The organism is Micromonospora sp. KC721, assembly GCF_004348355.1.
Lineage (GTDB): Bacteria > Actinomycetota > Actinomycetes > Mycobacteriales > Micromonosporaceae > Micromonospora.
In genome coordinates this window covers 1-57671 of record NZ_SMJY01000002.1, presented here as the reverse complement: position 1 = coordinate 57671, position 57671 = coordinate 1, and the positions used below count along the sequence as shown (strand labels likewise).

Sequence of the window (57671 nt, the reverse complement as noted above, 5' to 3'; positions counted from 1 at the left end):
CCCCAGTAGGGCTTGCTCATCCCGCCGATGCTGATCACCCGACTGTGCCGGTCGTACGCGGCGACCGGCGGAGGCATCGGGGTGGCGTCCAGCGGCAGGTCCACGAAGGACTCGTCGACCACCAGGTCGGTGCCGGCTGCGTGCGCCGCGGCGACCGCCTTCTCCCGCAGCTCGGCCGGCATCAGGTGACCGGTCGGGTTCTGAAAGTCGGGGATCAGGTAGGCCAGCTTGGGACGGATCTGCCGGAGGCTGCCCAGCAGCAGGTCCGGGTCCCAGCCGACGCCGTCGGTGGACAGGCCGTGGGTGCTGACCCGGGCGCGGCGCGCGGCCAGTGCGGCCAGCGCGTTGGGATAGGTGGGGGACTCGACCAGCACGCTGCCGCCGGGGGCCAGCGCCAGCCGCAGCACGAGGTCCAGCGCGTGCTGGGTGCCGCTGGTGACCATGATCTGCTCGGCACTGGTGGGCAGCCCACGGTCCGTGTACGACCGGGCCACCGCGTCGCGCAGCTCGATGATCCCGGTCGGGTGGTAGCCGGCACCGCCCAGGTAGCGCGGCAGGTCCTCGGTGGCGGCCCGGGCTGCCGGGACGAGCTGGGGCGGGGCGGCCAGCGCGGCCACGCCGAGGTCGATCATGTCGCGGTCGTCGAGCGGGGTCCACAGGCCGGTGCTGGCGACCCGGTGGGTGCCGGGCAGCATCGTCCAGCTTCCCGCGCCGCGTCGGCTGGCGAGGTGGCCGGTCTCGCGGAGCTGCCGGTAGGCGGCGGTGACGGTGGTCCGGCTGACCCGCAGCGCCTCGGCGAGTTCCCGCTCGGCGGGCAGGCGTACCCCCAGCGCGAGCCGGCCGTCGGCGAGCAGGCCACGGACGGCGGCCGCGAGGGCGGCGTAGTCCGGACTGCGGCGACGGCCCGGCAGGGCGTGCCACTGCCCCAACAGTCGGGCCAATTGGGCTCCGCGCACCTGGCTTGTCATGGCCACCTTCCCGGAATTGGTTCTACTGTCCGCGATATTGGCCGTTAGGTTGGCATGCATGGCGCTGATTGGCAATCTCCGACACCGACCGGCACGGCGGCTGGCCCAGCTCTACGCCGGCCTGATCCTCTACGGCGTCAGCATGGCGTTGATGATCCGCTCCGGGCTCGGGTTGAATCCGTGGGACGTCTTCCACCAGGGGCTGTCCCGGCAGACCGGGATCTCGGTGGGCACGGCGAGCATCCTGGTCGGCGCGGCGGTGCTGCTGCTGTGGATCCCCCTGCGCCAGCGGCCGGGCCTCGGCACGCTCAGCAACGTGGTGGTGATCGGGCTGGCCGTCGACGCGGCCGTGGCGCTCATTCCGGGCGACCTTCCGCTGCCGGCCCGGGCCGTACTGCTGGTCACCGGCATCGTCGCCAACGGCGCCGCCACCGGCCTGTACCTCGGTGCCGACCTCGGCCCCGGCCCCCGCGACGGACTGATGACCGGGCTGGTCGCGCGGCGTCCCGGCTGGTCGGTGCGGCTGGTCCGCACCGCCATCGAGGTGGTCGTGCTGATCTCGGGCGTCCTGCTCGGCGGCACGGTGGGCATCGGCACGCTGGCGTACGCGCTGGCGATCGGCCCGCTGAGCCAGTTGTTCATCCCCGTCTTCGCCCTCCGTCACCGACCCGCTCCGGAGACGAACCCCGTGCCCGTGTCCTGAGCTGCGCGGACGTGCCCGGCGGAAAGTGGGTGTTTCCTCTGCCGACACCGCCGGGCATCATTCCCTGCATGGCGGTGGACGCATGGCGGTGGACGGACGCCTGGATCTTCGTGTCACTGGTGATCGCGAGCGGGGCGGGACGGCATCGCCGCGCCGTCGACTCCCGGCGCCCTGAGGGCGTCCGGCTCGCGGACGTCCTCTCCACAGCGGACCACCTCAACCAGAGCATCCCCGAGCGGGAGGACGTCGAGACGGCGGTCCGCCGGCTGGTCGGCTCTGGGCTGGTCCGCGTCAGCGACGGCTGGTTCGAGATCACCCCGGACGGGGAGCGGCTCTGGCGGACCAGGCCGCGAGCCGGGTTCGGGACCACCGTGGACACCGTGCAGGGGGTGTTGGCCCGTCGGCACGGCACGCCCGGCAACGCCGAGTGGCACCTGCCCGAGGAGGAGCACGCCGCGGCGGTGCAGGAGTACCTGGTCCGGTCGATCCCCGCACCGCGCCGATCGCCCGAGGGCCGGTCCGGTCGCTGACCGCGGGGTCCCCGGCGCGTTTCTGCCCGCTCGCGGCCCGACGTGATCCACACCGCTCGCGGGACGGCCAGAAGATGGCCGGGCGAGGCGGTCGCGGCCGGTGCCCGGACAGGAAGGCCGGCGCTGGCCGGATGGGGTGGCGGCGTCAGCGCACGGGGTGGCCGGCGGCCCGCAGCTCGTCCTTGACCTCGCCCACGGTCAGCTCGCCGAAGTGGAAGACGCTGGCGGCGAGCACCGCGTCCGCGCCCGCACCGACAGCCGGCGGGAAGTGCCCGACCTCGCCGGCACCGCCGCTGGCGATCACCGGTACGTCGACCACCGCGCGAACCGCCTGGATCAGCGCCAGGTCGAACCCGGCCTTGGTGCCGTCGGCGTCCATCGAGTTCAACAGGATCTCTCCCGCGCCCAGTTCGGCGCCACGGGCGGCCCACTCGACGGCGTCCAGGCCGGTGCCACGCCGGCCGCCGTGCGTGGTGACCTCGAAGCCGCTCGCCGTGGTGCCCGCCGGTGCCCGCCGTACGTCCAGGGAGAGCACCAGCACCTGCCGGCCGAACCGGTCGGCGATCTCGGCGATCAGCTCCGGCCGGGCGATCGCGGCGGTGTTCACCCCGACCTTGTCGGCGCCGGCGCGCAACAGCGTGTCGACGTCGGCGACCTGCCGGACACCGCCGCCGACGGTGAGCGGGATGAAGACCGACTCCGCGGTGCGCCGGACCACGTCGAGGGTGGTGCCCCGGTCGCTGGCGGAGGCGGTGACGTCGAGGAAGGTCAGCTCGTCGGCGCCGGCCCGGTCGTACGCCGCGGCCAGCTCCACCGGGTCACCGGCGTCGCGCAGGTCGAGGAAGTTGACCCCCTTGACCACCCGACCGGCATCCACGTCCAGACACGGGATGACCCGTACCGCCACCGTCATGCCGTGAGCCTATCCAACCCGTACGCCCCGGCGGTCGACCCGACCGGGTCGACCGCCGGGAACGAGTTCGGGGTCACACCTGGACGAGCATCTTGCCCAGGTTCTCGCCGCGCAGCATGCCGAGGAACGCGTCGGGGGCGTTCTCGATGCCCTCGACGACCGTCTCGTCGTGCGAGATCCTACCCTCGCGCAGCCAACCGGCCACGTCCGCGACGAACGTGTCGCGCAGGTGGCCGTGGTCGCCGACCAGGAAGCCGCGCAGGGTGAGCCGCTTACCGATGACCAGCGCCAGGTTGCGCGGGGCGGCCGGCGGCTCGGTCGAGTTGTACTGCGCGATCATGCCGCAGATGGCGGCCCGGCCGTGCAGGTTCATCGCGCCGATCGCGGCTTCCAGGTGCTCGCCGCCGACGTTGTCGAAGTAGACGTCGATCCCGTCCGGCGCGGCGGCCCGCAGCAGGTCCCGCACCGGACCGTCGTGGTAGTCGAAGGCGGCGTCGAAACCGAGCGCGCGCAGCCGCTCGACCTTGGCCGGCGAGCCGGCGCTGCCGATCACCCGGGCGGCGCCGGAGAGCTTGGCGATCTGGCCGACCATGCTGCCCACCGCGCCGGCCGCGCCGGAGACGAAGACGGTGTCGCCCGGCTTCATGGCGGCCACGTCGAGCAGGCCGGCGTACGCGGTGAGGCCGGTCATGCCGAGCACGCCCAGGTAGGCGGTGAGCGGGGCGACGGTCGGGTCGACCGGGCGGGCGGCTCGGGCGTCGACCAGGGCGTACTCGCGCCAGCCCAGGCCGTGCAGGACGGTGTCGCCGACCGTGATGCCGTCGGCCTCGCTGGCTACCACCTCGCCGACCGCGCCGCCGTCGAGCGGGGCGTCGAGCGCGAACGGCGGCACGTACGACTCGACGTCGTTCATCCGGCCCCGCATGTACGGGTCGACCGACATGAACTGGTTGCGGACCAGGATCTGGCCCGGGCCGGGGGTCGGCACCTCGGTCTCGACGAGGCGGAAGTTGTCGGCGGTGGGCCAACCCTGTGGGCGGGAGGCCAGGTGGATCTCACGGTTGGTGCTCATGGGAGTTTCCCCTCTCGTACGCGGTCGTCGGCGGCGGGTGATGCTCAGGCCGACGCGACCTCGCGGACGGTGAGCGCGACGTCGATGTTGCCGCGCGTCGCGTTGGAGTACGGGCAGACCTGGTGGGCGGCCCCGACGAGTTGCTCGGCGGCGGCGCGGTCCAGGGCGGGCAGGTCGACCACGAGGGCGACGGTCAGCCCGAAGCCGCCGCTGCCGTTCGCGCCGATGCCCACCTCGGCCTCGACGACCGAGGCGGAGACGTCGGCCCGGGCCTTGCGGGCCACCGTGCGCAGCGCCGAGTGGAAGCAGGCGGCGTAACCGGCGGCGAAGAGCTGCTCGGGGTTGGCCGCCTCGCCCGCGCCGCCCATCTCCTTCGGAATCGCCAGGTCCAGGTCGAGCGTGCCGTCGGAGGTGCGGACGTGGCCGTTGCGGCCGTCACCGGTGGCGCGGGCGGAGGCGGTGTAGAGCACCTGCACGGATATCACTGCTCCTTCTGTCGGTGGATCGTCTCGGTGACCCGGTTGAGGCTGTCACGCAGGGCGACCAGCTCGGCCTGGGTGAGGCCGGTGGCGCGGGCGACCCGCGCGGGCACCTCGCCGATCCGCTGCCGCAGGGCCGCACCGTCGGCGGTCAGCCCCACCTCCACCCGCCGCTCGTCGCGCGCGGACCGGGACCGGACCACCAGGCCCGCGACTTCCAGCCGCTTGAGCAGCGGGGAGAGCGTGCCGGAGTCCAGCCGCAGCGCGGCGCCGAGTTCGGAGACCGTGGGGGCGTCGTCGCCGCGTTCCCAGAGCACCAGCAGCACCAGGTACTGCGGGTAGGTCAGGCCGAACTCGTCGAGGATGGGCCGGTAGACGTCGGTGAGGGCGCGGGACGCGGCATAGAGCGCGAAGCACACCTGTCGACGCAGCACCAGATCATCGGTCACCCCCGGAACGGTAGTACGCAATTAGATTGCGCACAACTTATCGGGGCGTGGTGTGGCCGCCCCCACCCGGAGAGCCGCCGGAGTCACCGGTCGCCGAGGTACGCCTCCAACTCCACCTCGACCAGCAGATCCGGATCGATCAGCCCGGCCACCACCAGCATCGTCGCTGCCGGACGGACCGCACCGAAGACCGCCTGGTGCGCCCGGCCCACCTCGTCGCAGTGGATCCGGTCGGTGACGTACAGCCGGGTCCGGACCACGTCGGCCGGCTCCGCGCCCACCTCGGCGAGCGCGGCCAGGCCGATCCGCAACGCCTGGGCGGTCTGCGCCGCGGCGTCCCCCACGTGCGCCACCCGGCCGTCCACCGTCGAGGTGCACCCGGCCGTCCAGGCCAGCGCGCCGGCCCGAACCACCCGCGAGTAGCCGTAGACGGCCTCCCAGGGGCCACCCGAACCCAGCCGGGTGACGACGGCGTCTGCTCCCGTCACCCCGCGGCCCGCAGCGTCGCCAGCGCCTCGGCGACGGTGAACGCCCCGGCGTAGAGCGCCTTGCCGGCGATCACACCCTCCACCCCCACCGGCTCCAGGGCGGCCAGCGCCCGCAGGTCGTCCAGGGTCGACACGCCACCGGAGGCGATCACCGGGGCGTCGGTGCGGGCGCAGACCTCGCGCAGCAGATCCAGGTTCGGCCCGCGCATGGTGCCGTCCTTGGTGATGTCGGTCACCACGTACCGGGACGCGCCGGCCTTGTCCAGCCGCTCCAGCACCTCCCAGAGGTCACCGCCGTCGCGGGTCCAACCCCGGGCCGACAGGGTACGACCCCGCACGTCCAGCCCGATCGCGACCCGGTCGCCGTACTCCCCGCAGATCCGGTCGCACCACTGCGGATCCTCCAGGGCGGCGGTGCCGATGTTGACCCGGGCGGCACCGGTGCCCAGCGCCGCGCTCAGCGACTCGTCGTCCCGGATGCCGCCGGAGAGCTCGACCTTCACGTCGAGCCGGCGGACCACCTCGGCGAGCAGGTGCGCGTTGGACCCCCGACCGAACGCGGCGTCGAGGTCCACCAGATGGATCCACTCGGCACCGTCGGCCTGCCAGGCCAGCGCGGCCTCCAGAGGATCGCCGTACGCGGTCTCGCTACCGGCGGCGCCCTGCACGAGCCGGACGGCCCGGCCGTCGGCGACGTCCACGGCGGGCAACAGGGTGAGGCTCAACTTCTCTTCTCCTCGGTCAGATCCGACGGTCCAGCGCGATCACCACGACCGCGGGCAGGACCAGCAGCAGCAGGACGACCAGCACCAGCCGGAGGGCCCGGTCGTCGACGAACATCCAGACACCGAGCAAGGCGGCCAGGCTCAGCCCGACGATGGCGGCCCGCTCCCCCCGGGTACGCCGGGCCAGCCGCCCGGTCCGGCCCCGCCGCCACTGCGGGGTGAGCCGACGGACCAGGGCCCGCCGACGTTCCCGGCGGGCCAGCCGACGCTGGCGCACCAGACGTTCCCGGGCGGCCCGCGCCTCCCGTTCGGCCCGCCGACGCGCCCGTTCCCTGCTCACCGGAGCACCGTCCGGCCGGCCGGCTCAGCCAACCGTGGCCAGCCAGTTACGCAGCAGCGCGGCCCCGGTGTCGGCGGACTTCTCCGGGTGGAACTGGGCCGCCGACAGTGGGCCCCGCTCCACGACGGCGACGAAGTCCGTCCCGTGGTGCGCCGTCGTCACCGTCGCGCCGGCCGCCACCAGGCCGGCCACGTCGGTCACCCCGTACGAGTGGACGAAGTAGAACCGCGCCTCGGCCGGCAGCCCGGCCAGCAGCACCGAGTCCGCCGGCGCGTCGACGGTGTTCCAGCCCATGTGCGGCAGCCGCGGGGCGGACAACTTCGTGACCCCGCCGGGCAGCAGACCCAGGCCCTTGGTGACCACCCCGTGCTCGTCGCCGTGGGCGAAGAGCACCTGCATCCCGACGCAGATGCCCAGCACCGGTCGGCCGGTGGCGACCCGCTCGGCGATCACCGGGCCCGCGCCGAGCGCCTCGATGCCCGCCATGCAGGCGGCGAAGGCACCGACGCCCGGCACCACCAGGCCGTCCGCCTCGGCGGCGGCGACCAGGTCGGCGGTGACGGTCACCCGCCCGCCGGCCCGCTCCAGCGCCCGCTCGGCCGACCGCAGGTTGCCCGAGCCGTAGTCGAGCACCACGATCCGCTTGCCCATCAGCCCTCCCCCGGCAGCAGCCAGAGCACCCCGGCGACGGTGGCCAGCGCGGCGAGCAGCCCGGTGACCACCACCGCGCCGCGCGGCGCGCCCTGCCGGATCAACGACCACGTCCCGCCGACCAGCACCCCGGCGAGGATCAGCAACAGCGTCGGCAGCACCCCGCCCATCAGCGCCGCCCTCCGGTCCCGGCCGCCACGCCGAGCCGCGCGCCCGTCACAGCGCCCCCTTCGTGCTGGGCACCACGCCCGCGTTGCGCGGGTCCAGCGCGGTGGCCTCCCGCAGCGCCCGGGAGACCGCCTTGAACTGGGCCTCCACCACGTGGTGGGCGTCCGGGTGGCCGCCCGGGCGGGCGGCACGCAGCACGTCCACGTGCAGGGTGATCCGGGCCGCCTGGCCGAAGGACTCCCAGATGTGCCGGGTCATGCTGGTCGGGTAGACCGGGCCGATGTACGGCGCCAGGGCCGGCTCGTCGTGCACCACGTACGGCCGGCCGGACAGGTCGACCGCCGCCCGGACCAGCACCTCGTCCATCGGGACGGTGGCCGAGCCGTAGCGCCGGATGCCGGCCTTGTCCCCCAGCGCCTGGTCGAACGCGGCGCCCAGGGCGAGCGCGGTGTCCTCCATCGTGTGGTGGGCGTCGATCTCCAGGTCACCGACGGTACGCACGGTGAGGTCGAACCCGCCGTGCCGGGCGATCTGGTGCAGCATGTGGTCGTAGAAGCCGACCCCGGTGCTGATCTCGGCCTTGCCGGCGCCGTCGAGGTCCAGCTCGACCAGGACGTTGGTCTCCTTGGTGATCCGCTCCACCCGGGCGGTGCGACTCATGGTCTGCCTTTCGGTCGCGACTGCGGGACCCGCGAGCTCACTGCTCGCGCTCCCACGAAAGCTTCTCCATTGCGGCGAGGAACGCGTCGGTCTCGGCGGGGGTGCCGGCGGTGACCCGCAGCCAGCCCGGCAGGCCGACGTCGCGGACCAGGACGCCCGCGTCGAGCAGGGTGCGCCAGGCGTCGGCCTGGTCGCCGCCGACCTCGAACAGCACGAAGTTGGCGTCGCTGTCGGCCACCCGGTGACCCCGGGCGCGCAGCTCGGTGACGATCCGGTCGCGCTGCGCCATGATCGCCTCGACGGTGCCGAGCAGCGCCTCGCGGTGCGCCAGCACCGCCCGGGCGGCGGCCTGGGTCAACGCCGAGAGATGGTACGGCAGCCGCACGAGCTGCACCGCCGCCACCACCGCCGGATCGGCGGCCAGGTAGCCCAGCCGCCCGCCGGCGAAGCCGAACGCCTTGCTCATGGTGCGGGTGACCACCAGCCGCGGGTGACCCGGCAGCATCGCCAGGGCGCTGGTCGTGCCCGGCCGGGCGAACTCGGCGTACGCCTCGTCCACGACCACCATGCCGGGCGCCACGTCGAGCACCGCGGCGACCACGGCCGGATCCAGCACGGTGCCGGTGGGGTTGTTCGGCGAGCAGAGGAACACCACGTCGGGCGCGTGCCGCCGGACCTGGTCGACCGCCTCGCCGGCGGTCAGCCCGTAGTCGACGCCACGGGCGGCCGGGATCCACCGGGTGCCGGTGCCCAGGGCCAGCAGCGGATGCATCGAGTACGCCGGGACGAAGCCGAGCGCGGCGCGCTCCGGACCACCGAACGCCTGGAGCAGCTGCTGCTGGATCTCGTTGGAGCCGTTGGCCGCCCAGACCTGGTCGACGGTGAGGCCGTGGCCCAGGTACCGGGCCAGGTCGGCGCGGAGCGCCACCGCGTCACGGTCGGGGTAGCGGTTAAGGTCGCGCAGCTCGGCGGCGAGGGCCCGGCCGATCGCGTCGACCGCCGGACCGGGCACCGGGTACGAGTTCTCGTTCGTGTTCAGCCGCACCGCGACGTCCAACTGCGGCGCCCCGTACGGCGTCAGGCCCCGCAGGTCGTCGCGGATCGGCAGCTCGTCGAGCGTGGTCACGACGTCTCCCCCGCGAACCGTACGCTGACCGCCTGACCGTGTGCCGGCAGGTCCTCCACCGTGGCCAGGGTGACCACGTGCGGGGCCACCTCGCGCAGCGCCTCCCGGGTGTACTCGACCAGGTGGACGCCGCGCAGGAACGACTGCACGGACAGCCCGGAGGAGTGCCGGGCGCAGCCGCCGGTGGGCAGTACGTGGTTGGAGCCGGCGCAGTAGTCGCCCAGCGACACCGGCGACCAGGCCCCCACGAAGATCGCCCCGGCGTTGCGGACCCGCAGTGCCCACTCGCGGGCGTTCTCGGTCTGGATCTCCAGGTGCTCGGCGGCGTACGCGTCGACCACCCGCAGCCCGGCGGTCAGGTCGTCGACCAGCACGACACCGCTCTGCTCGCCGCGCAGCGCGGTGCCCACCCGCTCGGCGTGCTTGGTGGCCGGCACCTGCCGGGCCAGCTCCGCGTCGACCGCGTCGGCCAGCGCCACCGACGGGGTGACCAGCACACTCGCGGCCAGCGGGTCGTGCTCGGCCTGGCTGATCAGGTCGGCGGCCACGTGCGCCGGGTCGGCGGTGTCGTCGGCCAGGATGGCGATCTCGGTCGGGCCGGCCTCGGCGTCGATGCCGACCACACCGCGCAGCAGCCGCTTGGCGGCGGTCACCCAGATGTTGCCCGGGCCGGTGATCAGGTCGACCGGGTCGCAGAACAGCGTGCCCTCGGGGTCGACCGCCGCGCCGTGGGCGAGCATCGCCACCGCCTGGGCGCCGCCGACGGCGTACACCTCGTCGACGCCGAGCAGCGCGCAGGCGGCGAGCACCCGCTGGTCGGGCAGGCCGCCGTTCTCCCGCTGCGGCGGGCTGACCACGACCAGCGAGCGGACCCCGGCCACCTGGGCCGGGACCACGTTCATCACCACGGTCGACGGGTACATCGCCAGGCCGCCGGGGACGTAGAGGCCGACCCGGTCGACCGGCAGCCACCGCTCGGTCACCGTGCCGCCCGGCACCACCTGCGTGGTGTGGTCGACGCGGCGCTGGTCGGCGTGCACCTTCCGGACCCGGGTGATCGACTCCAGCAGCGCGGCGCGCACCTGCGGGTCCAGCGTCCCCTCGGCCTCGGCGATCACCTCGGCGGGAACCCGCAGCACCTCGGGGCTGATCCCGTCGAACCGCTCGCTGGCCTCCCGGATCGCCGGGTACCCATGCTCGCGGACCGCCTCCACCAGGGGACGGATCCGCTCGACGGCCACGGAGACGTCGAGCTGGGCACGGGGCAGCAGGCGACGCGGGTCACGGGCCCCGCCGCGCAGGTCGATCCGATTCAACACCCCTGCGAGTCTAGGCGGGCGGACACGCAGGCGACCCGCACCGTCCGGACGGCGGGACGGTGAGCCGGGACACGCCGCCCGCGCGGACTCGGGCTACGCTCGGACGCGTGACCGCACGGCTGCCGGTGTTCCCACTCGCAACGGTGCTCTTTCCCGGTCTGGTGCTGCCGCTGCACATCTTCGAGGAGCGTTACCGGGCCCTGGTCCGCGACCTGCTCGGGCGGCCGCAGGGGGCGCCCCGCGAGTTCGGCGTGGTGGCGATCCGCCGCGGGTGGGAGGTCGCTCCGGGCGCGGGCCGGGCCGTGCCGGGCGGGGACGAGGTGGTGCTGCACGAGGTGGGCTGCACGGCCGAGCTGCGGCAGGTCACCGAGCTGGACGACGGCGGCTTCGAGATCGTCACGGTCGGGCGGCGACGCTTCCGCGTCGTCGACGTCGACCGGACCGCCGCGCCGTACCTGACCGCCGAGGTGGCGTGGCTGCCGGAGCCGGCGGGCGCCAACGAGGTGACCGAGTTGCTGGCGGCCCGGGTGATCGCGGTGTTCCGGCAGTACCTGGGGTTGGTCCGCCCCGGCGAACAGGAGGTTTCCGAGCAGTTGCCGGAGGACCCGACGGTGTTGTCCCACCTGGTGGCGGCGACCGCCGCGTTGACCGTGACGGACCGGCAACGGCTGCTGGCCATCGACGACACCGCCGCCCGGCTCCGCGCCGAGCTGCGGCTGCTCAACCGCGAGGCGGCTCTGCTGCGTCAGGTCCGGGCGGTTCCGGTGCCGCTGACGGAGCTGGCCGCTCCGCCGGCTCCCAACTGATCCCGCCCGCGGCGGGACCGGTGTCCGGGTCCGGCCACCCCAGGGTGGGGTCGGGCAGCGGATCGGGCTCCGGGCGCAGCGACGGCCACCGGGACCAACCGGCCAGCAGGGTGTACGTCACGGCGGCGGCGAACGCCGGCAGCAGCACGTTGCCGAAGGGCACCGGCAGCACGCCGAAGACCCACTCGATGCCGCCCGCGCGCAGGTCGGCGGGTTTGCTGAAGGCGGTGCCCTCCGGGGCAGCGGCGAGCAGCCGCTCGTAGTCGGCCAGCCCGATGCGCCGACCCAGTTGCCAGGCGACCAGCGCGGCCCCGAGCGCGCCGAGGGCGGCCACACCGAGCACGGCGGGCCCTCGGCGGCGGCGCAGCAGTACCCACAGCCCGATCGCGGCGAGCACCCCGAAGCCGAGTCCGAGCAGGCTGAACCAGCCGTCGGCGGCGATCGGCTGTTCCGGTTGCGGCTGGGCGTAGATCGCGCCGTCGGCGGTCTTGACCACCGGGGTGCCCGGGGCCACAGCGGCCCAGAGCAGACCGAGTGGCACCCCCAGGGCGGTCAGCCCGAACAGGGTCGCGGTGGCCACCACCACGCCGCGCCGGGGCGGCCCGACCGGCTGCGGGCCGCCGGTGTACGCCGGCCAGGACCGGGGGGCGGCGGCCGGCTCGTCGGGACGGTCGACGGGCCGCTGCGGTTCGGAGGTGTCCGGGCTCACCGGACGATCTTCTCAGGTGTGGCGGCGCGGCGGGGCGTCGGTGGCCCGGCACCCCTCAGCGGGCGAACGGCTCCAGCATCACCGCCGCAGCCCGCAGCCACGCCTGCCGGGTCTCGGGCTGAAGTTGGTGGTAGTCGATCGAGGAACCGGTCTCCAGCGCCGGGTCGTACGGCACCACGGCCACCGCCCGGGTCCGGGTGGCGAAGTGCCGTTCCAGGTCGGCCTGGAGACTGGTGCGGCCCGGCGTCGGGCAGGAGATCAGGGTCACCGCGTTGTCGGCCAACTCGCCCATGCCCACCTCGTGCAGCAGGTCCAGCATCCAGTCGGCGCTGAACGCGGCGTCCTCCCGGGGCACGGTGGTCACCACGAGTTGGTCGGCGGCGTTCATCACCGTCCGCCAGTTCGGGCTCTCCACGTTGTTGCCGGTGTCCACGCAGACCACGTCGTGGGTGCGGCGCAGCAGCTCCAGCACCCGCTTGACGGTGAACTGGTCCAGCCGCTGGGCGAACCGGGGGCTCTCCTCCCCGGCCAGCACGTCGTACGAGCCGTCGGACGCGTGCCGCAGGTAGTCGTCGAGGGCCGCCAGCAGCTCGGCGCCCTCGCGGATCTCGATGTGCGCCAGGTCGCTGATCAGGTGTCGGATCGTCCGGGCGTGCCGGGCACTGCCGGCACGCAGCCCGAGGGTGCCCCGCAGTTCGTTGTCGTCCCACGCCAGCACGCCCCGGCCGCGGACGCTGCCCACGGTGGCTGCGGCGAGCACGGTGGCGGTGGTCTTGTGCACCCCGCCCTTCGGGTTGGCGAACGCGAGCACCCGCGGGGTGCCCAGGTCGCGGCGGAGGACGGCGGCGGCCCGTTCCTGCTCGTCCTGCGGGGTCTGCGCCCGCCACTCGATCCGGGCCGGCTCGATCCGCGCCGGGTAGCCCCGGTCGGTCACCACCGCCGGCGGGTACGCCGCCGGCTGGTATGTCGGCTCGGGCTGGTAGGTGGGCTCGGGCTGGTAGGGCGGTTCCGGCTGATAGGCGGGCTGCGACGGGTAGGTCGGCGGCTGCGGGTACGCCGGCTCGGGCGGGGCGTAGCCGGGCCGGTAGCCCTCGTCGAGCAGCGGCGTGTAGCGGGACTCCACCGGCGGCGGCTCGTGCCGGTAGCCGTTGTCCAGCAGCGCGTACCGCGACTCGGCCGGCGGTTCCCCGTACCCGGCGGGGTCGGGCCGGTAGGCCGGGTCGGGCGGGTACGTCGGCTGCGGGTGGTCGGATTGGGCGTGGTAGGCCGGGTCGGCGCGGTATATCCCCTCCGGCCGGTAACCGGGTTCGGTACCGTACGCCGGCGGGGGCACGGCGGCCGAGCCCCGCCCCGCCCAGTCGTTGCCCTGCGCGCGCCGGGGCAGCGGCTCGCGCGGCGGCTCCTCCGCCCGGCGCTCGGGCTCCCCGTGCTCGGCGCCCCGGCCACCGAGGCGGGCACGGTCGAGCAGCGCCCGCCATCGCGGTGCCGCTTCGGCCGACCGACCCCAGCCGGTCTCGGTGCCGTCCAAGGCTCGCCCTCCCGCGCCATCGATCTCCGCCTGACAGGCTACGAACGAAACCCTATTCGGACCACACCTGTCCGTGCACATCCCCGTGCGGCATTCTTGCCACATTTCGGGCCAGGAAGCCGACCCGCTGCGAGTTTCAGGAGGTCACGGCCGGTTTGGGTACGGCACCACCGACGGGGAATGGTGGTGAGGAACTGATCACTGCCGGTGCCGCTTCCGACGAATCGCCCACCGGCGGGCCGGTCGGCACGAGTGCCGTGTCCGCCGGCGGGCGGGCCACGTCGTGCTGTTCGGGCAGTGGCGGGGTGAGCACCGTGCGCTCCAGCCGGCGTACCTCGGGCGCCGGGTCGACGCCGCGGACGCCGGGCCGGGCGGCCAGCGCCCGCAGCACGTCCGGTCCGCCGCGCACCAGCGCCGCGTAGACGCACCCGCACCCCACCCGGTACGCCGCCGCCTCCCGCGCGGCTACCTGCGCGCCGGTGTCGTACACCCGGCGCAGCTCGGCGTCGACGGCGTTCGCCGCCCGAACCCGCTGGTCGGCGGCCTCCCGGTCCTTCCGGTCGGCCAGCGTGGCCATACCGGAGACCACGTCCTGCGGGAGCCGGTACGCGGCCAACCGGACCACCTCGGTCTGCCGGTCCGGTAGCGGCACCCGGACGATGACCCGGGCGACCTCGACGCCGGCCAGCAGCGCCGGCAGCCTTCCCGGCGGCAGGTACGCGTCGAAGGAGACCAGGGCGTACGCCGCGCCCGGCGGCAGCGTGACCAGTTCCGCCTCGGCGGCCCGCAGGTACCCCGCAATCGCCTCGCCCTGCCGGACGCCGACCCGGGTGACCTCGCCGACGGTGCGGTCGCCGGCCGGCGCGGCGCGGCGGTCCAGCCCGGCGGCGGTGAGTAGCACCGCGCCGAGGCACAGCAGCGCCGCCCAACCCCACCAGCCGGGTCGGCTGCGGCGCGGTCGCTCGGCCGGTGGTGGTGGTGGTGGACCAGTCGGCGGCGCCAGCGGTGGCTCGGACACGTCAGTCGCGCAGGATCGCCAGCGCGCGCGCCAGGTCGTCCGGGTACTCGCTGACGAAGGTCACCTCGTCGCCGGTGCGTGGATGCCGGAAGCTCAACGACCGGGCGTGCAGCCACTGCCGGGTCAACCCCAGCCGGGCGGACAGGGTCGGGTCCGCGCCATAGGTGAGGTCGCCCACACACGGGTGCCGCAGGGTGGAGAAGTGCACCCGGATCTGGTGTGTCCGGCCGGTCTCCAGCGTCACGTCGAGCAGGCTGGCGGCGGGGAACGCCTCCAGGGTGTCGTAGTGGGTGACGCTGGGCTTGCCGCCGGAGACCACCGCCCAGCGGTAGTCGTGGTGCGGATGCCGGTCGATCGGGGCGTCGATGGTGCCGCGCAGCGGATCGGGATGGCCCTGCACCACGGCGTGGTAGCGCTTCTCCACCTCGCGGTACTTGAACGCCCGCTTCAAGGCCGTGTACGCCTGCTCGCTCTTGGCCACCACCATGATCCCGGTGGTGCCCACGTCGAGGCGGTGCACCACGCCCTGGCGCTCGGCGGCGCCGCTGGTGGAGATGCGGTGGCCGATACCGGCCAGGCCCCCGATCACCGTCGGCCCGGTCCAGCCGGGGCTGGGGTGGGCAGCCACCCCGACCGGCTTGTCGACCACCACGATGTCGTCGTCGGCGTGGACCACCCGCAGGCCCGGCACGGCCTGCGGCACCACCGTCGGCGGGGCGGGTGGGGCCGGCAGCGTCACCTCCAGCCAGGAACCGGCCTTCACCTTGTACGAGTTCGGCCGGACGGTGCCGTCGACCAGGGCGTCCCCGGCGTCGACCAGGGCCGCCGCGGTGGTGCGGGAGAGCCCGAAGAGGCGAGCGACGGCCTGGTCCAACCGCATGCCGTCGAGTCCGTCGGGGACGGGCAGGGAACGGTGGTCGCCGCCTGCGGCGAAGGCCGAGGTCATGCCCGCTCCCGCTGCTCGGTCCCGGTGCCGGACGGCGTGCCGGCGGCGTTCCCGCCGGCGCCCTTGCCGATCCGGCTGCCGTCGCGCTGGCGCCCGGTCAGCTCCAGCACCACGGCCAGCAGCACGCCGCAGACCAGGGCGCTGTCGGCGAGGTTGAACACCGGCCAGACCCGGCCATACGGGTCGAAGAGGCTGACCATGTCCACCACGTGCCCAACGAAGTGCCCGGGCGCACGGAAGATCCGGTCGACGAGATTGCCGAGCGCCCCACCGAGCACCAGGCCGAGGGAGACCGCCCACGGCAGCGACCGCAGCCGCAGCGCCATCCACACGATCCAGCCGACCACCCCGATGGTGATCAGCGGGAATACCCAGGTGTGGTCGGCGCCGATGCTCCAGGCCGCCCCGCTGTTGCGGGTCAGGGTCAGGTAGACCGCGCCGCCGAGCAGCCGCACCGGCGGGCGGCCGTCCAGGGTCTGCAACGCCAGGTGCTTGGTGAGCAGGTCGGCCAGCAGGGCCACCAGGGCGATGCTGGCCAGAACCACGACCGCCCGGCGGTTGGGCGTGCCGCCCGGCCCTGCGGTGCCGGATCCGGCGGTCGGTACTGTGGTCATCGACTCCCCATCGACATCTGCGACGGCGTGCCGCCGTCTCGTGGTCACCGGGGAGCGGATGTCAGCGCCGCTCCTCCAGCTGCTTGCAGGACACGCAGAGAGTCGCCGACGGGAAGGCGGCGAGCCGCTCCACCGGGATCGGGTTCCCGCACCGCTCGCACCATCCGTAGCCACCCTCGTCGAGCCGCTCCAGCGCCCGCTCGACCTGCGTGATCCGTTCCCGGATGCTGTTGGCGAGGGAGATCTCCTGCTCGCGCTCGAACGTCTTGGTGCCGGTGTCGGCCTGGTCGTCCCCGGCCGAGTCGGTCAGCCGGTCGCGCTGCAGCTCGGTGATCTCGCTCAGCGTCTGATCGTACTCGGCGCGCAATTCGTCGCGTCGAGCCGCCAGGGCCGCCCGGATCTTCTCCGTCTCCGCCGCGCTGCGGGTGGCCTTCGCCGCCGGCTTGCGGCCGGCGGTCCTGGTGTCGGCTGGCTTCGCCATCGTCAGCTCCCTCAGCCGCGTCACGCGGCGGTCGGCGGTGCCAGGGGTCACCGGCCTGGCGCCCCCCATGGAACAGAACGGGTGCGCGGCGACGCGGGCCGCGCACTCCGGAGATGGGCAAGAATACGGAACGTACAGGCGTCCGACAACGTGCCGCACCGTCGTACCGCTCTTCAGCCCCGAGTAAGCCCTAACCAGGGCAAAAGGAACGCTAGCAGATCAGCCGTCCCGATCCTCCCCGTACTCGCCAAACCATCTGGCGAGACGACCCCGCCGGCTGACCGCCCGCAACCGCCGCTCGACCTCGTCGCGTGCCCCCACCGTCGCCACGATCAGCAGGCTGTCCCCGGCCCTCAGCCGGGTGTCCGGGCCAGGGACGAAACCCGTGCCGTCACGCAGCACCAGCGTCACCGAGGCGCCCACCGGCAGCCGCAGCTCGTCCACGTGCACCCCGGCCAGCCGGGAGCCGGCCGGCACCTCCAGCTGGAGCAGGTCCGCCCGCATCCGCTCCAGCGGGGCGGTCTCCACCCGGATCTCGGTCAGCTCCGCCGGCGCGGTGACCCCCAGCCGGCGGGCCGCCGGGGCGAGCGTCCCCGCCTGCAACAGGGTGAAGAGCACCACCAGGACGAAGACCGCGTCGAAGAGCCGGTCGGCCCCCGGGACCCGCTCCGACAGCGGAATGGTGGCGAGCACGATCGGCACCGCCCCGCGCAGCCCCGCCCAGGACAGGAAGGCCTGCTCGCGCAGCCGGAACCGGAACGGCAGCGCGGAGACGAACACCGACAGCGGCCGGGCGACCAACAGCAGGGCCAGCCCGGTCACCACGGCCGGCAGCACGGCCGCGGGCAGCCGGCCCGGGTCCGCCAGCAGGCCGAGCAGCACGAACAGCCCGATCTGGGCCAGCCAGGCCAGCCCGTCGGCGAACCCGAGGATGGCCTGCCGGTGCGGCAGCCGGGCGTTGCCGAGCAACACACCCGCCACGTAGACGGCGAGGAAACCGGAGGCGTGCAGCACCGCGCCCGCGCCGTACGCCAGCACCGTGAAACCGACCACCGCGATCGGGTACAGGCCGGACGAGGGCAGCGCCACCCGGTGCAGCGCGTACCGCCCGGCGACCCCGACCGCCACGCCCACCGCCGCACCCGCGCCCAGTTCGTACCCGACCAGGAGAACCTCGTACCACCAGGGGTGGCCCTCGGTGGTGCCCACCGACAGCAGCACCACCAGGATCACCGCCGGGGCGTCGTTCATGCCGGACTCCGCCTCCAGGGTGGCCACCAGCCGGGGCGGCAGGCGCAGCCGGCGCAGCGTGGCGAAGACCGCCGCCGCATCGGTGGACGAGAGCACGGCACCGTAGAGCAGCGCCAACCGCCAGTCCAGCCCGAGCAGCAGGTGCAGCACGGCGCCGACGGCCAGCACGCTGACCAGCACCCCCACCGTGGCGAGCGCCGCCGCCATCCCGAGCACCGGGCGCAGGGTGCTCCACCGGGCGGTGAGCCCACCCTCGGCGATGATCACGATCAGCGCGCAGAAACCCAGCACCCGGGTCAGCTCCGCGTCGTCGAACGCGATACCCAGGCCGGACTCCCCGATCGCCACTCCGAGCGCGAGGTAGACCAGGAGACTCGGCACGCCGAGCCGGGTGGAGAGGCGGACCGCGCCGACGGCGACCAGCAGGACGACGGCGCCCAGCAACAGCGCGAGGTTCAGCCCGGGCGTCACGGGGCACCGGGTTGGTGCGGTCTCACCGGTCCGATCCGTCGCGCAACCGGCGGAGCACCTCGACCAGGCCGGGGTCGGGGTGCTCGACGTCGAACAGTTTGTCCCGGCTGGCCGCGCCGGTACGCAACGACACCGCCGCCGGCCGTACACCGAGCGCGCCGGCCAGTGCCCGGCGGGCCGCCTCGGTGGCCCGGCCGTCGACCGCCGGGGCGTTCACCGCGATGACCAGCGCCGGGCCGTGCGGGCCGTCGAACCGGCCACCGACCCGGGCACGGGACGCTCCCGGCTTGACCCGCACCGCGACGGCGAGCGTCTCCTCGGGCATCGGGTCAGCCGGGCGGGGCATCGGCGAGCAGGGTGGTGTCCGGCGCGCAGAGCGCGCACGGGGTGAAGCCCAGCGAGACCGCCTCGAAGACCGGCAGCGGCTCGTCGTCGCGCCCGAACAGGTGCGGGCAGGAGGGCAGGTGGTAGCGGGGACGGCCGTCGACCACCCGCACCTCGGCGTCGAGCTGGGCGATCCGGGCGGCGTCGACGGCCGACACGGGCTGCTGCGCCTCCGGCTCGTCGGGCCAGGGCGCGCCGCTGACCGGCTCGACGCGCTCGGCCGTCGCCTCCGACCGGGACCGGACGGGCACGCTCTCCGGATCGTCGGGGGCCTCGACGAGCGAGCCCCACGGGACGTCCACCGGTCCGGTCGCCGGCGGCTCGGGCGGTTGCCGCCACCCGTCGCCACCGGCGCCGACCGTCGTGGGCACGTGCTGGACGGGGATCTCTGGCGGCACCCCGGCCCCACCGACCGGCGGTGCGCCCGGGCGGAACCTGCCCGCGAACCCCCATCCCGTACGCGGTCCGACCCGTTCGCTTGTCGCGCGGGCGGCAGCCACCTGGCGGGCGCCGGCCACCAACGCGACGGCGGCCAACAGGCTCACCGCGATGGAACTGACCAACAGGGCGCTGGAACCGTCGGCAAGACCGAGGACCAGCAGCACCACAGCGACGACGATGAGCAGCAGACTTGCGATCAGCACGGCTCACCCCCGCCGCGTCGTGTCGGTGTGACCCGGTCGGCGGCCCGTCCTGGGGACGGCCGCCGACCGTCGGATCAGCGACCGGCTTCGAGAGCGCCGGAGCGACCGCCGCCGTACGAGCCGGCGAGGCCCGCGGCGGCCAGACCGTTGCCGCCGACGGCACGAGTCCCGTCCGCGCGGGTCATCTCGGCCTCCAGGCCCTGGCCACGGCCGTCCAGGTCACGCAGCTGGCTCTCGAGGTAGGCCTTGAGCCGGGTGCGGTACTCGCGCTCGAACTGCTTGAGCTCCTCGATGTGCTTCTGCAGCGCGGTGCGCTTGGCGTCCAGGCCGCCCATGGCCTCCTGGTGCCGCTGGCGGGCATCCCGCTCCAGCGCGTCAGCCTTGGCGCGGGCCTCGCGGGTGACCTCCTCGGCCTTCGTGCGGGCCTCGGAGAGCAGTTGGTCGGCCTCGCGGCGGGCGTCGGAGACGTGGTCGTCGGCCGTCCGCTGGGCCATCATCAGCACCCGCAGCGCCTGCTGCTCGCCGTCGCCGGCACCGGCCGGGCCGCCGGTGGCGCGAACCTGCTCCAGCTCGGCCTGCATCGCCCGGGCGGCCTGCTCGGCCGCGGCCTTGTCACGCTGCACCCGGTCGAGCTGGGCCTTGAGGTCGTTGAGCTCGGCGGCGAGGCGGGCGTCACCGCCGGGGCCGGCCGGAGCACCGCCCCGGCCACCGCGCTCCACCTGGGCGCGCAGCTCGTTGTTCTCCTCGATCAGACGGGCGAGCTCGCGCTCGACCTCGTCCAGGAAGGCGTCGACCTCCTCCTCGTCGTACCCCCGTTTGCCGATCGGCGGCTTTTTGAAGGCGACGTTGTGGACGTCAGCCGGGGTCAGCGGCATCGAAACTCCTCGGGTCAGTTGCGGCCGCGTAGCGTGCCGGTCATCAGGAAACCGCGATGATCGACGGCGTCAACACAAACCTCATCAGCACGAACAGGATAACCAGGAGCACAAGCGAAGCCAGGTCGATGCTCACGGTACCAATTCGCAACGGAGGGATCACACGCCTCAACGCCTTGAGAGGGGGATCAGTGACGCTCCACACGGATTCCAGCCCCGCCGATGCCCCACGGCCCGGCTGCCACCGGCGGCCGTACTGGAGGACGGCACCCAGGACGAACCGGGCCAGGAGCACGATCAGGAAGACATACAGGATCAGGTACAGCACTTGCAGCAGGATCGACAACACGGTAGGCGACGTCCCTCGGTCGGGCGGACTAGCTCAGGCTGAAAAAGCCGCCCTCAGCGATCTTGGCCTTGTCCTCCGCGGTGACCTGGACGTTGGCCGGTGAGAGCAGGAACACCCGGTTGGTCACGCGCTCGATCGTACCGCGCAGCCCGAAGGCGAGCCCGGCGGCGAAGTCCACCAGCCGGCGGGCGTCGGCCTCGTCCATCTCGGTGAGGTTGATGATCACCGGAACGCCGTCGCGGAAGTGCTCGCCGATGGTGCGCGCCTCCCGGTAGGTCGTCGGGTGCAGGGTGGTGATCTGGTACCGCTGCTCCTCCTCGGCCACCACCGGCCGCTCCCGTGGCGTGGCCTGCGGGGCCAGGGCGAGATTATCCCGGGTGTGGTACGTCAGCGCACCCGAGGTGTCCCCCTGGCCGGACCGCGTGATCGAGCGCACGCTGGACCGCTCGGTACGCTCCGGGCGCTCGTCGTCGGCCCGCTCGGCCTCGACCGCGCGGCTGGCCACCCGGTCGCCGAGCCGACCCCGGTCACCGAGCCGCGGGCGCGGCGCCGGTGGCTCCTCCGCCTCGTCGTCCTCGTCGTCGGCGAACTCCTCGGCGTACCGGCTCGACCGGTACCGCGACTCGCGGTAGCCCGGCTTGTCGTAGCCGCCGTCGTCGTAGGCCCGCTCGTCGTCCTCCTCGACGAGACCGAGCCAGACCCCCGCCTTGCGCAGTGCACCCATCCCGCGCCCTTCCGTCCGCCGTGCGGCACGCACCCCCGTGCCGTGTCGCCGTGATCACGAATGGGCATCCCATGCCCACCGGATCGGAACGGCAATCCCCCGACGGACGTTTCGCGGCCGCCCGCCGTTGCCCCCCGAGAGCACAGGGATGCCGTTCCTGAACAACACTGATGTAATTTGCTTCTATCGCGGCCAGGCTACCGCAGCGTGGGACGCATTCCGAGCAACGCGCTGCCGACGCGGACATGTGTCGCGCCGTGGGCGATCGCCTGCTCCAGGTCGCCACTCATCCCCGCCGAGATCGCCGTCGCCTGCGGATACCGCTGCCGTACCCGGGTCGCCACCTCGGCCAGCCGGGCGAACGCCCGCTCCGGCTCCCAGCCCAGCGGTGCCACCGCCATCAGCCCGACCAGCCGCAGCCCGGCCGCGTCGGCCAGGGCGTCCGCGACCCGGTCCAGGCCCCGGTCCGGGTCGGTCGAGTCGGGCAACGCCCCACCGCGGGCCGGATCGCCGTCGATGCTCACCTGCACCAGCGCGTCCAACGGCCGGTCCCGCCCGACGGCCGCCGCGGCATCCAGCGCCCGGGCCAGCCGGACGCTGTCCACCGAATGCACCACGTCGGCGTAGCGGACCACCGAGCGGGCCTTGTTGCGCTGCAACTGGCCGATGAAGTGCCAGCGGACGCCGACCCCGGCGGCGGCCACCTCGGTCGCCTTCGGTGCGGCCTCCTGGTCGCGGTTCTCTCCCACGTCGGTCACCCCGAGCGCGGCCAGCCCGAGCACGTCGCCGGCCGGGTACGTCTTGGTGACCGCGATCATGGTCACCTCGGCTCGGTCCCGGCCGGCGGCGGCGCAGGCGTCGGCGATCCGCGTACGGATCCGGGCCAGCCCGGCGGCGAGCTCGGCCCGCCGGTCGGGCCCTACCGGGGTGGGTTGCATGGTCATCGGCGGCGCTCAGGAACCGTTCTTGAGGAAGTCGGGCACGTCCACGTCGTCGAAGAGCACCCGGCGCGGCGACTGCTGCGGCGCGGTGTGCGCCGGCGGCGTCACCGGCGGGGCCTGCGGGGCGGGCTGGTTCTGGTTGGTCTTGCGCGGCGACTCGGCCGCCTTGTACGCCGGAGTGCCCCCGTCGAAGCCCGCCGCGATGACGGTGACCCGCACCTCGTCGCCGAGCGCGTCGTCGATCACCGCGCCGAAGATGATGTTCGCGTCCGGGTGGGCCGCATCGGTGACCAGCTGGGCGGCGTCGTTGATCTCGAACAGGCCGAGGTCGGAGCCACCGGCGATGGAGAGCAGCACGCCTCGGGCGCCGTCCATGCTCTGCTCCAGCAGCGGGCTGGAGATGGCCGCCTCGGCCGCCTCCACGGCGCGGTTCTCGCCGCGGGCGCTGCCGATGCCCATCAGCGCGCTGCCCGCGCCGCTCATCACGCTCTTCACGTCGGCGAAGTCCAGGTTGATCAGACCCGGCGTGGTGATCAGGTCGGTGATGCCCTGGACACCGGAGAGGAGCACCTGGTCGGCGGTGCGGAAGGCGTCCATCATGGAGATGTTGCGGTCGCCGAGGGCCAGCAGCCGGTCGTTCGGGATGACGATCAGGGTGTCGCACTGGTTGCGCAGCTCGTCTATCCCGGCCTCGGCCTGCACCTGGCGGCGCTTGCCCTCGAACGAGAACGGCCGGGTCACCACACCGATGGTGAGCGCGCCCAGCTTGCGGGCGATGTTCGCCACCACCGGCGCCCCGCCGGTGCCGGTGCCGCCACCCTCACCGCAGGTCACGAAGACCATGTCGGCTCCCTTGAGGACCTCCTCGATCTCGTCGCGGTGGTCCTCGGCGGCGTTCTTGCCGACGTCCGGGTTGGCGCCCGCACCGAGCCCGCGGGTCAGTTCCCGGCCCACGTCGAGCTTGACGTCGGCGTCACTCATCAGCAGGGCCTGCGCGTCCGTGTTGATCGCGATGAACTCGACGCCCTTGAGCCCAACCTCGATCATCCGGTTGACGGCGTTGACGCCGCCACCGCCGATGCCGACGACCTTGATGACCGCCAGGTAGTTGTGCGGAGGTGTCATCTCCGGTCCTTTCCCTTCGAGATTGGCTCGGCCGACCGGGTACGGCGAGGCCAGACCAGCGGTCGACGACAGCTGTCACCAGTGAGGCTTGCGGGGTAAACCCTCACCCTCTACTAGAGGCTTACAGTTATGTCAACCACTGATCCTCTTCGGGGCAACGTAAGCGCCGCCGCGCGAGGAACCAAGGACCTGCCCGGCGTGTCGCCGCCAATGGCAAGACGACTCACGTACCGTGCCGATCTCACCGGAAGGTCACCACGTCGGGCGCGCTGACATCGATCGTGTCGGCCTTCCGACCGAGCAGCGCGGTCGCCACCCGGGCCTTGTCCGGGGAACGGGTGGCATCGCCCCAGACCACCGTACGGTCCCCGCGCAGGCTCAGGCTGATCCGCGCCAGTCCCGCCACCGTCAACTCGGTCAGCTCGGCCCGCAACTGCGGGGTCAGCGCCGCCAGCACCTCCAGCGCCGCCCGGGTGCCCGGATCATCCGGCCCCGGGGCGTCCACCCGGACCACCGGCAGCCCGTCCGGCACCCCGTCCACCGTCCGGAACGGCACCCCGCTGCCGTCGATCACGGCGTACCGCCCGTCGCGCGGCACCACCGCCGCACCGGTCCGCTCGACCACCGTCACCACGAGCGTCCCCGGCCAGTCCCGGGTCACCGTGACCCGTTCCACCGGGGGCAGCACACCGATCCGACGGGCGGTCGCGGCCAGGTCGACCCGGGCCAGCGGCATCCCGTCCGGCACCGCCGCGGCGTCGCGCACCTCGACCGGGGTGACCAGGTCGGCCCCGACCACCCGCACCTCGCGCACGCCGAACAGCCCGGTGCCGAGCACCGTCCAGGCGACCAGGCCCGCGACCGCGAGCACGCCGCCGGCCACCGCCCAGGGCAGCGCCGCCCGCATCCGACGCTGCCGGGCCCGGGCCATGAACCGCCGGGTCGACGGCGGGACCGCGTCGCTGCCCGCCCGGACCAACTGCCAGCGGCGGACCGGACCGCGCCGAGGGCCGCCGGCATCCGACCCGGCGACCCGGCCCCGGGCCGGGCCCGGGCTCATCCGGCGGTGGAGGCCGCGCCGTCCGGGTCGACGGCAGCGCCCCCGGTCCGGGCCAGCAGGGCGTCAAGGAGCTGATCGCCCATCAGGGAGATCGGCGGCGCACCCATGGTCACCACCACGTCGCCGGGACGGGCCCGCCGCGCCACCTCGACCGGGGCGTCGTCCCAGGAGTCCACGAAGACCTTCTGCTCCCCGGCCAGCGGGACCGCCTCGACCAGCGCGGCGGAGCCCTCCCCCGGCTGGCGCAGCTCACCCGGGCCGAAGACCTCCAGCAGGACCAGTTCGTCGGCGATCCCCAGCGCCGCCGCGATCTCGGCCTGCAGGTCCCGGGTGCGGTAGAGCCGGTAGGGTTGGAACACCACGATCAGCCGGCCGTCCCCGGCCACCTCGCGCAGCGTGCGCAGCGCGAGCGTCATCGAGGTCGGGTGGTAGGCGTACTCGTCGTAGACCAGCACGCCGTCGGCGACGCCCTTGCGCTCGAAGCGCCGGCGCACGCCGGGAAACGCGCCGAGCGCCGCCTCCGCCGCCTCGACCGGCAGCTCCAGCAGGTACCCGGCGAGCACCGCCGAGGCGCTGTTGAGCCCCATGTGCCGACCGGGAATCGGCAGCCGGATCTCGCCCAGCGAGCGGCCCTCGACCTCGGCCAGGTAGCGCACCCCCTGCGCGGAGGAGGTGATGCCGCTCAGCCGCAGGTCGGCGTCGGGCGCCTCGCCGTAGGTCCAGACCCGACGGCCCTCGGCGCGCAGGGTCTCGGCCAGCCGCCGCCCGCCCGGGTCGTCCGCACAGGTGATGATGAACCCGTCCGGGTCGGTGAGCCGGGCGAACTCGGCGAAGGCCGCCTCCAGGTTGGCCAGGTCGCCGTAGGTGTTGAGGTGGTCGGCCTCGATGTTCGTGATGATCGACACGTACGGGCGGTAGATCAGAAACGAGCGGTCGCTCTCGTCCGCCTCCACCACGAAGTACTCGCCGGTGCCGTGGTGCGCGCCGGAGCCGACCTCGGAGATCTCCCCGCCGATGACGAAGGACGGGTCGGTGCCGGCCTGCTGGAGCACCATGGTCACCATCGAGGTGGTGGTGGTCTTGCCGTGGGTGCCGGCCACGGCCACGGTGCGCCGGCCGGTCATCGCCGCGGCCAGCGCCTCCGAGCGGTGCAGCACCCGCAGACCGCGTCGGCGGGCCTCGACCATCTCCAGGTGGTCCTGCGGGATGGCCGAGGAGTAGACGACCGTGTCCACGCCGTCGAGGTTCGCCGCCTCGTGGCTCATGTGGATCGTTCCGCCCAGCGCCCGCAGGCCGGCCAGGGACGGCCACTCGCGCAGCTCGCTGCCGGAGACCGGCAGGCCACGGGTGAGGAAGAGCCGGGCCAGGCCGCTCATGCCGACCCCACCCACCCCGATCAGGTGGATCCGGCCCAGGTCCTCCGCGGTGAGCGTGCCGGCCGGGGTGAACTGCGCGGTGTTCATGAGACGTACCTTCCCGTCGCGGCGGCGGGCCTCATCGGGCCACCGCCTCGTAGACGAAGTTCAGCAGGGCGACGTCGCCGTCCCGCCGCCCGTACGCGGCCGCCGCCGCGCCCATCGCGTGCAGCCGGCGCGGGTCGCGCAGCAGCGGGACCACCGTGCGCTCCAGCCAGGCCGGGGTCAGCTCGGCGTCGTCGACCAGCAGCCCGCCGCCGGCCTCCACCACCGGCAGCGCGTTGCGCTTCTGCTCCTGGTTGGAGTGCGGGTATGGCACGTAGATGGTGGGCAGCCCGATCGCGGCCACCTCGGCGCAGGTCATCGCCCCGCCCCGGGCCAGCATCAGGTCGGCGGCGGCGTAGCCCAGCTCCATCTCGGACAGGTACGGCAGGGCCACGTACGGCACCGGCAGGTCGGTGGGGATCGGCACCGGCTCGTTGCGGGCGCCCATCACGTGCAGCACCTGCACACCGTTGCGGGCCAACTCCTTGGCCGCGCCGGAGACCGCCAGGTTGATCGAGCGGGCACCCTGCGACCCGCCGGCGACGAAGAGCACCGGCAGGTCGGGACGGAGTCCGAAGTGGGCCCGGGCGGCGTCGCGCAGGGCGGCGCGGTCCAGCCCGGCGATGCCCCGGCGCAGCGGCACACCGACCACCCGCGCGTCGCGCAGCGACTCGGCCTGGGCCGGCTGGTGCGGGAAGCCCACCGCGATGTTCTTCGTGAACTTCATTCCGAGCCGGTTGGCCACGCCCGGCGGGACGTTCACCTCGTGGATGACGATCGGCAGCTCCCGCCGCCAGGCGGCGAGGTAACCGGGAACGGAGACGTACCCGCCGAAGCCGACCACCACCTCGGCCCGCACCTCGTCGATCACCTTGCCGGCGGCGCGGGCGGCCTTCCACATCCGGTCCGGGGTACGCACCAGGTTCATGTTGACCGAGCGGGGCAGCTGGTAGGCGGGGATCTGCCGCAGGTCGTAGCCGGCCGGCGGGATCAGCTCGTTCTCCAGGCCCTTCGCGGTGCCGAGGCAGGTGATCCGGACGCCCGGGTCGTGTCGGCGCAGGCAGTCGGCGAAGGCGAGCAGCGGGTAGATGTGGCCACCCGTGCCCCCTCCGCAGAGCACCACCGAACGCAGCGGACCCATCAGCGTCTCCTCTCGCTCGCCGTACCGCCCCGGCCCCGGGCCTGCCGGGCGCCGGGCGACTCGGCCTTCTCGTCGGACCGCCGCGCTCGCGACCGGGGTACGGACCCTCGGGCAGCCGGTGGCGTCACCGGGCGGCGACGCCGGCCGGGAAGCGGCGGCAACGGGGCCCAGACTAGTCGGACCCATCGGGCCGGCGGACGGGCGTGCAGGGCTCGGGCCGCGTCGGGTTCGGCGCGGGCGAAGGAGGCGAGCATGCCGATCGCCGCGAGCGTCACGACCAACGCGCTGCCGCCGTCGGAGATGAATGGCAGCGGCACCCCGGTCAGCGGCAGCAACCCGGTCACCCCGCCGACGTTGATCACGGCCTGACCGACCAGCCAGGCGCTGACGCCCGCGGCGGCGAGCCGGCGGAACGGATCCTCCACCCGGCGGGCGATCCGCAGCCCGGTGAAGGCCAGCACCGCGAACAGGGTGAGCACCACGACGCAACCGACCACCCCCAGCTCCTCGGCGATGACGGCGAAGATGAAGTCGTTGTGCGCCTCGGGCAGCCAGTTCCACTTCAGGCTGCCCTTGCCCAACCCGACCCCGAACCAGCCGCCCTGCTCGATGGCGTACCGGGCCTGGATGATCTGGTAGCAGTTCGGCAGGTCGAGCTCGAAGCAGGTCTTCGGGTCCGGCGGGTCGAGCCACATGGTCAGCCGGCCCAGCCGGTAGTTGTCGGCGTCGCGCGAGCCGGAGCCGGCACCGAGCGAGGCGGCGGCGACCAGCAGACCGACACCGAGCAGCCCGACTGCGGACAGGGCGGCGAAGACCCGCATCCGTACGCCGGCCGCCCAGAGCAGCCCCACCACCAGCGCCAGCAGGCACAACATGCTGCCCAGGTCGTTGTAGCCGACCAGCACGAAGAGCAGCCCGACGACGGGGAACAGCGGCGTGGCCAACTCCTTCCACCAGCCCAGTGCGGCCCCCTTGCGGGCCAGCACGTGCGCGCCCCACAGCACCAGCGCGAACTTGGCCACCTCGACCGGTTGGATCGAGATCGGGCCGAGGTAGAGCCAGAGCAGCTCGGCCGAGAGCGGGCCGATCGACTCCACCCGGAACAGCGCCTCCAGGGCCACCAGCAGGTTGAGCAGGAGCAGCAGCGCCACCGCGACGCCGAGCGCGGGCCGGCTCAGCGCCCGGAAGCTGCGGGCGGGCAGCCGCTGGCAGGCCCAGAACGCGACGACCCCGATCACCGCGAAGACCGCCTGCTTGGTCACCGAGGCGGCGGCGTCGCCGTTCTTGGTGGCGAAGTCCTTCACGCTGGTGGCGGAGAAGACCATGGTGAGGCCGATCAGCAGCAACAGGCCGGCGCTGGACAGCAGCAGGTAGTAGGAGGCCAGCGGGCGCGCCAGCAGGCCGCGCAGCGCCGCCAGGCCGCCGGCGGTGTCCAGGCCGGCCGCCGCCGGCGGATCCGGGGTACGCCCCGCGTCCGCGCCCCGCCGGGGCGGTGCCTGTGTCGCCGTACCGGTTGTTGTTTCCTCCCCCACCTGCTCATCATCGCGGTTGCGGCGCGCCGGTTCCGGTCGTTCGGCGCGGTCGGCGTGTCGAAATGCGATACGGGGGCCCACCGACTATGGGCCCCCGTTCGCGTCGCTTTCGGTTCAGCCCATGTGGGCCAGGAAGTCGCTGTAGAACAGCCCGAGGGCGATGGCCACGCCGATGCCCGCGATGATCCAGAAGCGCACCACGATGTTGACCTCGCTCCAGCCGGCGAGCTCGAAGTGGTGCTGCAGGGGGGACATCCGGAACACCCGCTTGCCGGTGGTCCGGAACGAGATGATCTGGATCACCACCGACATGGTGATGATCACGAAGAGCCCGCCGATGATCGGCAGCAGCAGGATCGTCCGGGTGGACATCGCCATGCCGGCGATCAGCCCGCCCAGACCGAGCGCGCCGGTGTCGCCCATGAAGATCCGCGCCGGTGAGGTGTTCCACCACAGGAAGCCCACGCAGGCCCCGGCCGCCGCCCCGGCGATCAGCGCGATCTCCAGCGGATCCCGGACCGTGTAGCAGTAGTTGTTCGGGTTGCTCATGTAGGCCTCGTCGGCGCACCAGTGCCGGTACTGCCAGAACGCGATCAGCGCGTACGCGGCGAGGACCATCACCGAGGCGCCGGTGGCCAGGCCGTCCAGACCGTCGGTGAGGTTCACCCCGTTGGTCGCCGCCATCACCACGAAGATGAAGACGATCACCGCGCCGACCTTGGTGAGGTCCAGCGCCGGGATGTCCCGGATGAAGCTCAGCGTGGTGCTGCCGACGGTCTCGGTGTTGGTGACCGCCCCCGACGGGCCGGTCATGCTGCTCGGGAAGTACAGCGCGACGACGCCGAAGACCGCCCCGACCAGGATCTGCCCGAACAGCTTGCCCCGCTTGTTGAGCCCGCCGCTGTGCCGCTTGCGGACCTTGAGGAAGTCGTCGATGAAGCCGACCGCGCCGGAGAAGACCATCAGCCCCAGCAGCACCAACGCGGTGATGGTGGGCTCCACCTGGGCGATCTGCGCGTCCGGGAGGGTGGTCAGGGCCAGGTGACCGGCGACGTACGCGATCACCGTGGCCAGGATGAAGACCACGCCGCCCATCGTCGGCGTGCCCTTCTTGCCCTGGTGCATGGCCGGACCCTCGGCCCGGATCGGCTGGCCCGCCTTGAGCCGGGTGAACACCCGGATCGCGATCGGGGTGCACAGCAGCGAGACCAGGAACGCCACGCCGATGGCGACGATGACGGCCCTCACGCCGCGCCCTCCCCGTCCGCGACGGCAGGGCTCGCCGGCCCGCCGTCCGCGTCGCCCCCGGGGGCGACCGCGCGCAGCGCGTCGGCCACCTCCCAGGTGCGGTACCGGGAGCCCTTCACCAGGACGACGTCACCCGGTCGTAGCTCGCTGCGCAGCACCTCGACGGCCGCCGCCTGATCGGTGAGCAGCACCGACTCTCCTCCCCAGTTACCTACCGCTGTCGCGCCCTCGTGAATCGGCGCGGCCGGCTCACCCACCACGAGCAGCCGGTCGACACCGAGCTCGGCCGCCAGCCGGCCGACCTTGCGGTGCCCCTCGCGTTCGTAGTCGCCCAGCTCGGCCATATAGCCGAGCGCGGCGAAGGCCCGCCCACCCCGGCGCATGCCGGCCAGCGCCCGCAGCGCCACCGCCATCGACGCCGGGTTGGCGTTGTACGAATCGTCGATGACGGTGACCCCGTCCGGTCGCTCGAAGACGTCCATCCGACGGGTCGAGACCAGCCCCAGCTCGCCCAGGGCCGCCGCCACCTCGGCCGGCGGCATCCCCAGCTCGCGGACCACCGCCGCGGCGGCGAGCGAGTTGGAGACCTGGTGCCCGCCGGTCAGCCCGAGCCGTACCGGCGCGCTCCCCTCCGGGGTGACCAGGGTGTACGACGCCCGGCCCCGGTCGTCCAGGGCCACGTCCACCGCCCGCACGTCGGCGTGCGTTGCCTCCCCGTAGCGGACCACCCGGGCACCGGTCCGGGCGGCCATCGCGTCGACCAGCGGGTCGTCGGCGTTCAGCACGGCCAGCCCGTCGGCGGGCAACGACTCGACCAGTTCCCCCTTGGCCACCGCGATGTTCTCCACCGAGCCGAACTCGCCCAGGTGTGCCACCCCGACGTTGAGCACCACGGCGATGCGTGGCGGCACCACCTCACACAGGTACCGCACGTGCCCGATGCCCCGGGCGCCCTTCTCCAGCACCAGGAAACGGGTCCGCGTCGTGGCCTGCAACGCCGTGTACGGATGCCCCAGCTCGTTGTTGAACGACCCCGGCGGGGCCACCGTGGGCCCGAGCCGGACGGTGAGCTGGGCGATCAGATCCTTGGTGGTGGTCTTTCCCGACGAACCGGTCAACCCGATCACGGTCAACTCCGGCAGCCGGTCCACCACCGCGCGGGCCAGCCGGCCCATCGCGGTCAGCGCGTCGTCCACCAGCACCATCGGCACCCCGGGCAGCTCGCGGGTGCCGAGCACCGCCACCGCACCGGACGTCACCGCGGCGGCGGCGTAGTCGTGCCCGTCGACCTGCTCGCCGGGGAAGGCGACGAAGAGCGCCCCGGCGGTGACCTTGCGGGAGTCGAACTCGACCGGACCGGTCACCCGGGCCTCGGGGTCGGCGGCGAGCAGCCGGCCCTCGACCGCCGCGGCGACCTCCGCCAGGCTCAGCGCGATCACGGCCGACCCGCCCGGTCGCCGAAGCGGACGCCGAGCGCCGCCGCCAACTCCACCCGGTCGTCGAACGGGTGGACCTCGCCAGCGATCTCCTGACCCCGCTCGTGGCCCTTGCCGAGCACCGCCACCACGTCACCGGGCTCGGCCAGCCGCACCGCCTCGTCGATGGCGGCCCGCCGCCCCGGCACCTCGATGATCCGGGCCGCGGTGTCCGCCGCGTACGCCCCGGCGAGCACCTCCGCCCGGATCACCGCCGGGTCCTCCGTGCGCGGGTTGTCGTCGGTCACCACCACCACGTCCGCTCCCTCCGCCGCGGCGGCGCCCATCACCGGCCGCTTGCCCCGGTCCCGGTCACCACCGGCGCCGATCACGCAGAGCAACCGCCGGGCGCCGGTCTCGCGCAGGGCCGCCAGCGCGGCCACCACCGCGTCGGTCTTGTGCGCGTAGTCGACCACGCCGCGCACCGGTGCGTCCCCGCTGACCAGCTCCAACCGCCCCGGGACCCCGCCGCAGGCGGCCACCCCCCGGGCGGCGGTCACCGGGTCGACCCCGACCGCCACCAGGCTGGCGATGGCCAGCAGCGCGTTGGCGACGTTGTGCCGGCCGGGCAGGGCCACCCCGGCGGGCACCACCACGCCGCCGGGACCGTGCGCGGTGAACCGCTGGGCGTACCCCTCGCCGCCGACCTCGCCGGCCCACCAGGTGGCGGTGGGATCACCGGCGGCCGAGTAGCTGACGGTGGCCGGCCGGAACAGCGGGCGCAGCGCCGGGTCGTCGTGGTTGAGCACCTCGACCGCGCAGCGGCCGTCGAAGAGCTTCGCCTTGGCCGCGAAGTAGTCCGCCGCGTCGGCGTGGAAGTCCAGATGGTCGGAGCCGAAGTTGGTGTACCCACCGACACCGAACCGCACCCCGCCGACCCGTCCCATCGCCAGGGCGTGGCTGGAGACCTCCATCACCAGCGCGGTCACCCCCCGCTCCCGGGCGGCGGCCAGCATGGCGTGCAGGTCGGTCGCCTCGGGCGTGGTGCGCACGCTGTCGACGACCAGGTCGCCCAGGCGGGTCTCGACGGTGCCGATCAACCCGGTGACGTGGCCCGCGGCGCGCAACCCGGACTCCACCAGGTAGGCGGTGGAGGTCTTGCCGGCGGTGCCGGTGATCCCGATGACGGTCAGCGCCGCGGTGGGGTCGCCGTAGACAGCAGAGGCGAGGTCGCCCAACACGGCCCGGGGATCGCCGGCGACCAGGGCGGGCAGCCCGGCCTCGGACACCGCGGCGGCACCGGCCGGGTCGGTGAGGGCGGCCACCGCGCCGGCCGCCGCCGCGGCGGCGGCGAACTCCGCACCGTGCCGGCGGGCGCCGGGCAGCGCGGCGTACAGGTCGCCGGGGCGGATCTGCTGGCTGGCGTGGGTCACCCCGGTCACCGCCAGGTCGGCGGCACCCTCCGGCGGGGCCAGCGCGAGCCGCGCGGCGAGGTCGCCGAGGCGCAGTGCGGGCACGGAACGGGGACGCGGATTGCCGGGCACGGCGTCAGACCCTACCCGGTCGTCCGGTTCCGGCCGTACAGCCGCCCCGGTGGTTCGTCCGCACCCACCGATGATGTCGCGCCGTGCCTGCTCAGCGCGGAAAGACCTCGAACTTCGGGGCCTTGCCGCTCGACGGGGGCACCCGGTAGTGGCGCAGCGTGAAACCCATCATCTCGCGGAAGGCCGGCGCGGCCACCGTGCCGCCCTCACCGCCCGGGCTCCACACGAAGACCGCCACCACGTACCGGGGGTTCTCCGCCGGGGCCATTCCGATGAACGAGCCGACCTCGCCGGGCTGTTTGACGCCGCTCACCAGCCGCAAGCCGGTGCCGGTCTTGCCGGCGACCCGGTAGCCGGGCACCGCGGCGGCCAGCCCGGTGGCGTGGTCGACGGTGGTCACCGCCTCCAGGATGGTGCGCAGCGCCTGGGCGTTGGCCGGGCTGAGCACCGACCGGGTGACCGGCGGCTGCGCCGGGGTACGGCGGCCGGTCTGCCCGTCGATGATCTCCTTGATCAGGCGCGGCTGGACGTAGGTGCCGTCGTTGGCGATGGCGGCGTACGCGGCGGCCATCTGCAGCGGCGTGGCGTCGACGCTGTGCCCGATCGGCACCGACCCGTACGACGACCCGCTCCACTCCTCGGCGGGCAGCAGCCGCCCCGACGCCTCCCCCGGCATCCCGACCCCGGTGGGCTGCCCCAGCCCGAACCGCTTCTGGTAGTCGATGAGCCGGTCCCGGCCGAGCTTTTCGGCGATCTCGATCGTGCCGACGTTGGAGGAGTAGGCCATCATGCCGGCCAGGCTCATCTGCCGGCCGTTGGCCGGGTGGGTGTCGCTGAAGGTGGTGTCGCCCATGGCGATGCTGTTGGCGATCGGCATGGTGGTGTCCGGCGTGATCACCCCTTCCTGCAGCGCCGCGCCGAAGGTGATCGCCTTGTGCACCGAGCCCGGGTCGACCACGAAGCTGGTCGCGGCGTCCTCCCGGTCGGTGGGCTTGCTCGGCCCGGGGTTGGCCGCGTTGTAGGTGGGGTGGCTGGCCTGTGCCAGCACCTCACCGGTCTTCGCGTCCATCACGATCGCCGCACCCACGCTGCCCTGGGTCTGCGCCATCTGCCGGCCCAGCACCTGCTGCACCTGGTACTGCAGGTCGCGGTCGATGGTCAGCACCAGGGAGCTGCCGGGCTTGGCGGCCGTCGTCTCGCTGTAGCCGCCGGGGATCGGCGCGTTCAGGTCGCCCCGGCCGGCCTCGTAGACCCACCGGCCGTCCTCCCCTTCCAGCACGTCGTCGTAGCGTGCCTCCAGCCCCTCCAGGCCGGCCATGTCCTGGCTGGTGAAACCGACCAGGTTCGCCGCGAGGTCCCCACCGGGCACCTCCCGCCGCTCGTCGCGGTGCACGCCGATGCCGGCCAGGTCCAGCGCCACGATCTGTTTGGCCTTGGCGATGTCGACCCCACGGGCCAGGTACTGGAACTGCGACTCGCCCCCGCCGGGCAACGCGCGCCGCTCCATCTTCTCCACCAGTTCGGACACGGGCACCCCGAGCAGCGGGGAGAGCTGCCGGGCGGTGGCCCCGCGGTCCTTGACCCGGGTCGGATCGGCGAAGACGTACCGTGCCTCGACGCTGCGGGCCAACGGCGCGCCGGTGCGGTCCAGGATCGCGCCGCGCGGGGCGGGCAGGTCGACCCGGACGGTCCGGAAGCCGAGGCCGCCGTCGGCGTACGCGGGGGTGTTGACGGTCTGGATGACGACCAGCCGGATCGCGATGACCGCGAAGAGCATCAGCACCAGCAGGGTGCCCAGCCGCAGCCGGCGACGCGGCTCGGCCAGTTTCGGCGGCCGGGGCCGGCGGCGGGAGGGGCGGCGGCCGGCGGGGCGGTCGGTCCGGCGCGGGGCCCGCGCCGGACGGCGGCGCGGTGGTGCAAGGTCCTCCTCGCCGTCGTCGGGGCGGACCGGTCGCGCCTGGACGGTCCGCACCACGCCGCCACGGCCGGCCGGGGTGACGGGTCGGCGTCCGGCGCGGGCGGCGCCGGCCCGGCCCCCGTCGAGCACCTGCAGGGCGGGGCGGAACGGGTCGCCGGAGCGGCCGGCCCGTGGGGTACGCCGCTGTCCGGCGCGGTCGGCCCCGGCCTCGTCGCTCTCCCGGATGGTCCGGCCCCGGGGCGTGTAGGCCCGGGCATCGGAGATCCCGCCGGCGCCCGGCTCGCCACCCCGCCCGGCCGCGCCCCGCGACGAGCCGCGCCGGGAGCCCGTCGTGGCGTCCCGGCGCGGATCATCCGATCTCGGTGGCACCGGCTATCCCCCGTTGCCCTGCTGGCTGGTGAGCGCCGGCTGACCGTTGGCGGGCTGCGGCACGCCGATCATCCGCCCGTCGGGCAGTCTGATGTAGGCCGGCTCGCCCGCCTCGACCAGCCCGAGCCGGCGGGCTTCGGCGGCGAGGTTGCCCGGCGCCTTGGCCGTCTCGATCTGCTTCTCCAGCTGCTGCTGGTCCACGTCGAGGCGGGCCTGCTGCTGCTGGAGCTGCTGGAGCTTGAAGGCGTTCTCGTTGATCTTCGTGTTGACGGCGAGGATGCCGAGCACCCCGCCGACCACCAGCGCCACCACCAGCGCCGCGAACGGTGCCTGCGGCACCCGCACGGGCGGCGGCGGAGCCACCCGCAGCCGGGGCGTGGTGGCCGTGTTGGTGGCCTTCGCGGACGGCTTCTCGACCGGACGCAGCGCGGCGCTGCCCTGGGTCGGGAACTCGCGCGCCCCCCGGGCGCGAGTGTCCCCCCGTCGACCGGCGAGGTCCGCCGGCACACCGGTGCGCGTGGTGCGCTGCGCCGCGGCCCGGCCCCCCGACCGCGGTGCGCGCTGCCCGACGGCCCCCCGGCCGTCGCGCTTGTTGACGTTCATGTTCCCTCCCCCTCTTCGTCCGTCCCTGTGCCGTCCCCCGGCGTCGTCCCTGGTACCACTGTGGAACCCGGTGTCGACCCCGTCCCCGGTTGGTGCATCGCCCTGACCCGGCGGCGGTACCGTTCGCGGTCGGTCCGCCCCTGCTCCACGGCCGTCGGATCGAGTCGTTCCGCTGCCCGCAGCCGCACCGAGGCGGCGCGCGGGTTCGCGGCGACCTCCGCCTCCCCGGCGAGCTCGGCGCCCCGGCTGAGCAGCCGGAACGTCGGACCCGACCCGGGAAGTTCCACCGGGAGGTCGACCGGGCCCTTGCTGCGGACCCGGTCGGCGAGCGCCTGCTTGGTGAGCCGGTCCTCCAGCGAGTGGTAGGACAGGACCACCAGGCGGCCGCCCACGTTGAGCTTGTCGAGGGCAGCCGGCAGCGCCGTCTCCAGCGCGGCCAGCTCCCTGTTTACCTCGATCCGCAAAGCCTGAAACGTTCTCTTGGCCGGGTGTCCCCCGGTTCGTCGGGCTGGTGCCGGAATACTCTCCCGGACCAGCTCGGCCAGCCGCGCCGACGAGGTGATCGGGGATTGCTCCCGCTCCCGGACGATCGCCGAGGCGATCCGCCCGGCGAACCGCTCCTCGCCGTAGACCTTCAACACCCGGGCCAACTCGCCGTGGGAGTAGCCGTTGACCACCTCCTCGGCGGTCGCCCCACGGGTCTGGTCCATTCGCATGTCCAGCGGCGCGTCCTGCGCGTACGCGAACCCGCGGTCGGGCGCGTCCAACTGCAACGAGGAGACCCCCAGGTCGAACAGCACCCCGTCGACGCCCGGACAGCCCAGCCGGTCGAGCACCTCGGGCAGTTCGTCGTAGACGGCGTGCACCAGGTGGACCCGGTCGGCGAAGCGGGCCAGCCGCACCCGCGCGTGGGCCAGGGCCTCGGTGTCCCGGTCCAGGCCGATGAGCACCGTCCGCGGATGCCGTTCCAGCACCGCCTCGGCGTGCCCCGCCAACCCCAGCGTCGCGTCGACGTGGACCGTACGGTCACCCCGGTCCAGCGCGGGGGCGAGCAACTCGAGACACCGCTCGAGCAGCACCGGCACGTGCGTGCCGCGTAGCTCCCCCATGTCGACCCCCACTGGTTGAAACGTCCGTCCCTGATCCGCGCCCTGTTCGTCGGACGACGCCGTACCGCCGTACCGCCAGATCCCCATCCGCTCCCGCCCCGCCCCGGAGTGCGGATCGTGCGCCTGGCACCGGGGAAGGGGTGCCAGGAACTCGAAAGCGGCTGGAGATCTCGCAGTACGTCGGGCGTCGTCACGCCCTACAGACCGCCGGGCAGCACCCCCTCCTCGATGTCGGCGAAGTCGTCTTCGCTCTCCGCGAGGTAGGCCTCCCAGGCCGCCCTGTCCCAGATCTCCACCCGGGTGCTCGCCCCGATCACCACGAGTTCCCGGTCGAGCCCGGCGTACGACCGCAGGTGCGCCGGGATGGTGACCCGCCCCTGCTTGTCGGGGACCTCGTCGTGTGCGCTGGCGAAGAAGACCCGGCTGTAGGCCCGGGCCGCCTTGTTCGTCACCGGCTGCGCGCGCAACTGGTCCGCGATGCGCTGGAACTCGGGCGTGGGGAAGACGTAGAGGCAGCGATCCTGCCCTTTGGTTACCACGACACCCCCCGCCAACTCGTCCCGGAACTTCGCCGGAAGGATCAACCGGCCTTTGTCGTCCAGACGCGGAGTGTGGGTGCCGAGAAACACGGCCCAACCCCCTCGCCCTTTAGCGGCGTTCGCGGCGCCGCTGACCCCCCGGGCCGGTGGGCCCTCCCGGCCTCACCATCGCGCCCCACTCTACTCCACTTCCCTCCACCCGCAACCAGAATCGCCCGCGTGGCGCGCGGCTGAACGGCGCAAAGTCGCACGTCAGAGGCGGTGGAGCGGAGTGGAGGGCCGGAGCGCCGCGCGGCGAGCGTCCGCTTCCCGACAATGATCGACTCCGGCCGGCTGAGCGCCGCCGACCGGACGCCCGGGCGGACCCGACCGAACGGTTCACCGTCGGCGGCGATCTGGCTGGGCGGTGCGGTCCGGTAACCTCGCTGCCGTGACGGACGCGAAGATGCCCCTGCGGGCCAAGGTGGCCACCTCCGTGTCGCGGACCGCCGCGGCGCTGTCGCGGGCCGCCGGTCGCGGCGACGGTTCGGTGATCGGCGGCTGGATCGGCCTGAAGATCGACCCCGACCTCCTGGCCCACCTCTCCGCCGGTCGCGCCATCGCGCTGATCTCCGGCACCAACGGCAAGACCACCACCACCCGGCTCGCCGCCGCCGCGGTCGGGGTGCTCGGCCGCGTCGCCACCAACTCCTTCGGCGCGAACATGCCGACCGGCCACACCTCCGCGCTGGCCAAGGCGGGCAGCACCCCGTACGCGGTGCTGGAGGTCGACGAGCACTACCTCGCCCAGGTGCTGGAGGCCACCGAACCGCACGTGGTGGCGCTGCTGAACCTGTCCCGGGACCAGCTGGACCGGGCCAAGGAGGTGGCCATGATGGCCCAGCTCTGGCGGGCCGCGCTGGTGCGCCACGCCAAGGTCCGAGTGGTGGCCAACGCCGACGACCCGATGGTGGTCTGGGCGGCCACCCCGCCGGCCGACCCGGCCCGCGGGATCAACGCCCCGCACGTCACCTGGTTCAGCGCCGGCCAGCGCTGGCACGACGACTCCTGGGTCTGCCCCGAGTGCGGCTCCACCATCCAACGCTCCGGCCAGCAGTGGTGGTGCACCGGCTGCCCGCTGCGCCGCCCGGAACCGAACTGGACGGTGGAGGACGACGGGGTCCTCGACCCCACCGGCGCCTGGCACAAGATCACTCTCCAGCTCCCCGGCAAGGTCAACATCGGCAACGCCGCCACCGCCCTGGCCGTCGCCGCCGAGTTCGGCGTACGCCCCGTCGACGCCGTCTCCCGGCTCGGCACGGTCACCTCGGTCGCCGGTCGCTACGCCCAGGTCCAGCGGGACGGGCGCAACATCCGGCTGCTGCTGGCGAAGAACCCGGCCAGTTGGCTGGAGGCGTTCGACATGGCCGACGAGGCCCCGACCCTGCTGTCCATCAACGCCCGCGACCCCGACGGCCTGGACACCTCCTGGCTGTTCGACGTCGACTTCGCCCCGCTGCGCGGGCGACAGGTGCTGATCACCGGTGACCGGGCGTACGACCTGGCGGTCCGGCTCGAGGTCAACGGCGTGCCGTTCCAGCACGTCCGCACGTTCGGCGAGGCGGTCCGCGCCGCCCCGCCGGGCCGGCTGGAGGTCATCGCGAACTACACCGCCTTCCAGGACATCCGAGCGGAGTTGGACCGTGTCAACTGAGAGCCTGCGCATCGTCTGGGTCTACCCCGACCTGCTCTCCACCTACGGCGACCGCGGCAACATGCTGATCCTGGCCCGCCGGGCGCAACTGCGCGGCATGCCGGTCGAGGTGCTGGAGGTCCGATCCGACCAGCGGCTGCCCGCCACCGCCGACATCTACCTCATCGGTGGCGGCGAGGACGGCCCGCAGGCGCTCGGCGCGCAGCGGCTGCTCGCCGACGGCGGCCTGCACCGTGCGGTCGCCCAGGGCTCGGTGGTCTTCGGTGTCTGCGCCGGTTACCAACTACTGGGCACCTCCTTCTTCGCCAAGGGCACCCGGTGCGCCGGCCTGGAGCTGCTGGACCTCTCCTCCGACCGGGGTCCCACCCGGGCCGTGGGTGAGCTGGCCGGCGACATCGACCCTCGGCTCGGCATCCCGGCGCTGTCCGGCTTCGAGAACCACGGCGGGCGCACCCACCTCGGCCCGAGCGTCTCCCCGCTGGCCCGGGTGACCGCCGGGGTCGGCAACGACGGCGCCACCGAGGGGGCGTGGCGGGGCAAGCTGCTCGGCACCTACTCGCACGGGCCGGCGCTGGCCCGCAACCCAGCCCTGGCCGACCTGCTGCTGCGCTGGGCCACCGGCGCCCACCAGCTTCCGCCGCTGGACGACACCTGGGCCGAGCGGCTCCGCTCCGAGCGCCGCGCCGCGGTGGCCGCCGCCCGGGCATGACCCCCGGTGCCGGCCGCCGCGCCGACGTGCTGCGCGCCGTCCGGGAGCTGCTCCGGCAGCCGCCGGCCCGCCGGTTCGGGCTGTTGTTGTTGTTGCTCGCCGGGTTCGGCGGCACGCTGCTGCTGGTGCCCCGGCCCGACCCCCGGGCGCTGCCGCACCTCGCCGACCACCTCGGCGGGTACGCCCCGGCCGTGGCGGTGACGGTCGGCGCCCTGCTGCTGGTCGCACTGGTCCCCCGGACCTTCGTCACGCTCGCCTCGGGCGCGATCTTCGGCCCTCTCGCCGGAGCCGGGTACGCCCTCGGCGCGGCGCTGCTCGCGGCGGCGCTGTGCTTCGCCGTCGGCCGGCTGCTGGGGCGGGAGTTCGTGGCCGAACGGGCCCGGGGCCGGCTGGCTCGCCTCGACGGCTGGTTCGCCCGGCAGAGCGTCCTCGGGGTGATCACCGTACGGCTGCTGCCGGTCGCCGGGTTCGGGCTGGTCAGCTACGGCTACGGCACCACCGGCGCGCGGGTGCTGCCGTTCCTGGTCGGCAGCGTGCTCGCCTCCGCCCCCACGGCCTTCGGCTACGCGGCCATCGGCGCGGCGGTCACCTCGCCGGGGGCCGTCAACTGGTACGCCGCCGCCCCCGCCAGCCTCGGCCTGATCGCCAGCGCGGTGCTGGCGCAGCGCTGGTGGCGCGCCGAGCGGCAGCGCCGGCTCGACATCGGCGACCCGCACCGGTGACCGGCGACGGATCCGCGGGCCGGCAGCGATGGCAGACAGGTCGATCGAACAACGGTGCCGAGGCGCTACAGACCTGACGGCGTAGCCGGATCGGCGGCCCGCCGTCCCGGCCGCGGTAGCCGGGTCGGTCACGACGGCCGGACCGGGTGGGTCGGCGAACAGCGGGCCACCTGTCATGGTCATGCGGAGCCGGCAACGGCGACGCGGCGCAGCGGGTGCCGGGGCGGATGAACCACGTGGCCTGGAAGCGAGGCCGCTTTCCGGCCGAGTCGACGCGCCGCTGGCCACCTCGCCAGCGCCAGCCCTCAGCCAACGGCGGCCACCCCACCAAGGCCGGCCACCCGAGCAAGGCCGGCCACCCGAGCAAGGCCGGCCCCCGAGCCGACGGCGCGCACCCAGCAGCCCAGTACCCGCCGCCGACCGGTGGCCTGCCCCCGAATCCCGGGTGACCCATCTACGCCATCACGTTGGTAGCGCCCGAGTAGCGGTGGGCCAGCCAGGTGCCGACGGCCGCCACGCTGTGCCCTCTTAGCCGCGGCCGGTCACCGACGGCGACGAGGTCTGCGACCGGATGCGGAGCAGCAGCCCTCTCCGGCACTCGCTCCCTGCCCCTCGCCCCCGGGGGGAGGGCCGAACAGCTCAGGCGACGACCGAGACCATCCGGCCCTTGACCACGATGACCTTCTGCGGCTCCCGGCCGGCCAGCGCACCGGCGACCGCCTCCAGCGCCGCCGCCCGTACGTCGTCCTCGGCCGCGTCGGCGGCGACCTCGACCCGACCGCGCACCTTGCCGTTGATCTGCACCGGGTAGGTGACCGTCTCGGCAACCAGCAGGGCCGGGTCGGCGGTCGGGAAGTCCGCGTACGTCAGCGAGGTGTCGTGGCCCAGTCGCCGCCACAGTTCCTCGGCGACGTGCGGGGCGAACGGCGCCAGCATCAGCACCAGCGGCTCGGCCACCTCGCGCGGGGTCTGCGGCAACCGGGTCACCGCGTTGGTCAGCTCGATCAGCTTGGCGATCGCGGTGTTGAACCGGATCCCCTCCATGTCGCCGCGGACCCCGTCGACCACCCTGTGCAGCAGCCGGCGGGTCGCCTCGTCGGCGGGCGCGTCGACCACCCGCGTCGCGCCGGTCTGCTCGTCGACGACCGCCCGCCAGACCCGTTGCAGGAACCGGTACGACCCGACCACCGCCCGGGTGTCCCAGGGGCGGGAGACCTCCAGCGGACCCATCGACATCTCGTAGACCCGGAAGGTGTCGGCGCCGTACGTCGCGCACATCTCGTCGGGGGTGACGACGTTCTTCAGCGACTTGCCCATCTTGCCGTACTCGCGGCTGACCGCCGTGTCGCCCAGGTAGAAGCCGCCGTCGCGTTCGACGACCTCCTCGGCGGGCACGTACGCGCCCCGGGCGTCGGTGTAGGCGTACGCCTGGATGTAGCCCTGGTTGAACAGCTTGCGGAACGGCTCGAACGACGAGACGTGGCCCAGGTCGTACAGAACCTTGTGCCAGAAGCGGGCGTACAGCAGGTGCAGCACGGCGTGCTCGGCGCCACCGACGTACAGGTCGGTGCCCCCGCAGTCGCCCGCGTCGCGCGGGCCCATCCAGTACCGCTCGTTCTCCGCGTCGACGAACCGCTCGGAGTTGGTCGGGTCCAGGTAGCGCAGCTCGTACCAGCAGGAGCCGGCCCACTGCGGCATCACGTTGGTCTCCCGGGTGTACCGCTTCGGGCCGTCCCCCAGGTCCAGCTCCACCTCGACCCAGTCGCGGCGACGCGACAGCGGGGTCTCCGGGTCGCTGCCGGCGTCGTCGGGATCGAACGTCTTGGGCGAGAAGTCGTCGACCTCGGGCAGCTCGACCGGCAACATCGACTCGGGCAGCGCGATGGCGCTGCCGGTCTCGTCGTACACGATCGGGAACGGCTCGCCCCAGTAGCGCTGCCGGGAGAACAGCCAGTCGCGCAGCCGGTAGGTGACCGCGCCCTCGCCGTGGCCGTTGGCCTCCAGCCACGCGATGATGCGGGCCTTGGCGTCGTCGACTCCCAGGCCGTTCAGGTCCAGGCCACGCTCCGGCGCCGCACTGTTGATCATCGGCCCGGTCCCGGTGTACGCCCCGCCGTCGAAGCCCTCCGGCGGCTGGACGGTCCGCACGACCGGCAGTTCGAAGATGTCGGCGAAGGCGTGGTCGCGCTCGTCCTCGGCGGGCACCGCCATGATCGCGCCGGTGCCGTAGCCGGCCAGCACATAGTCCGCGATGAAGATCGGGATCTGCCCGCCGGTGACCGGGTTGACGGCGTACGCGCCGACGAAGACGCCGGTCTTCTCCTTGGTCTCCGCCTGTCGCTCGACGTCGGTCTTGGCCCGTGCCGCCTTGCGGTACGCCTCGACCGCCGCCCACGGACTGGCGTGCCCCCCGGTCCAGGCGTCCCTGGTCCCCTCCGGCCAGGCCGCCGGCACCAGGGCGTCGACCAGTTCGTGCTCGGGAGCCAGCACCATGTAGGTCGCCCCGAAGATGGTGTCCGGCCGGGTCGTGAACACCCGCAGCGGGCCCCGCTCGGTGGCGAAGTCGATGTGCGCGCCGGTGGACCGGCCGATCCAGTTGCGCTGCATCAGCTTGATCGGCTCGGGCCAGTCCAGCGCGTCCAGGTCGTCCAGCAGCCGGTCGCCGTACGCGGTGATCCGCATCATCCACTGCTTCAGGTTGCGCTTGAAGACCGGGAAGTTGCCCCGCTCGGAGCGGCCGTCGGCGGTGACCTCCTCGTTGGCCAGCACGGTGCCCAGCCCCGGGCACCAGTTGACCGGTGCCTGCGAGACGTACGCCAGCCGGTGGTCGTCGACGATCGCCCGCCGCTGCGCCACCGTCAGCTCGGCCCACGGGCGACCGTCCGGGGTGGGCCGGGTGCCGGCCTCGAACTCGGCGACCAACTCGGCGACCGGGCGGGCCTTCTTCGCCTCGGGGTCGTACCAGGAGTTGAACACCTGCAGGAAGATCCACTGGGTCCAGCGGTAGAAGTCGGTGTCGATGGTGGCCACCGACCGGCGCTCGTCGTGGGCCAGGCCCAGCCGGCGCAGCTGCGCCTTGTACCGCTCGATGTTCTGCTCGGTGGTGGTCCTGGGGTGGGTGCCGGTCTGCACCGCGTACTGCTCGGCGGGCAGCCCGAACGCGTCGAAGCCCATCGCGTGCAGCACGTTGCGCCCGGCCATCCGCTGGTAGCGGGCGAAGCAGTCGGTGCCGATGTAGCCCAGCGGATGGCCGACGTGCAGGCCGGCCCCCGAGGGGTAGGGGAACATGTCCAGCACGTACAGCTTCTCCGCGCCGGCCCGCGGATGGTCGGGGTCGGCCAGCGGACCGGTCGGGTTCGGGGCGTGGAAGGTGCCCTCGCGCGCCCAGACGTCCTGCCACCGGCGCTCGATCTCGTCGGCCAGGGCGGCCGTGTACCGGAACGGTGGCACGTCACTGGCCGGTGCGGCTGCCTCACTCATGGCGTCTCTCCTCGAACCGCTGTTGGTCGTACCGCGGGATGCGGGTCGGTCTCGTCCGGTAGGCACAAAAAAGCCCCTCGCGCAGGAGGGGCGGCCGTGCTGTCGCGGTCAGCGCGTCAGCACGGCTCGGTAAGAAGCAGACCGGCCACGGACATGCCCGCAGTCTACCGCCGGCCGCGACGGGACGGGAACCGCCTTACCCGCCGGCCAGCACGTAGCCGAGGGTGATCGGCGGTGCCGCGTCCGTCATGGTCGCCCGTCGTTCGGCAGGAGCCGTGTCTCCCCGCTGACCAGGGGCGTCCCCGTCCCCCGACCGGCGAATATTCCGGGCGTAACCGGCGGACTACCTGCGGGTGTCGGCGAAGACGAGAAACATGGTTAGCCTGAGAGGCCAATGAGATTTCTGCGGCAGACGTGGCTCGGCGTCGCGAACCCAACGGCGGGTCCAGGTGCTCTCATACAGAGCTGCCGTTTCCGGCGACGAGGAGGAGGCCCGTGACACAACAGACCTGGGACGAGGTGGGCGGCCTGCTGCCGCACGACGAGTTCCGCGCCGCCAGCGACGCCATCGTGGCCAACATCGAACAGGTCATCGAAGGCAAGACCGCGACCGTGCGCCTCGCCCTGGCCGTCCTGCTCGCCGAGGGTCACCTTCTGATCGAGGACGTCCCCGGCGTCGGCAAGACCAAGCTGGCCAAGGCGTTGGCCCGCTCGATCGACTGCTCGGTGCGCCGGATCCAGTTCACCCCCGACCTGCTGCCCAGCGACGTCACCGGCGTGAGCGTCTACAACCAGGAGACGCACGACTTCGAGTTCCGGCCGGGCGCGGTCTTCGCCAACCTGGTGGTCGGTGACGAGATCAACCGGGCCTCCCCCAAGACGCAGTCGGCGCTGCTGGAGTGCATGGAGGAACGGCAGGTCACCGTCGACGGGGTGACCTACCAGCTGCAGACCCCGTTCATGGTGATCGCCACGCAGAACCCGATCGAGATGGAGGGCACCTACCCCCTCCCGGAGGCGCAGCGCGACCGGTTCACCGCCCGGATCGCGATGGGCTACCCCGGCCCGCAGGCCGAGCTGGCCATGCTGGACGGCCACGGCGCCGCCGACCCGCTGCAGGAGCTGCGGCCGGTCGCCGACGCCGAGACGGTCCGCCGGCTGATCGCCACCGTGCGCCAGGTGCACGCCGCCGACGCCGTCAAGCAGTACGCCGTCGACCTGGTCACCGCCACCCGCGAGTCGCCGGAACTGCGGCTGGGCGCCTCCCCCCGGTCCACCCTCCAGCTGCTGCGCACCGCCCGTGCGGTGGCCGCCCTGGAAGGACGCGACTACGTGCTCCCCGACGACCTGCAGGCGCTCGCGGTGCCGGTGCTGGCGCACCGCCTCATCCCGACCGCGGACGCGCAGCTCGCCCGGCGCACCACCGACGCGATCATCGCGGAGCTGGTGCACCGGCTGCCACTGCCGCCGGACCGCCAACGCACCCCCTACGACACGCCCCGGCCCGCCACCGGCAACGCCCGCCCGCCGTTCGAGCCGCGGAGGCCGTGACGTGCGTGACGGGCTGCGTGGTCTGACCACCCGCGGCCGCTCGTTCCTGGCGGCCGCGGTCGCGGCGGCGGTCTCCGCCGGCATTCTCGGCGAGAAGGACCTGCTGCGGGTGGCCGTACTGCTCGCGACCCTCCCGCTGCTCGCCGCGCTCTACGTGGGGCGCAGCCGCTACAAGCTCGCCTGCAGCCGGGCGTTGGAACCGCACCGGGTGCCGGTCGGAGCCCACTCCCGGGTGGTGCTGCGGTTGCAGAACATGTCCCGCCTGCCCACCGGCACCCTGCTGCTGGAGGACCGGCTGCCGTACGCGCTGGGCAGCCGACCCCGGGTGGTGCTGGAGCGCCTCGGCGCGCACCAGGCCAGCTCGGTGGCGTACACGGTGCGCGCCGACGTGCGCGGCCGGTACGAGGTCGGCCCGCTGGTGGTCCGGATGACCGACCCGTTCGGGCTGTGCGAGCTGACCCGTGCCTTCCCGGGCACCGACCACCTGACGGTGATCCCGCAGGTCACTCCGCTGCCGACGATCCGCCTGCCCGGCGAGTACGCCGGCAGCGGCGACAGCCGGGCCCGGTCCGTGGCGGTACACGGCGAGGACGACGCGGCGACCCGGGAGTACCGCCGGGGCGACGACCTGCGTCGGGTGCACTGGAAGTCGACCGCCCGCACCGGTGAGCTGATGGTGCGACGCGAGGAGCAGCCCTGGGAGAGCCGCGCCACCGTGGTGCTGGACACCCGGGCGTACGGCCACCGCGGCGACGGCCCCACCGCCAGCTTCGAGTGGGCGGTCTCGGCCGCCGCGAGCATCGCCGTGCACCTGCGGCAGTCCGGCTACAAGCTGCGGTTGGTCACCGGCTCCGGTGCGGACGTGGACGCCACCGAGGTGGCCGGCGACGGCGTGCTCCTCGACCATCTCGCCGATGTCCGGCTCGACCAGCGCGTCGACGTCGCGACGCTGGTGCAGCGGGTCCGCCAGCGCGCCGACGGCGGCCTGATCATCGCGCTGCTCGGCACGCTGAACACCACCGAGGCCGAACTGCTGGCCGGGTTGCGCGGCAACGGCGCGACCTGTGTGGGTTTCCTGCTGGACAGCAACAGTTGGTTGAACCTGCCGGAGCAGGCACGCGCCGAGTCCGCGCAGGCCCACGGCGCCGCCGCGCTGGCCCTGCTCCAGGGCGGCTGGCGGGTGATCGGGGTGGACCACGGCAGCCGGTTGTCGGCGCTGTGGCCGCAGGCGGCCCGTGGCTCGCAGGGGTTCGCCCTGCGCGCCGCCATGGCCGAGACGGTCGCCGGCGTGGTCCGGTGACGGGGAGGGTGACATCGTGATCGCGTCCCGGAACCTCGGCTTCGTGGCCGCCGCGGCGACCCTGCTCGCCGCGGCGCCCCTATCGTCGATCTTCCAACGGTGGACCTGGCTGATCCAGGCCGCCATCGCGGTGGCCGTGGTGGCGGCCGTGGCCGCGCTGATCCGGGCGCTGCGGGCCCCGCTGTGGGCGCAGGTGGTGGGCATGCTGGCCGGCCTGCTGCTCGCGCTGACCTGGTTGTTCCCCGCCGGCGACGAACTGGTCGGGATCCTGCCCACCCCGGACACGCTGGCCCACTTCGGTGAGCTGCTGCAGGGCTCGACGCAGGACATGCGGTCGTACGGGGTGAAGGTGCCGGACACCACCCCGCTGTTGTTCATCACCGTGCTCGGGGTGGGCGGGGTGGCCGTCCTGGTCGATGTGCTGGCGGTGGGGCTGCGTCGTCCCGCGCTCGCCGGGCTGCCCATGCTGGCGATCTACTCGGTGCCGGTGGCGGTCTACGTGGACAGCGTGCCGGCGCTGCCGTTCGTCGTCGGAGCCTGCGGCTACCTGTGGCTGCTGGTCACCGACAACGTCGAGCGGGTACGCCGGTTCGGCCGCCGGTTCACCGGTGAGGGCCGCGACGTCGACGTCTGGGAGGCGTCTCCGCTGGCCGCGGCCGGTCGCCGGCTGGCGGTGGTGGGTGTGGCGCTCGCCGTGGCGCTGCCGCTGGCGGTGCCGGGGATGACCGGAGGGCTGCTCAACCAGTTCACCTCGGCCGGCAACGGCACCGGCACCGGGCGGTTCGGGCAGGGCGGCAGCCCCGGCCGGATCGATCTGTTCGCCGCGCTCAGTGGCCAGCTCAACCAGTCCGAAGTGGCCGAGATGGTCAAGGTGACCACCACCGAGCCCAGCCCTTTCTACCTGCGCTTCGGCGTCGCCGACGAGCTGCGCTCGGACGGCTTCCGGGTGCGCCCGCCGACCGGGACGCGGGTCGACCGGGACCTGCCGGGCATCGACCGGCGGGGCGCGGACCAACAGCGGTACCAGGCGACGGTGGAGGTCAGCCGTAACCTCGAGATGCCGCTGGTGCCGGTCTACTCCGACCCGGTCGGGGTGCAGGGGCTCAACGGCAACTGGCTCTACGACCGCAATCTCGGTGTGGTGTTCTCCAACCGGGACAACTCCCGGGGCAAGCGCTACACCGTCGAGTACGTCCGGTCGACCTTCACTCCAGCGGCGCTGCGCCGGGCCCCCTCGCTGCCGGCCGAGCACCCGATCGCCGTGCAGCAGACCCGCCGGCCGTCGGTGCAGCAGGTGGACGCGCTGGTCGCCGAGCTCATCGAGGGCAAGCGCACCGACTACGACAAGGTCCGGGCGATCTACGACCACTTCTCCCGGGAGAACGGCTTCAGCTACTCGCTGAGCACCAAGGGCGGCACCAGCGGCCAGGAGATCGTCGACTTCCTCGACAACAAGGTCGGCTTCTGTCAGCAGTACGCGGCCGCGATGGCCTGGCTGGTCCGCGCGGCCGGCATTCCGGCCCGGGTCGCGTTCGGCTTCACCAACGGCACCAGCACCGGTACCGGCAGTTTCGTGCTGACCAACCGCAACCTGCACGCCTGGACGGAGGTCTACTTCGACGGGATGGGGTGGGTGCCGTTCGACCCCACCCCCGCGTACGCGGTGCAGGGCGCCACCCGTTCGGCCTGGGCCCCGGACAGCGACGCGCCGGACCCGGAGCCGTCGGGCAGTTCCGCGCCGGGGGTCACCCCGGAGGGGCCGGACACCACCGCCGGCCCGCAGCAGCCGGACGCCGCCGACCGGGACGTCGACGAGACCTTCGACCCGGTCACCGGTGCCCCGATCCAGCGTGGGCCCACCTGGCCGTGGTGGACGGCCGGTGGCGTGCTGGCGCTGCTCGCGCTGCTGTGCGTACCGGCGCTGCGCCGGATGGCACTGCGCCGGCGACGCCAACTGACGGTGACCCCGGCGGTCACCGCGGGTGCGGCCGACGCGGCGGACGCCCCGGCCACCGGCATGCTGGTCCTCGGCGCAGATCGCGACCGCGCCCGGGCCGACGCCCACGCCGCATGGGACGAACTGGTGGACACCCTGGTCGACTACCAGGTCCGGGTCGACCGGACGGAAACCCCGCGGGCGACCGCGGAACGCCTGGTCCGAGAGGCGCTCGCGGAGGACGCCACCTCCGCCACGGCGGTACGGCTGCTCGGTCGCGCCGAGGAGCGGGCCCGCTACGCCCGTGACCCGCTCACCGGCGAGCCGCTGCGCCCGGCCCTGGCCTCGGTACGCGACACGCTCGCCGCCCGGGCCGACCGACGTACCCGGCTCCTCGCGGTGGTGCTTCCGCCGTCGGTGCTGATGCGGTGGCGTTCGGCCGTGACGGAACACTCCACCCGGTGGGTGACGACGACCGGCCGGCTCCGCCTGCGGCTGGCGCGGTGGAATCCCCGCCGCCTACTGGCCCGCCGCGCCTGACCGCTCCGCTGCCGGCCTGTCCGTTTGCCGCGAATGGCGGTGTCCCTGCCCAGGGACACCGCCATTCGCCGCAGAATGAGCTGATCAAGCAGCTGAGCTGCCGGAGGTTCGGTCCTGACTCTGGACATGCTGCTACGACGGTGGTGGCCGGAAGCTACCCGGCACCCACCGTCCCGCGACGACGCCGAACCGCCTCAGCGGCGGACGACGGTCAGCGATGTCCCTCCGGGCGCTGCCGCCACCGGTCCTCCATGCGGTCCAGCAGTGACGGCCGGCGGCCGCCACGCCCGCGCGGACGACGACGGCTGGTCGTGCCACCCACCACGTGCAGGTCCGGTGACTGCGCCCGCCGGTGCGACTGCACCGCATAGCCCAACGCAGCCAGCATGACGACGAACCCCGCCACTGCCAGCGGCGGAGTCTTGATCACCGCGCCATAGACCAACAGGGCCAGGCCGACGACGACGACGCCGGCAGCGACGAGCAGGCGACGCCGCGCGTGGAAACGCGGGTCGCTGGCGCGCACGGCCGAGGCGAATTTGGGGTCCTCGGCAAGCGACCGCTCGATCTGCTCGAACAGCCGCTGCTCGTGCTCCGAGAGCGGCACGGCACTCCTCCCCGGTCACGTTGGTCGGCCCGGTCGGGCCGACAGACCGTGGCAGCCAACCGGCTGCTTGCCGTCAAGTCTACGAGGGCCCTCGCGCGTCGGAAAGCGGGACGACCTACGGCCGGCCCGGTTTTTCGCGCCGGTCGCCACCACCCATGCCGAGCAGACTGGCCGGACCTATGACGGACCGCCCGAAACGGGCAGCCGCGGCGTCGGCGGCAGCTTCCGCCTCCCGCCAGCCGCGCTCGGGCGCGCCGAGGGTCAACTGCCGGGGCGCGCCACTCGCCTCCGCCAGCCCTTCGACCCGTACGCCGACCAGCCGGATCCGCTCCCCGGGGTCGAGCGCCGCCCAGAGCGCCCAGGCGGTGTCGAAGACCTCCCGGGTCACATCGGTCGGTACGCCGAGGGTGCGGGACCGGCTCACGGTGCGGAAGTCCGCCAGCCGCACCTTGATCGACACCGTACGGCCGACCTGACCGGCACGACGCAGCCGGACGCCCACCTTCTCGCTGAGCGCCAGCAGCGCCCGGCGGATCTCCCTCGGGTCGCTCACGTCCACGTCGAAGGTCACCTCCGCGCCGATCGACTTCTCCACGTGCTCCGGGCTGACCGGACGCGGGTCCCGCCCCCAGGCCAGCTCGTGCAGGTGGGCCGCGGACGCCTCGCCGACCGCTCGCCGCAGCATGCCCAGCGGAGCCTCGGCCAGGTCACCGACGGTGGCCAGGCCCAGTCGGCGCAACGCCTCGGCGGACCGCTCCCCCACCCCCCAGAGCGCGTCGACCGGCAACGGGTGCAGGAACTCCAGCACCCGGTCGGCGGGCACCACCAGCAGGCCGTCCGGTTTGGCGCGGGTCGAGCCGAGCTTGGCCACGAACTTGCTCGGCCCCACCCCGACCGAGCAGGTGAGCTTCTGCTCCTCGGCGACCCGGCGGCGAATCAGCCGGGCGACCTCGACCGGGGAGCCGAACAGCCGCCGGGCGCCGGCCACGTCGAGGAACGCCTCGTCGAGGGAGAGTGGCTCGACCAGCGGGGTGACGTCCCGGAAGATCTGCATGACCGCCTGCGAGGCCGCCGCGTACCGGGTGAGGTCGGGCGGGAGGTAGACCGCGTGCGGGCAGAGCGCCCGGGCCCGGGCGGTGGGCATGGCGCTGCGGACGCCGTACCGCCGGGCCTCGTAGCTGGCGGAGCTGACCACGCCGCGCGGGCCGACCCCGCCGACCACGACGGGCTTGCCGCGCAACTCCGGGCGGCGGCGCACCTCGACCGAGGCGAAGAAGGCATCCATGTCGACGTGCAGCACGGTGCTGCCGGAGTCGTCGGCGCCCGGCCCGAAACGCGGGTCACCACCGCGCGGCAACGACTGGCTCCGACCCATCCCCGCACGCTAACCCGCCGGTACGACACCTCGCGCGGCGGCGGGCGGGTGGGGCGAGAGTGGGGGGTCAGCCCCGGACGACCAGCAGCGGGATGGTCATCTCGGCGGCGGTGTCCGCACCGTGGTAGGCCACCAGCCGGGACACCGCCGGCGGTTCGGAACGGCTGGCGAGCAGCGCGTACGTGCCGGCGCAGGTGACCACCAGGTCGCCGACGCGGCCCAGGTGGTCCGGCGACACCGGCCCGAACCGGCCGCCGGCCACCGCCTCCTCCCGGGTCTGCACCTGGGCGGCCGGCCCGAGCACCGCCGCCCAGGCGGCCCGCACGTCGTCCAGCGCTCCCGGCGCGACGTGCAGGTAGCGCACCCGGGGCTCACCGGCGACCACCCGCACGCCCGCGCGCAGCCGGGGATCGGTGTCCAGGTCGATCCGGTGCGCGGCGGGCACGTCGAGCTGGCCGTGGTCGGCGGTGACCAGCAGCGCGGCGTCCGCCGGCAGGCCGTCGACGAGCCGGGCGAGCAGCGCGTCCACCTCGGCGGCGGCGGCCCGCCAGGGCATCGAGTCCACCCCGCTGAGGTGGCCGTGCCGGTCCAGGTCCGGGTGATAGCCGGAGACCAGGGTCGGACCGGGGCCGGCGGCCAGCGCGGCGAGCATCGTGGTGGCCAGGGCGTCCACCCCGGCCGCGCCCCGGTAGTCGCCGCCCCGGTTGGCGGCCAGGGTCAGCCCGCTGCCGGCGAACTCGGGGCGGCTGACGACGGTCACCGCCACCCCGGCCGCGCGGGCCCGTTCCCACTGGGTGCGGACCGGCTGCCAGCGCAGCGGCTCCGGGTCACCGGCCCAGTCGATGTGGTTGAGCACCCGGTCGGTGCCGGGTACCCGGACGGTGAAGCCGAGCACCCCGTGCGCCCCGGGGGCGACGCCCGCGCCGAGGCTCGCCAGGCTGGTCGGGGTGGTGGACGGGAAACCGGCGGTCAGTGGCCGGCCGGCCGTGGCGGCCAGCCCAGCCAGGATCGGGGCGTACGGCGCGGCGGTGGGGATCTGGTACCAGCCGAGACCGTCGACGAGCAGCACCGCGACGCGGCGTACCCCGGCCAGCCGAGGTGCCAGGCCGAGCAGGTCGACCGCGCCGGGCACGCCGAGCACGGCCAGCGCGCTGGGCACCACGTCGGCGAGGCTGCCACCGCCGTAGCGGGGTGGCACGACCGCCAGCGGGCCACCGTCGGGGACAGGCGCGGCGGGCGCCGGCCCGGTCGGGGGTCGCCGCGGGTCGGTCATGCCGGGCGGCGGGCGAACAGGTGCAGTTGGGCGGCGAGTTCCCGGTACGGCGAGCGGGCGGCCAGGGCCCGTTCCAGCTCGACCAGGGCAGCCGGCTGACCGTCGGCCACCGTGGCGGGAAGCAGGTCGGCGAGGACGCGTACCCCGTGGATCTCCTCCACGGTGAGCCCGGCGGCGCCCAGCAGCGCGGCGGCGCTGTCGGAGTCGAAGCGCCGGCGCAGGGTGTCCCGCGGCCCGGCGGAGCCGGCCGGAGCGGCGGCGAGCGCGGCGGCCACGTCCAGGTGGCCGTTCATCGCCCGGCTCAGCACGGCGGCGGCCCGGCCGGCGACCAGCACGCTGGCCGCGCCGCCGGGGCGCAGCGCGGCGGCGAGCGCGGCGGCCACCGGCGCCGGGTCGTCGACCACCTCCAGCACCGAGTGGCAGAGCACCAGGTCCGCGCCGGCCGGTTCGACCAGCCCGCCGAGCGCGTCACCGTCGCCCTGCACGGCGCGTACCCGGTCGGCGACGCCGGCCTCCGCGGCCCGGCGGGTCAACGCGGCGAGCGCGTCGGGGCTGGCGTCGACCACGGTGACCCAGTGGCCGGCCCGGGCGAGCGGGACGGCGAAGCCGCCCGTCCCGCCGCCGACGTCGAGCACGGTGAGTTGGTCACCGTCGCGTCGGGCCAGCTCGGCGGCGAGGACCGACCAGATGACAGCGGTACGGGGGGTCAGCGGCGGCCCGGTGAACCCGGTGGTGTGCTCCACCCGGTCGAGCCTAGTCAACCGCGCCACCGACCCCCCGCAGGCGGTACGACCCGCCGGTCAGGACTCCCCGCCGCCGGCCGGGTCCTCCTCCGCACGGGACCGTTGGGCGTTGGCCACCGGGCCGTCGGTCACCTGGTACTCGCGCAGCTCCGCGCCCTGGACGGGCGACCAGCCGGCCGCCAGCCGGGTCCGCCGGGTGTTCGCCACCCCACCGGTACGCATGCTGAAGGTCATGGACACCCCCTTGCCCGAGCGGGCCACTCTGCCCGCGCGTGTCCGGAAGTCTCCCGCTTCCCGGCTCGGGAAACTGTAATGTGGATCACCCGGCTCAGCGGAAATCCCGGGACGCCGGGCTCACCGGGGGCTCGATCGCGTCCAGCCGGTCGGCGATCAGGCTGGTGACGCCCTCGTGCCGCTGCAACCGGCCGCGCACCACCAGCGCCGCGCTGGTGCGGGCCGTCCGGCGGTAGTGCTGCCACAGCCCGGGGGAACAGGTGACGTTGAGCATCCCCGTCTCGTCCTCCAGGTTGAGAAAGGTGACCCCGCCGGCGGTCGCCGGTCGTTGCCGGTGGGTGACGATCCCGCCCACCCGGATCCGCCGGCCGGGTTCCACCTGGCCGAGCCGGGCGATCCGCACCGCGCCGAGGGTGTCCAGCCGCTCCCGGATGAACCGGGCCGGGTGGTTCTCCGGGGACAGCCCGGTGGCCCAGACGTCGGCGACGAGCCGGTCCACCGCCTCCATCCCGGGCAGGGTGGGCGCCGCCGTGCCGGTGACCGTGCCGGGCAGCCGGTCGGGCCGGTCCTGGGCCGCGGCGCCGGCGGCCCAGAGGGCCTGCCGCCGGGTCAACCCGAAACAGGCGAAGGCGTCGGCGGTGGCCAGCGCCTCCAGCTGCGCGGCGGTGAGCCCGACCCGCCGGGCCAGGTCCGACAGGTCACGGTACGGCCCGTGCGCCGTCCGCTCCGCCTCGATCTGTTCGGCCACCGGATCGCCGAGGGTACGCACGCTCGACAGCCCGAGCCGGACGGCCGGCCCGCCCAGGCCCCACTCGTGCGACGGTTCCCCCGGCTGGCTCCCCCACCGGGTGGCCGGGGTGGACTCCAGGACGGCCTTCGCGCCGCTGGCGTTGACGTCCGGCCGGCGTACCTCGACGCCGTGCCGACGCGCGTCGTCCACCAGGGTCTGTGGCGAGTAGAAGCCCATCGGCTGGGCGTTGAGCAGCGCGGCCAGGAACGGCCCCGGATGGTAGCGCTTGAGCCAGGAGCTGGCGTAGACCAGATAGGCGAAGCTCATCGCGTGGCTCTCCGGGAAACCGTAGCTGGCGAACGCGGTCAGCTTGCGATAGACGTCGTCGGCCAGCTCGCCGGTGATGCCCCGCGCGGCCATCCCGGCGTAGAGCCGGTCGGCGAGCTGCGCCATCCGCTCCACCGACCGCTTCGCCCCCATCGCCCGGCGCAGCTGGTCGGCCCCGGCCGCGTCGAAGCCGGCCAGGTCGATGGCGAGCTGCATGAGTTGCTCCTGGAACAGCGGCACACCCAGGGTCTTCTCCAACGCGTTGCGCATCAGCGGGTGCGGGTACGTCACCGGTTCCTGGCCGTTGCGGCGCCGGATGTACGGGTGGACCGAGCCGCCCTGGATCGGGCCGGGCCGGATCAGCGCCACCTCCACCACCAGGTCGTAGAACTCGCGGGGCTTCAGCCGGGGCAGGGTGGCCATCTGGGCCCGGCTCTCCACCTGGAACACCCCGACCGAGTCGGCCCGGCAGAGCATCTCGTAGACCTCGGGGTCGTCCAGCGTCATGTCACCCAGGTCCAGGCTCATCCCGATCATGTCGTAGCCGTAGTGCAACGCCGACAGCATGCCGAGGCCGAGCAGGTCGAACTTGACCAGCCCGACGGCCGCGCAGTCGTCCTTGTCCCACTGCAGCACGCTGCGGCCGGGCATCCGCCCCCACTCCACCGGACAGACCTCGATCACCGGCCGGTCGCAGATCACCATCCCGCCGGAGTGGATGCCCAGGTGCCGGGGGAACGTCTGCACCTCGTTGGCGTACGCGACCACCTGCTCGGGGATGTCCGCCACGTCCACCGTGGCAACCGAACCCCACCGGTCGATCTGCTTGCTCCAGGCGTCCTGCTGGCCGGGAGAGAACCCGAACGCCTTGGCCACGTCCCGCACCGCCGACCGGGGCCGGTACGAGATGACGTTGGCGACCTGGGCGGTGTGCTCCCGGCCGTACCGGGCGTAGACGTGCTGGATCACCTCCTCCCGGCGGTCGGACTCGATGTCCACGTCGATGTCGGGCGGGCCGTCGCGTTCGGGGGCGAGGAAGCGTTCGAAGAGCAGCCGGTGCCGGACCGCGTCCACGTTGGTGATCCGCAGCGCGTAGCAGACCGCCGAGTTCGCCGCCGACCCCCGGCCCTGGCAGTAGATGTCCTGCTCGCGGCAGAACGTGACGATGTCGTAGACCACCAGGAAGTAGCCGGGGAAGCCGAGCTCGTCGATCATCCGCAGCTCGTGTTCCAGCTGCGCGTACGCCTCGGGGTGCGCCTGCGGCGGGCCGTAGCGTTCCCGGGCGCCGGCCATGGTCAGGTGCCGCAACCAGCTCATCTCGCTGTGCCCGGGCGGCACCGGGTACGCCGGCAGTCGCGGCGCGACCAGTTGCAGGTCGAAGGCCAGCTCCGCGCCGAACTCGGCGGCCCGCGCCACCGCACCCGGGTACGCGGCGAGCCGGGCGGCCATCTCCGCGCCGCTGCGCAGGTGGGCGGTGGCCGCCGCGGGCAGCCAGCCGTCGATCTCGTCGAGGCTGCGTCGGGCCCGTACCGCCGCGAGGGTGGTGGCCAGCCGGCGTCGCCCCGGGGTGGCGTAGTGCACGTTGTTGGTGGCCACCGTGGGCAGCCCGGCCGTGGTGGCCAGCTCGGCCAGGGCGTCGTTGCGGTCGGCGTCGACCGGATGCCCGTGGTCGGTCAGCTCCACCGCCACCGTCTCCGCGCCGAAGAGCGCGGTCAGCCGGTCCAGTTCCCGGGCCGCCGCGTCGACGCCCTCGGTGAGCAGCGCCGCCGGCACGTGCCCCTTGCGGCAGCCGGTCAGCACCAACACGTGGTCGCGCAGCTCGGCGGCGACCTCCTCCAGTTCGCCGTAGGCCGGGCGGCCCTTCTCCCCGCCGCGCAGCTGGGCCCGGGAGATGGTGGCGGCGAGCCGGGCGTACCCCTCGTGCCCGTGGGCGAGCACCAGCAGGTGCCGGCCGAGCGGGTCGGGTTCGCCGTTCTGCGGGCCGGGCAGCCCGAGGGAGAGTTCCGCGCCGAAGACCGTCGGCAGGTGCAGCGCCCGGGCCGCCTCGGCGAAGCGGACCACGCCGTAGAACCCGTCGTGGTCGGTGACGGCGAGCGCGGTGAGCCCCAGCCGGGCGGCCTCCTCGGCCAGTTCCTCGGGATGGCTGGCCCCGTCGAGGAAACTGAAGTTGCTGTGCGCGTGCAGCTCGGCGTAGGGCACGACGCCGTCGGGACGGGGCAGCTCGGGCGCTTGGTAGTGCTGTCGGGTGCGGCTCCAGGCGGGGGCGTCGCCGCCGTCGGCGTCGACCGCGAGCGGGTCGACCACCTGCAGGTGCCGCTCGCCCCGGAGCCGTTCCTTGCCGGACCGCCCGGACAGCACCTGCTCCAGCTCCGACCAGGGCATCCTCGGGTTGTGGAAGCTCACCGGCCGGCACTCCTGCACCATCGGCTTCCGCCCCACCATCGACTTCCGCCCTCGCCGGGGAGGCGGATGACTGCCAATCGACTACAGACGTGATGGCGTAGATGGATCGGCGAGGCCGCCGGCCGGCTGATCGAGCCGGAAGCTGAAGCAGATGTGGACACGGAACCCGGAACGGGAACGGACGGCGATCCAGTCACGCCACCACGTCCGTAGCCTCCGACGGGTCGGAGCGGGCACGGCAGGTCAGCGTGCCGCTCGGCTGCGGCACGCTGCTCAGTCATAGATCGCCTCCACCAGCCATCGACCGGCCTCGACGGCCAGCAGTAGGGCGGTGCCGTCGGCCAGGCAGACCTGGAACCGGGCCCGGCGGCGTGCCTCTGCCGGGGCCCACCATCGTTCGTCCACCGGCCACGGGCCGGCCCAGCCGGTGATCTCGACCGGCGCGGCCGTGCCGACGGTCAGCCGGGCCGGCGCGCCGCTGACCGACAGCCGCGCGTTGACCACGACCGGCTCGCCGGCGGCGTCGTGCACGGCGGCGGCGAACGGGGTGGGCAGCACCACCGCGGGTGAGGGCGGCGGCAGCCGGCCCGGCCAGGGCGGCACGGAGTTCCCGGCAACCGCGCCCTGACCGGCTCCCCCGACCCGGCCAGGCC

General features: G+C 73.8%; 54 protein-coding genes and 1 pseudogene (1 of these 55 running past the window's edge). 9 read left to right on the top strand and 46 right to left on the bottom strand.

All coding sequences use genetic code 11. The features are described from left to right. Positions 1-968 carry the 5' portion of a PLP-dependent aminotransferase family protein gene (locus E1182_RS00740; protein ID WP_132260641.1) on the bottom strand. Its footprint begins 490 nt before the window's first position, so only the first 968 of its 1458 coding nucleotides appear in the window; it begins with the start codon at positions 966-968; its stop codon lies off the left edge, out of view. Positions 969-1026: 58 nt separating this feature from the next. Between E1182_RS00740 and E1182_RS00735 the strand changes: the two genes are divergently transcribed. Beyond that, positions 1027-1671, top strand: a complete 645-nt coding sequence (locus tag E1182_RS00735; RefSeq protein WP_132260640.1) for a YitT family protein — start codon at positions 1027-1029, stop codon at positions 1669-1671. A gap of 68 nt (positions 1672-1739) precedes the next feature. Continuing rightward, positions 1740-2201 (top strand): hypothetical protein, encoded by a 462-nt coding sequence (locus E1182_RS00730; protein WP_132260639.1) that lies wholly within the window; start codon positions 1740-1742, stop codon positions 2199-2201. Between the two features lie 145 nt (positions 2202-2346). Here the strand turns inward: E1182_RS00730 and hisF are convergent, their stop codons facing one another. The 12 genes from hisF to hisD form a co-directional block, all read right to left on the bottom strand. Continuing rightward, positions 2347-3114, bottom strand: coding sequence for an imidazole glycerol phosphate synthase subunit HisF (gene hisF / locus E1182_RS00725; RefSeq protein WP_132260638.1), 768 nt, complete (start codon positions 3112-3114; stop codon positions 2347-2349). 73 nt (positions 3115-3187) lie between these two features. Then, on the bottom strand, positions 3188-4186 hold the full coding sequence (locus tag E1182_RS00720; RefSeq protein WP_132260637.1) for an NADP-dependent oxidoreductase: 999 nt from the start codon (positions 4184-4186) through the stop codon (positions 3188-3190). A 44-nt stretch (positions 4187-4230) separates the two neighbouring features. Continuing rightward, positions 4231-4662, bottom strand: coding sequence for an organic hydroperoxide resistance protein (locus E1182_RS00715; RefSeq protein WP_132260682.1), 432 nt, complete (start codon positions 4660-4662; stop codon positions 4231-4233). A 5-nt stretch (positions 4663-4667) separates the two neighbouring features. Beyond that, positions 4668-5114, bottom strand: a complete 447-nt coding sequence (locus E1182_RS00710; protein WP_132260636.1) for a MarR family winged helix-turn-helix transcriptional regulator — start codon at positions 5112-5114, stop codon at positions 4668-4670. 83 nt (positions 5115-5197) lie between these two features. Continuing rightward, positions 5198-5602, bottom strand: coding sequence for a RidA family protein (locus tag E1182_RS00705; protein WP_132260635.1), 405 nt, complete (start codon positions 5600-5602; stop codon positions 5198-5200). Then, complete coding sequence (gene priA / locus E1182_RS00700; protein ID WP_132260634.1) at positions 5599-6327, bottom strand: bifunctional 1-(5-phosphoribosyl)-5-((5-phosphoribosylamino)methylideneamino)imidazole-4-carboxamide isomerase/phosphoribosylanthranilate isomerase PriA; 729 nt, start codon at positions 6325-6327, stop codon at positions 5599-5601. Before priA ends, E1182_RS00705 begins: the two co-directional genes overlap by 4 nt. 16 nt (positions 6328-6343) lie before the next feature. Then, complete coding sequence (locus E1182_RS00695) at positions 6344-6667, bottom strand: hypothetical protein (protein ID WP_132260633.1); 324 nt, start codon at positions 6665-6667, stop codon at positions 6344-6346. A gap of 24 nt (positions 6668-6691) precedes the next feature. After that, positions 6692-7318 (bottom strand): imidazole glycerol phosphate synthase subunit HisH, encoded by a 627-nt coding sequence (gene hisH, locus E1182_RS00690; RefSeq protein ID WP_132260632.1) that lies wholly within the window; start codon positions 7316-7318, stop codon positions 6692-6694. After that, positions 7318-7488, bottom strand: a complete 171-nt coding sequence (locus E1182_RS30810; RefSeq protein WP_165942457.1) for a hypothetical protein — start codon at positions 7486-7488, stop codon at positions 7318-7320. Before E1182_RS30810 ends, hisH begins: the two co-directional genes overlap by 1 nt. 46 nt (positions 7489-7534) lie before the next feature. Beyond that, the gene (gene hisB / locus E1182_RS00685; protein ID WP_132260631.1) at positions 7535-8146 is read right to left on the bottom strand and encodes an imidazoleglycerol-phosphate dehydratase HisB; all 612 of its coding nucleotides are present in this window, start codon (positions 8144-8146) and stop codon (positions 7535-7537) included. Between the two features lie 37 nt (positions 8147-8183). Next, positions 8184-9272 carry a histidinol-phosphate transaminase gene (locus tag E1182_RS00680; RefSeq protein ID WP_132260630.1) on the bottom strand — a complete coding sequence of 363 codons (1089 nt, stop codon included), beginning with the start codon at positions 9270-9272 and terminating at the stop codon, positions 8184-8186. Then, positions 9269-10591 carry a histidinol dehydrogenase gene (hisD, locus tag E1182_RS00675; protein ID WP_132260629.1) on the bottom strand — a complete coding sequence of 441 codons (1323 nt, stop codon included), beginning with the start codon at positions 10589-10591 and terminating at the stop codon, positions 9269-9271. The genes E1182_RS00680 and hisD overlap by 4 nt, the downstream gene beginning before the upstream one ends. A 107-nt stretch (positions 10592-10698) precedes the next feature. On the opposite strand from hisD, the gene E1182_RS00670 reads away from it, so the two are divergent. Further along, positions 10699-11397, top strand: a complete 699-nt coding sequence (locus tag E1182_RS00670; protein WP_132260628.1) for an LON peptidase substrate-binding domain-containing protein — start codon at positions 10699-10701, stop codon at positions 11395-11397. On the opposite strand, the gene E1182_RS00665 is transcribed toward E1182_RS00670, so the two are convergent. The 25 genes from E1182_RS00665 to mraZ form a co-directional block, all read right to left on the bottom strand. Continuing rightward, positions 11312-12106: a DUF2567 domain-containing protein gene (locus E1182_RS00665; RefSeq protein WP_132260627.1), complete on the bottom strand. Its 795-nt coding sequence runs from the start codon at positions 12104-12106 to the stop codon at positions 11312-11314. The two genes, E1182_RS00670 and E1182_RS00665, sit on opposite strands and share 86 nt — an antisense overlap. Positions 12107-12161: 55 nt before the next feature. Then, complete coding sequence (locus E1182_RS00660; protein WP_132260626.1) at positions 12162-13634, bottom strand: AAA family ATPase; 1473 nt, start codon at positions 13632-13634, stop codon at positions 12162-12164. Positions 13635-13770: 136 nt separating this feature from the next. After that, entirely contained in the window at positions 13771-14652 is an 882-nt protein-coding gene (locus E1182_RS00655; RefSeq protein WP_207921199.1) for a hypothetical protein, read from the bottom strand. Position 14653: 1 nt separating this feature from the next. Then, complete coding sequence (locus E1182_RS00650; protein ID WP_132260625.1) at positions 14654-15598, bottom strand: RluA family pseudouridine synthase; 945 nt, start codon at positions 15596-15598, stop codon at positions 14654-14656. Next, on the bottom strand, positions 15595-16212 hold the full coding sequence (lspA, locus tag E1182_RS00645; RefSeq protein WP_132260624.1) for a signal peptidase II: 618 nt from the start codon (positions 16210-16212) through the stop codon (positions 15595-15597). The genes E1182_RS00650 and lspA overlap by 4 nt, the downstream gene beginning before the upstream one ends. Before the next feature lie 61 nt (positions 16213-16273). Continuing rightward, the gene (locus tag E1182_RS00640; RefSeq protein ID WP_132260623.1) at positions 16274-16693 is read right to left on the bottom strand and encodes a TraR/DksA C4-type zinc finger protein; all 420 of its coding nucleotides are present in this window, start codon (positions 16691-16693) and stop codon (positions 16274-16276) included. A 219-nt stretch (positions 16694-16912) separates the two neighbouring features. Continuing rightward, the gene (locus E1182_RS00635) at positions 16913-18415 is read right to left on the bottom strand and encodes a potassium/proton antiporter (RefSeq protein ID WP_132260622.1); all 1503 of its coding nucleotides are present in this window, start codon (positions 18413-18415) and stop codon (positions 16913-16915) included. Between the two features lie 22 nt (positions 18416-18437). After that, on the bottom strand, positions 18438-18761 hold the full coding sequence (locus E1182_RS00630) for a DUF167 domain-containing protein (protein WP_243705944.1): 324 nt from the start codon (positions 18759-18761) through the stop codon (positions 18438-18440). Beyond that, positions 18745-19443, bottom strand: coding sequence for a hypothetical protein (locus E1182_RS00625; protein WP_132260621.1), 699 nt, complete (start codon positions 19441-19443; stop codon positions 18745-18747). Before E1182_RS00625 ends, E1182_RS00630 begins: the two co-directional genes overlap by 17 nt. 74 nt (positions 19444-19517) lie before the next feature. Next, positions 19518-20318, bottom strand: a complete 801-nt coding sequence (locus tag E1182_RS00620) for a DivIVA domain-containing protein (protein WP_132260620.1) — start codon at positions 20316-20318, stop codon at positions 19518-19520. A gap of 43 nt (positions 20319-20361) precedes the next feature. Then, positions 20362-20667 carry a YggT family protein gene (locus tag E1182_RS00615; RefSeq protein ID WP_132184669.1) on the bottom strand — a complete coding sequence of 102 codons (306 nt, stop codon included), beginning with the start codon at positions 20665-20667 and terminating at the stop codon, positions 20362-20364. Between the two features lie 28 nt (positions 20668-20695). Continuing rightward, the gene (locus E1182_RS00610; protein WP_132260619.1) at positions 20696-21391 is read right to left on the bottom strand and encodes a cell division protein SepF; all 696 of its coding nucleotides are present in this window, start codon (positions 21389-21391) and stop codon (positions 20696-20698) included. A 197-nt stretch (positions 21392-21588) separates the two neighbouring features. Continuing rightward, a complete protein-coding gene (locus E1182_RS00605; protein ID WP_132260618.1) occupies positions 21589-22335 on the bottom strand; it encodes a YggS family pyridoxal phosphate-dependent enzyme in 747 nt (248 codons plus the stop codon). 9 nt (positions 22336-22344) lie between these two features. Beyond that, a complete protein-coding gene (ftsZ, locus tag E1182_RS00600) occupies positions 22345-23457 on the bottom strand; it encodes a cell division protein FtsZ (RefSeq protein ID WP_132260617.1) in 1113 nt (370 codons plus the stop codon). A gap of 241 nt (positions 23458-23698) precedes the next feature. Then, on the bottom strand, positions 23699-24517 hold the full coding sequence (locus E1182_RS00595; RefSeq protein ID WP_132260616.1) for a cell division protein FtsQ/DivIB: 819 nt from the start codon (positions 24515-24517) through the stop codon (positions 23699-23701). Next, on the bottom strand, positions 24514-25980 hold the full coding sequence (gene murC, locus E1182_RS00590; RefSeq protein WP_132260615.1) for a UDP-N-acetylmuramate--L-alanine ligase: 1467 nt from the start codon (positions 25978-25980) through the stop codon (positions 24514-24516). Before murC ends, E1182_RS00595 begins: the two co-directional genes overlap by 4 nt. A 31-nt stretch (positions 25981-26011) precedes the next feature. Further along, on the bottom strand, positions 26012-27118 hold the full coding sequence (gene murG / locus E1182_RS00585; protein WP_132260614.1) for an undecaprenyldiphospho-muramoylpentapeptide beta-N-acetylglucosaminyltransferase: 1107 nt from the start codon (positions 27116-27118) through the stop codon (positions 26012-26014). Beyond that, positions 27118-28536: an FtsW/RodA/SpoVE family cell cycle protein gene (locus tag E1182_RS00580; protein ID WP_132260680.1), complete on the bottom strand. Its 1419-nt coding sequence runs from the start codon at positions 28534-28536 to the stop codon at positions 27118-27120. The genes murG and E1182_RS00580 overlap by 1 nt, the downstream gene beginning before the upstream one ends. Positions 28537-28764: 228 nt before the next feature. Next, complete coding sequence (mraY, locus tag E1182_RS00575; protein WP_132260613.1) at positions 28765-29898, bottom strand: phospho-N-acetylmuramoyl-pentapeptide-transferase; 1134 nt, start codon at positions 29896-29898, stop codon at positions 28765-28767. Continuing rightward, positions 29895-31337 (bottom strand): UDP-N-acetylmuramoyl-tripeptide--D-alanyl-D-alanine ligase, encoded by a 1443-nt coding sequence (murF, locus tag E1182_RS00570; RefSeq protein ID WP_132260612.1) that lies wholly within the window; start codon positions 31335-31337, stop codon positions 29895-29897. Before murF ends, mraY begins: the two co-directional genes overlap by 4 nt. Continuing rightward, on the bottom strand, positions 31334-32857 hold the full coding sequence (locus E1182_RS00565) for a UDP-N-acetylmuramoyl-L-alanyl-D-glutamate--2,6-diaminopimelate ligase (protein ID WP_132260611.1): 1524 nt from the start codon (positions 32855-32857) through the stop codon (positions 31334-31336). Before E1182_RS00565 ends, murF begins: the two co-directional genes overlap by 4 nt. 91 nt (positions 32858-32948) lie before the next feature. After that, complete coding sequence (locus tag E1182_RS00560; protein ID WP_132260610.1) at positions 32949-35144, bottom strand: penicillin-binding protein 2; 2196 nt, start codon at positions 35142-35144, stop codon at positions 32949-32951. A gap of 3 nt (positions 35145-35147) precedes the next feature. Beyond that, the gene (locus E1182_RS00555) at positions 35148-35747 is read right to left on the bottom strand and encodes a hypothetical protein (RefSeq protein WP_132260609.1); all 600 of its coding nucleotides are present in this window, start codon (positions 35745-35747) and stop codon (positions 35148-35150) included. Continuing rightward, a complete protein-coding gene (rsmH, locus tag E1182_RS00550; protein ID WP_132260679.1) occupies positions 35744-36856 on the bottom strand; it encodes a 16S rRNA (cytosine(1402)-N(4))-methyltransferase RsmH in 1113 nt (370 codons plus the stop codon). The genes E1182_RS00555 and rsmH overlap by 4 nt, the downstream gene beginning before the upstream one ends. A 197-nt stretch (positions 36857-37053) precedes the next feature. After that, on the bottom strand, positions 37054-37485 hold the full coding sequence (mraZ, locus tag E1182_RS00545) for a division/cell wall cluster transcriptional repressor MraZ (protein WP_132260608.1): 432 nt from the start codon (positions 37483-37485) through the stop codon (positions 37054-37056). A gap of 355 nt (positions 37486-37840) precedes the next feature. Between mraZ and E1182_RS00540 the strand changes: the two genes are divergently transcribed. From E1182_RS00540 to E1182_RS00530, 3 genes are read left to right on the top strand one after another with little or no spacing between them, the layout of a single operon-like run. Next, positions 37841-39088 carry a MurT ligase domain-containing protein gene (locus E1182_RS00540; protein WP_132260678.1) on the top strand — a complete coding sequence of 416 codons (1248 nt, stop codon included), beginning with the start codon at positions 37841-37843 and terminating at the stop codon, positions 39086-39088. Continuing rightward, positions 39078-39797: a type 1 glutamine amidotransferase gene (locus tag E1182_RS00535; protein WP_132260607.1), complete on the top strand. Its 720-nt coding sequence runs from the start codon at positions 39078-39080 to the stop codon at positions 39795-39797. The genes E1182_RS00540 and E1182_RS00535 overlap by 11 nt, the downstream gene beginning before the upstream one ends. Beyond that, the gene (locus tag E1182_RS00530) at positions 39794-40519 is read left to right on the top strand and encodes a TVP38/TMEM64 family protein (RefSeq protein WP_132260606.1); all 726 of its coding nucleotides are present in this window, start codon (positions 39794-39796) and stop codon (positions 40517-40519) included. The genes E1182_RS00535 and E1182_RS00530 overlap by 4 nt, the downstream gene beginning before the upstream one ends. Positions 40520-41158: 639 nt before the next feature. Here E1182_RS00530 and leuS read toward each other — a convergent pair. Beyond that, on the bottom strand, positions 41159-43999 hold the full coding sequence (leuS, locus tag E1182_RS00525; protein WP_132260605.1) for a leucine--tRNA ligase: 2841 nt from the start codon (positions 43997-43999) through the stop codon (positions 41159-41161). 495 nt (positions 44000-44494) lie between these two features. Here leuS and E1182_RS00520 point away from each other — a divergent pair, with 495 nt between their 5' ends. From E1182_RS00520 to E1182_RS00510, 3 genes are read left to right on the top strand one after another with little or no spacing between them, the layout of a single operon-like run. Next, a complete protein-coding gene (locus tag E1182_RS00520; protein ID WP_132260604.1) occupies positions 44495-45550 on the top strand; it encodes a MoxR family ATPase in 1056 nt (351 codons plus the stop codon). Between the two features lies 1 nt (position 45551). Further along, on the top strand, positions 45552-46850 hold the full coding sequence (locus tag E1182_RS00515) for a DUF58 domain-containing protein (protein WP_132260603.1): 1299 nt from the start codon (positions 45552-45554) through the stop codon (positions 46848-46850). 16 nt (positions 46851-46866) lie between these two features. Beyond that, on the top strand, positions 46867-49326 hold the full coding sequence (locus E1182_RS00510) for a DUF3488 and transglutaminase-like domain-containing protein (protein WP_132260602.1): 2460 nt from the start codon (positions 46867-46869) through the stop codon (positions 49324-49326). Positions 49327-49537: 211 nt separating this feature from the next. On the opposite strand, the gene E1182_RS00505 is transcribed toward E1182_RS00510, so the two are convergent. The 7 genes and pseudogenes from E1182_RS00505 to E1182_RS00480 all read right to left on the bottom strand — a co-directional run. Beyond that, positions 49538-49933, bottom strand: a complete 396-nt coding sequence (locus tag E1182_RS00505; protein WP_132260601.1) for a DUF3040 domain-containing protein — start codon at positions 49931-49933, stop codon at positions 49538-49540. A 115-nt stretch (positions 49934-50048) separates the two neighbouring features. Beyond that, positions 50049-51308 carry a DNA polymerase IV gene (locus E1182_RS00500; protein ID WP_132260600.1) on the bottom strand — a complete coding sequence of 420 codons (1260 nt, stop codon included), beginning with the start codon at positions 51306-51308 and terminating at the stop codon, positions 50049-50051. Between the two features lie 67 nt (positions 51309-51375). Next, positions 51376-52581 (bottom strand): alkaline phosphatase family protein, encoded by a 1206-nt coding sequence (locus tag E1182_RS00495; RefSeq protein ID WP_132260599.1) that lies wholly within the window; start codon positions 52579-52581, stop codon positions 51376-51378. Continuing rightward, positions 52578-53342 (bottom strand): methyltransferase domain-containing protein, encoded by a 765-nt coding sequence (locus E1182_RS00490; RefSeq protein WP_132260598.1) that lies wholly within the window; start codon positions 53340-53342, stop codon positions 52578-52580. The genes E1182_RS00495 and E1182_RS00490 overlap by 4 nt, the downstream gene beginning before the upstream one ends. Positions 53343-53381: 39 nt before the next feature. Further along, positions 53382-53558, bottom strand: a complete 177-nt coding sequence (locus E1182_RS30805; RefSeq protein WP_165942456.1) for a hypothetical protein — start codon at positions 53556-53558, stop codon at positions 53382-53384. A gap of 94 nt (positions 53559-53652) precedes the next feature. Beyond that, a complete protein-coding gene (locus tag E1182_RS00485) occupies positions 53653-57018 on the bottom strand; it encodes an error-prone DNA polymerase (RefSeq protein WP_132260677.1) in 3366 nt (1121 codons plus the stop codon). A 273-nt stretch (positions 57019-57291) separates the two neighbouring features. After that, positions 57292-57671 (bottom strand): annotated as a pseudogene (locus E1182_RS00480) (DNA polymerase Y family protein); the annotation flags it as partial.

What these genes read in the sequence shown, in the direction of transcription:
- E1182_RS00735 (WP_132260640.1), top strand. Translation starts at nt 1,027, where the DNA reads ATGGCGCTGATTGGCAATCTCCGACACCGACCGGCACGGCGGCTGGCC.
- E1182_RS00730 (WP_132260639.1), top strand. Translation starts at nt 1,740, where the DNA reads ATGGCGGTGGACGCATGGCGGTGGACGGACGCCTGGATCTTCGTGTCA.
- hisF (WP_132260638.1), bottom strand. Translation starts at nt 3,114, where the DNA reads ATGACGGTGGCGGTACGGGTCATCCCGTGTCTGGACGTGGATGCCGGT.
- E1182_RS00720 (WP_132260637.1), bottom strand. Translation starts at nt 4,186, where the DNA reads ATGAGCACCAACCGTGAGATCCACCTGGCCTCCCGCCCACAGGGTTGG.
- hisH (WP_132260632.1), bottom strand. Translation starts at nt 7,318, where the DNA reads ATGGGCAAGCGGATCGTGGTGCTCGACTACGGCTCGGGCAACCTGCGG.
- E1182_RS30810 (WP_165942457.1), bottom strand. Translation starts at nt 7,488, where the DNA reads ATGGGCGGGGTGCTGCCGACGCTGTTGCTGATCCTCGCCGGGGTGCTG.
- hisB (WP_132260631.1), bottom strand. Translation starts at nt 8,146, where the DNA reads ATGAGTCGCACCGCCCGGGTGGAGCGGATCACCAAGGAGACCAACGTC.
- E1182_RS00650 (WP_132260625.1), bottom strand. Translation starts at nt 15,598, where the DNA reads ATGACCTCGGCCTTCGCCGCAGGCGGCGACCACCGTTCCCTGCCCGTC.
- lspA (WP_132260624.1), bottom strand. Translation starts at nt 16,212, where the DNA reads ATGACCACAGTACCGACCGCCGGATCCGGCACCGCAGGGCCGGGCGGC.
- E1182_RS00640 (WP_132260623.1), bottom strand. Translation starts at nt 16,693, where the DNA reads ATGGCGAAGCCAGCCGACACCAGGACCGCCGGCCGCAAGCCGGCGGCG.
- E1182_RS00630 (WP_243705944.1), bottom strand. Translation starts at nt 18,761, where the DNA reads ATGCCCCGCCCGGCTGACCCGATGCCCGAGGAGACGCTCGCCGTCGCG.
- E1182_RS00620 (WP_132260620.1), bottom strand. Translation starts at nt 20,318, where the DNA reads ATGCCGCTGACCCCGGCTGACGTCCACAACGTCGCCTTCAAAAAGCCG.
- E1182_RS00610 (WP_132260619.1), bottom strand. Translation starts at nt 21,391, where the DNA reads ATGGGTGCACTGCGCAAGGCGGGGGTCTGGCTCGGTCTCGTCGAGGAG.
- E1182_RS00605 (WP_132260618.1), bottom strand. Translation starts at nt 22,335, where the DNA reads ATGACCATGCAACCCACCCCGGTAGGGCCCGACCGGCGGGCCGAGCTC.
- ftsZ (WP_132260617.1), bottom strand. Translation starts at nt 23,457, where the DNA reads ATGACACCTCCGCACAACTACCTGGCGGTCATCAAGGTCGTCGGCATC.
- E1182_RS00595 (WP_132260616.1), bottom strand. Translation starts at nt 24,517, where the DNA reads ATGAGCCCGGGCCCGGCCCGGGGCCGGGTCGCCGGGTCGGATGCCGGC.
- murC (WP_132260615.1), bottom strand. Translation starts at nt 25,980, where the DNA reads ATGAACACCGCGCAGTTCACCCCGGCCGGCACGCTCACCGCGGAGGAC.
- murG (WP_132260614.1), bottom strand. Translation starts at nt 27,118, where the DNA reads ATGGGTCCGCTGCGTTCGGTGGTGCTCTGCGGAGGGGGCACGGGTGGC.
- E1182_RS00555 (WP_132260609.1), bottom strand. Translation starts at nt 35,747, where the DNA reads ATGAACGTCAACAAGCGCGACGGCCGGGGGGCCGTCGGGCAGCGCGCA.
- rsmH (WP_132260679.1), bottom strand. Translation starts at nt 36,856, where the DNA reads ATGGGGGAGCTACGCGGCACGCACGTGCCGGTGCTGCTCGAGCGGTGT.
- E1182_RS00540 (WP_132260678.1), top strand. Translation starts at nt 37,841, where the DNA reads ATGCCCCTGCGGGCCAAGGTGGCCACCTCCGTGTCGCGGACCGCCGCG.
- E1182_RS00530 (WP_132260606.1), top strand. Translation starts at nt 39,794, where the DNA reads ATGACCCCCGGTGCCGGCCGCCGCGCCGACGTGCTGCGCGCCGTCCGG.
- leuS (WP_132260605.1), bottom strand. Translation starts at nt 43,999, where the DNA reads ATGAGTGAGGCAGCCGCACCGGCCAGTGACGTGCCACCGTTCCGGTAC.
- E1182_RS00500 (WP_132260600.1), bottom strand. Translation starts at nt 51,308, where the DNA reads ATGGGTCGGAGCCAGTCGTTGCCGCGCGGTGGTGACCCGCGTTTCGGG.
- E1182_RS00495 (WP_132260599.1), bottom strand. Translation starts at nt 52,581, where the DNA reads ATGACCGACCCGCGGCGACCCCCGACCGGGCCGGCGCCCGCCGCGCCT.
- E1182_RS30805 (WP_165942456.1), bottom strand. Translation starts at nt 53,558, where the DNA reads ATGACCTTCAGCATGCGTACCGGTGGGGTGGCGAACACCCGGCGGACC.